Origin of the sequence: Tardiphaga sp. 619_E2_N8_4 (genome assembly GCF_051810905.1) — a bacterium.
GTDB lineage: Bacteria > Pseudomonadota > Alphaproteobacteria > Rhizobiales > Xanthobacteraceae > Tardiphaga > Tardiphaga robiniae.
This window is the reverse complement of the sequence record NZ_JBPWQJ010000001.1, coordinates 4,436,683-4,492,546: the sequence shown is the minus strand read 5'-3', so window position 1 is coordinate 4,492,546 and position 55,864 is coordinate 4,436,683. Positions and strand designations below refer to the sequence as shown.

Here is a 55,864-nt window from a genome sequence, read left to right as displayed (position 1 = left end):
CCCGAACTCGATCAGTCCGGTGTGTCGCATTCATTGTCGCTGAACGATCCGTTGCGGCTGCGCGAAGTCGGCCCGCGGCACTATGCCGTGCGCGGCACGCCGACCGACTGCGTCATCATGGGCGCGCGCCATATCCTGAAAGACAAGCAGCCAGATCTCGTATTGTCCGGCGTCAACAAGGGCCGCAACGTCGCCGAGGACGTGGTCTATTCCGGTACCATCGCCGGTGCGCTCGAGGGCACCATTCTCGGCATTCCGTCGGTGGCGTTGAGCCAGGAATTCTCCATGGAAACGCGTCACAACCCGCAATGGGAGACCGCGTTGAAATATGGGCCGGACGTGCTGCGCAAGGTCATCAAGGCGAGCGTGCCGAAGAATACCGTCATCAACGTCAACTTCCCGGCCTGCGCGGCCGACGAGGTGAAAGGTGTCGTTGTCACCCGGCAGGGCAAGCGCAATCAGGGCTTTCTGCGCGTCGATGAGCGGCGCGATGGCCGCAACAATCCGTATTTCTGGATCGGTTTCGAGCGCATCGTCGCCGCGGAAGCCCCGCTGGAGGGTACCGATCTCGCAGCGCTTGCTGCGCGCTATGTCTCGGTCACGCCGCTGCGTCTCGATCGCACGGATGATGTATTCTCCGAAGCGCTGACCAAGGCGCTTGGCTGAGAGTTCGAAATAGGCGAGTGGGCTCGCCTAGACCGCGACGCCCTTGAGCGTCGTTGACAGCACCTGCGCCAGCGTTTCCATCTGGAACGGCTTCTGCAGCGTCGGGCGGTCACGAAATTCTTCCGGCAGGCCTTGCGCGCCGTAGCCAGTCGCGAAGATGAACGGGCGGTTGCGCGATGCGATCACTTCCGCGACCGGCGAAATCACCTTGCCGTTGACGTTGACGTCGAGGATCGCAATGTCGAACTTGGCAGACCCAGCCAGCTTGATCGCTTCGTTGATGTCACCGGCTTCGGCGGCTACGCTATAGCCGAGTTCCTCGAGCATATCGGCGACCATCATGCGGATCATGACCTCGTCTTCGACCAGGAAGACGGAGCCGCCCGGCGGGTTCGTTGCAGTCATGGCCGGTTTCCTTGCCCCAATCCTCTGAACAAAATCGCAAATTCCCGGGTTGAACGCAATCTCGACGCATTGCCATTTTCGTGACCCAAAGACGCAGTCGCGTGCTCGGTACCAGATAGAGCAAGATCAGGATTTCAGCGCCTCGCCCATAACAGGCTGGTATGTTGCTGGTTCCGCGCGCGGAACAATAAAAGTTGTCGTTAGGCTATCCCGGTTCCGATCGCAGAAATACATCAATCTATCTTTGCTAGATTGAGAGTGTTTCTAACCTGTGCTGCGTGAGGCATTTCCATGATTACCGTCGGACAGCCGCCTGAACAGATGACGTTTCAGCTTGGTCTGCGGCGCCGTGGGATCAGCGATCGGCTGGTGTTGCGCGCAATGGAGGATATTCCGCGTGATCGCTTCGTTGAGCCGGACGATCGCGCCCATGCCTGGCGGGATACGGCCTTGGCCATTGCCTGCGGTCAAACCATCAGCCAGCCCTTCGTGGTGGCCTATATGACCGAACAGCTGCAATTGAATGCTGGTCACCGTGTGCTCGAGGTCGGCACGGGATCGGGCTACCAGGCCGCGATCCTGTCAAAGCTTGTCCGCGACGTGCTCAGCATTGAGCGTTATCGCACGCTGGCCGATGCCGCCCGGACCCGGCTGGAGGCACTTGGTCTCCACAATATCGAGGTCATGCTCGGCGATGGCCTCAATCCGGCTGCCAATTTGGGATCGTTTGACCGGATCGTCGTGACCGCCGCAGTGGAGGAGGTGCCGGTGGCGCTGACCGATCGGCTTGAGGAGGGGGGTATTCTGCTTGCGCCGGTTGGTCCTCATAATGGCGTCCAGACCCTGGTCCGGATCCGCAAAACCGGGGATGGATTGGAGCGAAAGGAGCTCGTGGATGTACGTTTCGTGCCTGCACTTCCGGGCATCGCGCGCGAACTCTGAAAAAAGTTCGTGAACGGCTGTCACGTGTTGGTCGCAAGGTTAAAGGCTTGGTAACGGAGACGGTGTTTACTCAATTCAGTTGTTTGTTGCGTATGAGTGAGTAACCAATGTCCAGCGTTGTCGAGTTGCTTTACTCGCGCCGCGCTCCGCAGGTCGCGGTGCTGGCGCTGATGTCTATCGGTTTTGCCGGCTGCAGCGCCGACATGCAGACACGGCTATCTCAGAATCCAAATTTTGACTCAGGTCAGTCCCGTGGCTTTGGCTGGCAAGGTGAAACCACCGGCTCGGTACCGCAGCGCGCACCGCGCGCGCCGGTCGAGCGCCAGGAACTGCCACAATATCAGCGTCCGGCCTATAATCCGCAGCCGCAGTATCAATCCCAGCCATTGCCGCCGCCGATCTCGGCGCCGCAGTCCTATCCGACAGCCCGTCCGGTTGCATCGGCTGCTCCCGTCAGCGGGGGCGGCAACGGTATGTATACGCCGCCGCCCGCACGTACGCCGATCGAAACCACCGGCTCCACGGCACCGCGCTCGGTTGCAGCGACCAACGGCCTTGCCCGTGATGGCGGCACCTCGATCATCGTCGGCACCAGCGATACGCTCGATGGTCTGGCGAAACGCTACAACGTTTCGTCGGCTGCGATCCTGCAGGCCAATGGCTACAAGGGGCCGCGCGCGCTGTCGCCCGGCCAGTCGCTGATCATTCCGCGTCAGGGCGCCGCGGCAACTCCGGCCGTTGCTGCTGCTCCGAGCAAACCTGCCTTCGGCACATCGACCACGCATTTCGTCAATCGCGGCGATACGCTGATGAGCATCTCGCGCCGGAACAACGTGTCGGTCGCCGAACTCGCGCGCGCCAATGGTCTGGCGCCGACTGCCCAGTTGAAGCTCGGCTCCAAGATCACGATACCAGGCGCGCGTACGGCTTCTGCGGCTCCCGCGGCCGCGCCGCTTGCTGCGCCCGTCGCAGCCGTGACGGCCGCTCCGGCTGGCGCGGTTACGTCCGCTGCCGTGGCCCGTGTTGCTTCTGCCGAACCCGCACAGAAGGCCCGTCTGGCAAGTGCCACGACGACGCCTGAAGAAACCGCGCCGGAATCGCCAACTAAAGCCGCTGACGCAACCGGCGCTTTGCCGACGTTCCGTTGGCCGGTGCGCGGCCGCGTGGTCACAGGCTATGGCGCCAAGACCAATGGCAAGTCCAACGACGGCATCAACGTCGCCGTGCCGGAAGGCACGCCGATCAAGGCTGCCGAAGATGGCGTCGTTGCCTATTCCGGCAACGAGCTGAAGGGTTACGGCAATCTGGTCCTCGTTCGTCACTCCAACGGCTACGTCACCGCATATGCCCATGCGAGTGAGCTGATGGTGAAGCGTGGCGAGACCATCAAGCGCGGTCAGGTGATCGGCAAGTCCGGCCAGTCCGGTGAGGTTACTTCGCCGCAGCTTCACTTCGAGATCCGCAAGGGCTCGTCGCCGGTCGATCCGCTGCAGTTCCTCAACGGGGCGTAAGCGCAATCCACGAAGTGTAGTTCGCATTTAAGCAAGCCCGGCCTCGTGCCGGGCTTGATGCGTTTGATCTCGGGGCTACGGCCCACTCCAGCTCCGGACTCTTCAACGCGCTGCTGCGAGTGGGCAGCTTGCGCGCGCAAGCTCGGTTGACTGCCGCGCGATGTTGCCCATATGTGGACATGTCGTGGTTCTTCGGGAAGGTTTGCCCGAAGCTAAGAGGGAAGCCGGTGAGGCGTTAAGCCAAGGCCGGAGCTGCCCCCGCAACTGTAAGCGGTGAGCCGCTGTCCATTAAAGTCACTGAGACCCGCAAAGGTTTTGGGAAGGCCGGACAGCAGCATTGACCCGCGAGCCAGGAGACCTGCCTCGACAACATAAACGTCCTCGGGCGGGGTGTCCCGGTGGTGCGGTTGCGATTCCGCGACTGCCGTCGTGGAATCCAGACGTGTCACTTTGGCCTTTTGCCCCCAATCATTGGGGTTAAGCCATGTCTACTGTGTCAAAGTCTACTTCTTCCAAGTCTTCTGCCAAATCTACGTCCTCGCTTCCTGTTGCTACGTTGGGAACGCCACGGATCGGTCCGCGGCGTGAGCTCAAGATGGCGCTGGAAAGCTATTGGTCCGGTGCAATCGACGAGAATGCGCTGATCGATGTCGGCGTCGGGCTGCGTGCCGCAAACTGGGCACGTCAGAAGTCGCTTGGGATCACGGTCATGCCGTCGAACGACTTCTCGTTCTACGATCAGGTACTCGATACCAGCGTCATGGTAGGCGCTATTCCGAAGGTCTATGGCTGGAAGGGCGGAGACGTTTCCTTCGCGACCTATTTTGCCATGGCACGTGGATCACAAGGCACCGCGCATGACGAGGCCTGTACGCATGGGTCTCATGATGCGTCCCACGGCGTGCCAGCGCAGGAGATGACCAAGTGGTTTGATACCAACTACCATTTCATGGTCCCGGAGGTGACGCCGGATCAGACGTTTAGTCTCGCATCGCGCAAGCCGATCAAGGAGTACGAAGAGGCGAGATCGCTGGGCTATCAGACACGACCTGTGCTGATTGGGCCTGTGACCTATCTGAAACTGGCCAAGAGTGCGGATGCGTCATTCGATCCGGTGACGCTGCTCGACAGATTGCTGCCTGTTTACGTCGAGGTGCTCGGGGAATTGGCCGACAGAGGCGCCGAATGGGTACAACTGGACGAGCCGTGTCTGGTGCTCGATCTCGACGCACCGGCCCAGCAGGCGCTGCAGCGGACTTACGCCGCCTTTGCAGAAGCGGTCCCGCAACTCAGGATCATGCTGAACACTTATTTTGGCGAACTTGGCGACAACCTCGATCTGGCCCTGTCACTTCCCGTCGCCGGGCTTCATCTCGATCTGGTCCGCGCGCAGGACCAGTTCGATGAAGTCGCTGCGAAGGCGCGGAAGGACATGATCCTCTCGCTGGGCGTGATCGATGGCCGCAATATCTGGCGGTCCGATTTGTCCAGCTTGCTCGATAGTCTGGAACCCATGGTCGATCTCCTGGGGAGGGATCGCGTTGAGCTCGCGCCGTCCTGTTCGCTGCTACATGTGCCGATCGATCTCAGCCTTGAGACTGATCTCGATCCGGACGTCAAAAGCTGGCTGGCTTTTTCGATCCAGAAGATGGAAGAGCTGGCCGCACTTGGAGCAGCGCTGGCTGGCAACCGCGCTGATGTCGCTGCAACGCTTGCCGCGTCGGATGCCGCGGCGGCTGCGCGACTGGCATCGTCGAAGATCCACGATCTTGCGGTCGCCAAACGCGTCGCTTCTGTTGATGCGACCATGCGTCGTCGCAGCAGTGACTTTGCCACACGTGCGGCCGATCAGCATCGACGCTTCAAGCTGCCGGCATTCCCGACAACGACCATCGGCTCGTTTCCGCAGACCGCGGAAGTGAGAAACGCACGCGGGGCCCATGTCAGGGGCACACTCAGCGATGCCGCCTACAAGACGTTCCTGCAGAATCAGACGGCGAGGGCGGTGCGCTGGCAGGAGAATATCGGTCTCGATGTGTTGGTGCATGGCGAGTTCGAGCGCAACGACATGGTGCAGTATTTTGGCGAGCAACTTTCCGGCTTCGCCTTCACCAAGCATGGCTGGGTCCAGTCCTATGGCTCCCGTTATGTACGGCCTCCTGTCTTGTTTGGAGATGTGTCCCGGCCACATCCCATGACCGTCGAATGGTGGCACTATTCGCAGTCGCTCACCGACCGGCCGATGAAGGCGATGCTGACAGGGCCTGTCACGATCCTGAACTGGTCATTCGTGCGTGATGACATTCCCCGCGAAGTCGCCTGTCGCCAGATCGCGCTCGCGATACGCGATGAGGTGGCCGATCTTGAAAAGGCTGGGGCCGGTATGATCCAGATCGACGAAGCGGCACTCCGCGAAGGGCTTCCGCTGCGCAAATCGGAATGGAAGTCCTATCTCGATTGGGCCGTGGAGAGCTTCCGTATCTGTTCGTCGGGTGTGCGTGACGACACGCAGATCCATACGCATATGTGCTACTCGGAGTTCAACGACATCATCGACGCGATCGGTGCCATGGACGCCGACGTGATCTCCATCGAAACGTCACGGTCGAAGATGGAACTGCTCGATGCATTCAGGACCTACAAGTACCCGAACGAGATAGGTCCGGGCGTTTACGACATCCACTCGCCGCGGGTGCCTGAAACGCGCGATATGGTCGATCTGCTCAAGCTTGCACGGCAGCGGCTGGCGGACTCCCAGCTCTGGATCAATCCCGATTGCGGGCTGAAGACCCGCAAATGGGAGGAGGTGCGGCCTGCGCTCGTGAATATGGTCGCGGCGGCACGTGAGTTGCGAAGCCTCGCCTAGGGCGAGTCGAATGCCGCCCCGTTGTCATGACGGGGCGGCATTTGCCTTTACTTTGTGGCCAGCTTCATGCCGAGACGGCCAGCGAGTTCCTGTACGAATTGCCAGGCCACGCGACCTGAGCGCGAGCCACGGGTGGTCGACCATTCCAATGCGTCTCGCTCCAGCTCGGCGGCGTCGGTCTTGAGGCCATAGTGGCTGCAATAGCCGCGCACCATGTCGAGATATTCGTCCTGGCTGCATTTGTGGAAGCCGAGCCAGAGGCCGAAACGATCCGACAGCGACACCTTCTCTTCGACCGCTTCGCCGGGATTGATCGCGGTCGAGCGTTCGTTCTCGATCATCTCGCGCGCCAGAAGATGGCGGCGGTTCGAGGTCGCATAGAGGATCACGTTGTCCGGCCGGCCTTCGATGCCGCCTTCCAATACGGCTTTCAGCGATTTGTAGGACGCATCGTTGCCGTCGAAAGAAAGATCATCGCAGAACACGATGAAATAGAAATCCGAAGCGCGGATCTGTTCCATCAGGGCGGGCAGACTTTCAATATCCTCGCGATGGATTTCGACCAGCTTGAGGCGGCCGGCGACGGACTTGCTGGCATTGACCGAGGCATGGGCGGCCTTGACCAGTGACGACTTGCCCATGCCGCGTGCGCCCCACAGCAGCGCGTTATTGGCTGGCAGGCCGTTGGCGAAACGCCGGGTGTTCTCGATCAGAGTGTCGACCTGCTGATTGATGCCCTGCAGCAGGCCAATATCGACCCGGCTGACCTTCGGTACGGGAGCCAGGCGGCCGTCGGGATGCCAGATGAAGGCCTCGGCGCTGGCCAGAGAATCGGCATTGGAGCGCTTCGGCGCCGTGGCAGCCATACCCGCGGCAATTGCTTCGAGGGCGAGCGCGATCCGCTCCTCCGTCGGGGGAGCGGCGGCTGGTCGCGGACGTTTTGCCGCGGTCTTCGTCGTGCGGGTCGCGGGAGCCTTTTTGGCAGGGCGGCGGCTTGTTTTATTGGGCTTTTTTGACATTTTTGACTTTCCTCGGCGCGCACCCATATCGAGCCCGGAACACATCCGCAAGCGGTACAAATCGCAGACAAATCAGAGGGTTTACCGGCGTTGCAATTGGGACGCCGGCCGCTATAGTCCGCGCGAATTTACCCAAACCGGCCGAACGCCGACGCGTCGCCGGTTATTCCCCAGCGTTCACGAGGACTTCCGATGTTCATTACCCCTGCGTTTGCCCAGGCTGCAGCCGGCGGCGACACCAACAGCATGCTGATGTCGCTGCTGCCTTTCGCGCTGATCTTCGTGATCATGTATTTCCTGATTCTGCGTCCGCAGCAGAAGAAGGTGAAGGACCACGCCGAGATGGTGAAGAACATCCGCCGCGGCGACACCATCGTCACCTCGGGCGGTCTGGTCGGCAAGGTCACCAAGGTGGTCGATGACGAGCAGGTCGAGTTCGAACTCGCTGAAGGCGTTCGCGTACGTCAGCTCCGCACGATGATCTCGGGCGTGCGCACCAAGGGTGAGCCCGCCAAGGAGAAGGCGGACAAGGCTGATGCCAAGGACGACGCGGCCGCGAGCTGATGCGTTTGCGCGTCGCCCCTTCAAGAATCTGACGGATCATCTCGATGTTGTATTTCACGCGGTGGAAGGCGCTGGCGGTCATTCTGACGGCGCTCGTGGTCTGCCTGTGCGCGGTTCCGAATTTCTTCCCCGAAGCCACCGTGAAAACCTGGCCGAAATGGGCGCAGCGCCATCTGGTGCTGGGCCTCGACTTGCAGGGCGGCTCGCACATCCTGCTCGAAGTCGATGCCAATTCGGTCAAGAAGGACAAGCTCGATCAGGTGCGCGACGACGTCCGTCGCACGCTGCGTGATGCCAAGATCGTCTATACCGGCCTTGGCGTTCGCGGCGACAATGTCGAAGTCCGTATCACCAAGGACACCGAGTATCAGACCGCGCTCACCAAGCTGCGTGAACTGTCACAGCCGCTCGGCGGCTTGATGGGGCAGAGCGGCCAGCGCAGCCTGGAAGTCTCGGACGCAGGCAACGGCCTGATCCGTCTCTCGGTGCCGCCGGCAGCGATCAATGACCGCATCCGCCAGTCGGTCGAGCAATCGATCCAGATCGTCGAGCGCCGCGTCAACGAACTTGGCACCGTTGAACCGCTGATCCAGCGTCAGGGTCTCGATCGCATCCTGGTGCAGGTGCCGGGCCTACAGGACCCGACCCGCCTCAAGGAACTGCTTGGCAAGACGGCGAAGCTCGACTTCCGCATGGTCGACACCTCGCTCCCGGCGGAGCAGGCACAAGGCAGGGTGCCGCCCGACTCCGAACTCCTGATGAGCTCGCAATCTCCGAAGACGCCGTATCTCGTGAAGAAGGAAGTGCTGGTCTCGGGCGCTGACCTGACCGATGCGCAGCCGGGCTTCGACCAGCGCACCAACGAGCCGATCGTCTCGTTCCGCTTCAACACGTCCGGCGCCCGCAAGTTCGCCGATGCCACGGTGAAGAACGTCAATCTGCCCTTCGCCATTGTGCTCGATAACGAAGTGGTCTCCGCCCCGGTCATTCGCGAGCCGATCACCGGCGGCTCCGGCCAGATCTCCGGCAGCTTCACGGTGCAGGGCGCCAATGATCTCGCGATCCTGCTGCGTGCCGGCGCGCTGCCTGCGCCGCTCAGCATCATCGAGGAGCGTACTGTTGGCCCCGGCCTCGGCGCCGACTCGATCGCCAAGGGCGAACTCGCCGCCTATGTCGGCTCCATCCTCGTCATCGTCTTCATGCTGCTGACCTACCGCCTGTTCGGCCTGTTCGCCAATATCGCGGTGACCATCAACGTTCTGATGATTTTCGGTATCCTGTCGCTGCTCAACGCCACGCTGACGCTGCCCGGCATCGCTGGCATCGTGCTGACGGTCGGCATCGCCGTGGACTCGAACGTGCTGATCTATGAGCGCATCCGCGAGGAGTTGCGCGCCGGCCGCACCGCCATTTCGGCGATCGATGCCGGCTTCAAGCGCGCGCTGGCGACCATTCTGGATTCCAACATCACGACCTTCATCGCCGCTGCGGTGCTGTTTTACATCGGCACCGGACCGGTCCGCGGCTTCGCCGTGACCTTTGGCATTGGCATCATCACAACGGTTTTCACGGCCTTCACCGTGACCCGTCTGATCGTCGCCGGCTGGGTCAGGTGGAAGCGGCCGACCAGCGTGCCGATTTGAGTTTACGGAGCAGATTTTGACAACGACACAAATGGTTCTGGCAGGTCTGGGCGCGCTGATCGTCATTCTGTCGATCGTGGCGATCTTCGATCTGTTGCCGTCGCTCCGCATCGTCCCCGACGATACGAAGTTCGATTTCACGCGCTTCCGCCGCATCTCGTTCCCGATCTCGGCGCTGCTGTCGATCCTCGCCATCGTGCTGTTCTTCACGCACGGACTGAATTTCGGCATCGACTTCAAGGGTGGCACGCTGCTCGAAGTCCAGGCCAAATCCGGTACGGCCGATATCAGCGCGATGCGCTCGACGCTCGCCGCCCTGCAACTCGGCGACGTGCAGCTGCAGCAGTTCGGCGGCGCGGCCGACGTGCTGATCCGTCTGGCCGAACAGCCGGGTGGCGATGCCGCGCAGCAGGCCGCCGTTCAGAAGGTTCGTGCAGCCCTCGGTGACAGCGTCGAATATCGCCGCGTCGAAGTGGTGGGTCCGCGCGTCTCCGGCGAATTGCTGGCTTACGGCATGCTCGGCCTGATCGTCGCGATCATGGGCATCCTGATCTATCTCTGGTTCCGCTTCGAATGGCAGTTCGCCTTGGGCGCCATGATCGCCAACGTCCACGATATCGTGCTGACGATCGGCTTCATGTCGATCACGCAGGTCGACTTCGATCTCACCAGTATTGCGGCGCTGCTGACCATTCTCGGTTATTCGCTGAATGACACCGTGGTCATCTACGATCGTATTCGCGAGATTCTGCGTCGCTACAAGAAGATGCCGATGCCGGAGCTGCTGAACGAGTCGATCAATTCGACGCTGTCGCGTTCGATCATCACCCACGTCACCGTGACGCTGGCGCTGCTGGCGCTCTACGCGTTTGGCGGCCAGGCGATCCACTCCTTCACCGCCGTCATGATCTTCGGCGTCGTGCTGGTCGGCACCTACACCTCGATCTTCATCGCTGCGCCGCTGCTGATCTATCTCGGCGTCGGCGAACACCGCGAAGACGCCGACAAGCCCGCCGCGAAGCCGAAGCCCTGAGATGCCGGTCGATCCCGAAGCGCCGCACCTTCCGCGCTCGGCCGCCATCGAAGCCTACGGCAAGGGCGGCTTCCACTTCGACACCATGTCGCATCAGGGCTCGCTGCTCTGCCTGCCCGATGCGGTCTGGGCGTGGTCGGTGACCAAGGCCAGTGACATCGACCGCCATTCTCTCCGGCGCGTGTTCGAAGGCGCAGCAGGCATCGACACGCTGATCATCGGCACCGGCAACGAGGTCTGGATCGTCCCGAACGATCTTCGCAACGCCTTGCGCAATCTGCATGTAGTGATCGACGCGATGCAGACCGGTCCTGCGATCCGCACCTATAATGTCATGTTGGGCGAGCGCCGCCGCGTTGCCGCCGCGCTGATCGCGGTGCCATGAGTAGTGCTGATCAGAGCTCCGCGGCTTTCTGCGCGGAGTTGGTGCGCAGCCACGACTTCGACCGCTACGCATCGACCTTGTTCGTGCCTGCCGACAAGCGCCGTTCGCTGCTGGCGCTCTATGCGTTCAATACGGAAATTACCCGCGTCCGTGAGCTGGTGAAACAGCCGTTGCCCGGCGAAATCCGGCTGCAATGGTGGACCGATATGCTGGCCGGCGCAGGTCATGGCGATGTCGAACAGAACCCCGTTGCTGCCGAATTACTGCTAGCGATCCGCGCGCACGATCTTTCCATCGACAGGCTGTCCAAGCTGATCGATGTGCACATCTTCGATCTCTACAACGACCCGATGCCGGATCTCGCGCTGCTGGAGAGCCACTTTCGCGATACGCTCGGGACTTTGCTGTTCTCATCGGCAAATATCCTCGGCGACGGGTCTGAGGCCAGCGCTCATGTCGCCGAGCATGCCGGGCTGGCCCAAGGCGTCGCGTGGATCATTACGCGTCTGCCCTATGACACGATGCGGCGGCAATTGTTCGTTCCCCAGGACATGCTCCTGCAGAACGGCAGCAGCGCCGATCAGATGTTTGCCGGCAAGATGACGCCAGGCATCCGTGCAACGCTGGATCGGCTGATATCAGGCGCGCAGGAGCAGCTCGCGACAGCACAGGGAATGCTTGCGGATGTAGTACCGGCGGCGCGCGCGGCGTTCCTGTCCATGGCGCTGGTGAAACACGATCTGGAGCAGATGGCGCGACCGGATCACGATCCGTTCGAGCTCCATGTCAGATCGCGGCTGCGGACCCTGTGGACGCTGTGGCGCGCGTCGCGCTCAGTGTGACGTCAGCTTCTGGTCTGTCGTCTCGAAGTTGAAACGGTCGCGCAGGTTCTTCCGCGACTCCAGGATGCCCTTCAGGAACGCGCGGTCGGCGTCGCTGGTCATCAATGGCTCCAGCAGATCGACCTGGTTCATGGCGACGAGCTGCAGCACTTCGGTGCGAATGCGGCCGGAGGTGTCGCGGGGCAGGGCTGCGACGACCTGTAGATGCTCCGGCGGCTTCGCAGCCTTTGCGGCAGCCAGTTCACCCTGCAGCTTCGCTTCCAGCGCGACATCATCGGCTTCCACGAAAGCATAGAGTCCGACGCCAGTGCGCCGGTCTGCAAAGGCGACGATCGATGCGTCGCGCACCGCCGGGTTCTGCTTGATGATCTCGAGCAGCGGGGGCGCGTCGTTGACCAGGCGCTTGCCGCCGCCCTCGCGGTCGGTGAAGTTGAAGATGCCGCGTGTGATGGCGCGATAGACCTTCTTGCCGGTCATCAGCCAGATCCGCGCCGGCAGCGACTTCTTCGAAAGGATCGCCTTTTCCTTCGGCGTCAGCAGTTCTGGCGCGTAAGTGCGCTTGTGCTTCAGGAGGTGACGCAGATCTTCATAGGCGGCGATGCGAAATAGCTGGCTGCGGGACTTGAAGCAGACCGCGAGCTGGAAGTCGGTAACATAAGCTAGCCCGTCGCTGCCGCGCAGCCAGTTCTGCTCCTTGGCGAGATCGTTATGGCACACGCCCATGCGATGCAGCTTGCGCAGCGCGAGCTTCGCGGATTTGAAATAGCGCGCATCGTGATGCGGTTTTGCGAGATGCAGCGCGACGCCGTCGATGAAGCCGCGCACCAGCGCGCGGTCGCCGGCCCAGAGTAATTCCGGTCCAACGCGCAGATCGCGCGCCAGCGTCAGTGCGCGGCGTTCCCGCGTGAACAGATGCAGCGCCAGCAGATATGACCACCACGGCACTTGATCGAGCCGGCGCAGCACCGCATCGACTTCGCCCGATGGCGTGCGATAGCGGCCGCGCTCGACGGTCGAGAACACGTCGCGTTTCAGCAACACGCCTTCGGTCCAGGTCTTGGACAGCGCAGCGGCGTCCTGTGGCGGCAAACTCATCGAACAATCCTGAAATTCAAATCGCCGGCGTCATGCCGCGGCTGCAACGGGCAGGCTGGCGGCAATCCAGTCATCCATGTCGGCCAGCGCCCGCACGCTCATCGCCTGCTTCTTGGCAACGGTCTTCTCATTGCCGCGCAGCCGCGAGCCGTCGGGCTTCTTGGTCGGCGCCTGAGCCAGCGGCGGGAACAGGCCGAAATTGATGTTCATCGGCTGGAAAGAGCGCGGTCCAGCATCGATGGTTTCGATATGGCCGCCGGTGATGTGGCCGAGCAACGAGCCCAGAGCCGTCGTCACGGGCGGGGGCGCCAGCGACTGGCGCTTGGCATCGGCCGCGGCATAGAGGCCGGCGATCAGGCCGACGCTGGCGGACTCCACATAGCCTTCGCAGCCGGTCATCTGGCCGGCGAAACGCAGGCGCGGTTGCGCCTTCAGGCGAAGTTGTTCGTCGAGCAGCTTTGGCGAGTTGAGGAACGTGTTGCGATGCAGGCCGCCAAGCCGTGCGAATTCGGCATTCTGCAGGCCGGGGATCATCCGCAATGCCTGCTGCTGCGGGCCGTATTTCAGCTTCGTCTGGAAACCGACAATGTTGTAGAGCGTGCCGAGCTTGTTGTCCTGGCGCAGCTGCACGATGGCGTAGGGCTTCACGAGGGGATCGCGCGGGTTGGTAAGGCCGACTGGCTTCATCGGGCCGTGACGCAGCGTCTCGCGGCCGCGCTCGGCCATCACTTCGATGGGCAGGCAGCCGTCGAAATAGGGCGTGTTGGTTTCCCATTCCTTGAAGTCGGTCTTTTCGCCCGCCAGCAGCGCATCGATGAAGGCGTCATACTGCTCGTGGGTCATCGGGCAGTTGATGTAGTCGGCGCCGGTGCCGCCGGGCCCGACCTTGTCGTAGCGCGACTGGAACCAGGCGATCTCCATGTCGATCGAGTCTTTATGAACGATCGGTGCGATGGCATCGAAGAAGGCCAGCGCGTTCTCGTCGGTCAGCCCACGGATGCCGTCCGCGAGCGCTGCCGAGGTCAGCGGCCCTGTCGCGACGATGACATTGCGCCAGTCGGAAGGCGGCAGGCCGGCGACTTCGGCGCGGTCGATGGTGATGAGCGGGTGGTCGTTGAGTGCCTTGGTCACGGCATCGGAGAAGCCGTCGCGGTCGACGGCCAGTGCACCGCCGGCGGGGACCTGGTTGGCATCGGCGCAGCGCATGATCAGCGAGCCCAGCTTGCGCATTTCGGCGTGCAGTAGGCCGACAGCGTTGTTGAGCGCGTCGTCAGAACGGAAGGAATTGGAGCAGACCAGTTCGGCGAGGCCATCAGTGCGATGGGCGTCGGTCATCTGGTGCGGCCGCATCTCGTGCAAGATCACGGGAATGCCAGCATGGGCGATCTGCCAAGCGGCTTCCGAGCCGGCGAGGCCCGCGCCGATCACATGGACGCAGTCGTCTGGATTTGGGGCTGTTGTCATGGCCCCGCATGTAGCGCGTTTCGGCGCGAAGTGGAATTCGCTTCGCGGAAATTCGGCCGGTTAGCCAAAGCTTTGAAGACGCTTTGGTTCGAACGCGTGTGGCGCTGAAGACGGTGTCTTCAGGGAACCACGATTGCGCCCGCGCGAGGCGGGCGCAATCCGTGAAACGCCAGGCAGGACAGATAGAACGTCCTGACGGATCAGCCGTTATAGGCGCCAGAAGCAACACGCGGAATGTCCGAACGGTCGAGACCGATGTCGGAAAGCTCGCGATCGCTGAGCTGGGAGAGTTCGGCAACGTTGCGCTGATAGTCGCGGAACGCCTGGATCATGCGGATGAATGAAAGCAGCATTTGAGTTCTCCTTCGTTAAGCGATTCATCTCTTGCGAGGTGCTTCGCTGTTGAAGTGAATATAGGTGACAATATCGCAGTGCAGCAGTCGAGATGTTGCGATGCAGCTAGTCAAGGACTGCATAGCTCGCGCAAGGAATGATTAACCTCTCGGCGCTCGGAGGCGATTTTGCGGGCACAGTGCGTATTGAGGCACCTTTAGAGATGATTATAGCTGTTAATTAGTCAGTTAAATCATGCGTTTGGAGGTGTTCCAAAGCCCAGCCGGATACCAGAGGCTGAACCGGCGCGATAAAGCCTTTCTGACCTCAATCAGCCAGCGCACTCGGCGGTTCCTCGTAAGTTCCTGCCTGGCGTCGCTATGCGTGATTCGCATACGAGTGTTAAGAATGAACATAAAGTCATCCTTACGCGAGGCTTGCGGGGCGACTTTTCTCTAAACTGCATGCGTGAAGGCAAATACATATGCAACTCGAGGTCCTGCGCGAAACGCGGTTGCTGTTGGCCTCCGGAGGCACATCAAAAGGCCGATGCTGCGACGTCAGTAAACGCGCGCGAATTACATTTGTGTAAGTTTGTTGCTCTCGATGTCTGAAGCGCCAAAAAGTTGAGTGTTCTTGGTGGCGATCACAACCGGCTCACATTCAATTCACTGCGGCTGTTATTTCCTGGATCGCAGCGGGACGTATCAATTCCTTCTACAGAATCCGGCAATGGCGTCGGTTCTGTTGCGAAGGACAAATAAGATGATCACAAGATTACTGGGAGCGGCCGCCATGGCTGCTGTTGTGTTCGCTACGGTGCCGGCTTCGGCTGCACGTATGGAAGGCTGCAGCGGCAGCAACCTGCTGAAAACCGAAACCGCCGTCGAAGCGATGCCGGACGGCGATGCGAAGTGGGTTGCGTTCAAGGAAATGACGGATGCGCAGACCGCGTTGCTCGACAACAAGATGGGCGTGTGTGCGGTCCATCTGACCAGGGCCATGCATGTTGGCATGACGAAGTAGGACATCACGGGAGAGGCCGCTTGCTGAGGAGCGGACGGCCCTTCCATCATCTCATGCGAGTCTACGGTTCTTTGGCGAGCTGACTGGCGAAAGTGGCGATGGTCTTCGAATAGACCTCGCTCTTGTTCCACTGCTGAATGACCGCGAAGTTCGCAGTCCCCGGCGCAAAATCCTGATCGCGCTTCCAGCCATAACTGGCGAGATAGTTTGCCGTTGAGGCCAGCACGTCGGGCGCGCTGCGCAGCAGGTCGCGATGGCCATTGCCGTCGAAGTCGACTGCGAATTTCAGGTAGGACGATGGCATGAATTGCGTCTGGCCGATTTCGCCGGCCCAGGCGCCATGCATCTCGGCCGGTGCGAGGTCGCCGCGGTCGACGATGCGCAGGGCATCGAGCAATTCACCGCGAAACATCTCGGCGCGTCGACAATCATATGCGAGCGACGCGATGGCGCGGATGGTAGGGAATTTGCCGACGTTCACGCCATAGTCGGTCTCCAGTCCCCAGATCGCCACCAGCACCGGGCCGGGCACGCCATATTGCTGTTCGATGCGTCCGAGCACCGAGCCGTAACGCTTCAGCATGTCGCTGCCACGACGCAGCCTTGGCGGCACCATGCGTCCGGAGAATTCCTCAAAGCTTTGTTTGAAGACCTGCTGGCCGCGATCGCGCGATAATACGCTGTTGTCGAAGGTGACGCCGGTCAATGCTGCATCGACGGTCTTCTGCGAAATGCCCTTGCCGACGGCTTCCGTCTTGAAGGCGGCGAGCCAACCATCGAAACTGCCTGTGCCGCAGGAGGGCGCAGCAACGGCCGGCGCTAGCGGCGAGATCAGGACTGTACCAAGCAGGAACGTACAAAGCAGGGCGCGCATGGTCTCAAGGCTCTCATTCGATCGTGAATAATGTCGCGACGATATTGCGCGATGAGCCTTCCGGTGAACCACGGCCAAAACAAGGCTTGCGCAGTGATATCAGAACAGCATGATGACCTCTCGCGCAATTCTGCGAGAGGCCGTCATTGGGCGAGATCAGACTATCGGGTCCACGTTACTCGTCGCTGCGCCATTGACGATGATGAGCGGCCAGCCTTGCGGCGTGGTCAGCACCTAGCGCCGTAGCTCGCGCCTCGGTGAAAATGTCGTCCGACATTCACAGCGCTGCAATGCAGCGGCCGGGCTTTCGCCTCAATTCAGTCGGACCTTGCTACCGACGTCAAACGGTCTGTCGATGACTTTGCCAACTGGCTTGGACGGTTGGTTTGGGCAGTCGGCTTGGAACGACTCTTCCCCGCAGTCTATCGCGTCGCATTGGCAAGCGAACGGTGGGCGGATACAAGTATGAACCGGCTGGTGCTGCCGGAACCAAACACGGCACGAATTCTTCAATCTGTCACGAAAGCTATTGGGAGCGACATATGAGCATTTTCGGAAAGATCATGGGCGCGATTTTCGGCACCAGCGCCAGTGCAGCATCCCCTGATGCCGCGCCGGCCGCCGGCGGTTCGGCTCCCGCAGGCGCCGCGCCGATGGACAGTGTTGACGTTGCTGCGATCCTCGACAAGGCCGTGGCGGCCAAGGGCGAGAAGCTGGAATGGAAGACCTCGATCGTCGACCTGATGAAGGCGCTCGACATCGACTCCAGCCTGTCGGCTCGCAAGGATCTCGCCAAAGAGCTCGGTTACACCGGCGACACCAGCGATTCCGCCAGCATGAACATCTGGCTGCACAAGCAGATGATGACCAAGCTCGCTGCCAATGGCGGCAAGCTGCCGGCCGACATCAAGCACTAAACTTTCCGTTTAGGACGGAGTTGAAGGCCCGCGCTCGCGCGGGCCTTTTTGCTGTGGTATACCAGCACGCATAAATACAAGATCAGAAAACAAGACAAAACATACGAGGAGAAACGCCATGGACCCCATCAACCGCAGAACGATTCTGACCACCGGTGCCGTTGCCCTGGCTGGCAGCGCATTGGCGGGCGAGGCCGCGCAGGCGCAGGCCGGTCCCAAGGGCATATTCTCGGTCGCGACGGTGACGATTCCCATCGTCGGCGAGACCGACGTGTTTCCGGTGCGCCGCATCTATTGTATCGGTCGCAACTATGCGGCGCATTCCCGCGAGATGGGATCGGACCCGACGCGCGAGCCGCCGTTCTTCTTCCAGAAGCCGACCGATGCGATCCAGAACGTGAAGATCGGCGAGGTCGCCGATCACCCGTATCCGTCGCTGACCAAGAACTATCATTACGAGGTCGAACTCGTCGCCGCGCTCAAATCCGGCGGCACCAATATCTCCGTCGATAAGGCGCTCGACCATGTCTACGGCTATGCTGTCGGACTCGACATGACACGCCGCGACCTGCAGCGCGCTATGGGCGACGAGAAGAAGCCATGGGAGATCGGCAAGAGTTTTGACCGCGCCGCAGTCATCGGCCCGATCCATCCGGTCAGCAAGACCGGCCACATGACCAAGGGTCCGATCTCGCTTGCGGTGAATGGCACGGTGAAACAGACCTCCGACCTCGACAAGATGATCTGGAGCGTCGCCGAGCAGATATCGAAACTCTCGGACGCCTTCGAGCTGAAGGCCGGCGATATCATCTATTCCGGTACGCCGGAGAATGTCGGCCCGGTCGTAAAGGGCGACGTGCTGCTCTGCAAGATCCAGGGCCTGCCGGACATGTCGATCAAGATCGTTTGAGGTTTTGCCACACACTTGTCATTCCGGGATGCGCGCAAGTCGGCAGAGCCGACTAAAGCGCAGACCCGGAATCCCGATGCAATGAGAACTCAAAACATTTCCAGATTCCGGGTTCGCGATCGCCAAGTCGCGCTCGCGCCCCGGAAAGACGTGTGTGTGGCTAGCCGACCAGGTCCGCATAGTCCGCATGCTGGCGCAGATAATCCACCACGAACGAACAACCCGCCACGACCTTCAGCCCATCCGCACGGATCAATCCGAGCGCGCCCTTGACCAGTTCTGACGCGATGCCGCGGCCGCGCAGGGTAGGTGGCGTTTCGGTATGCGTGATGATGACGCGATCGCCGGCACGGCGATAATTTGCAAAGGCGACGGAGTCGCCGACATCCAGCTCGAAGCGATTGAGCGCCTTGTTATCGCGAACGTCGGTCATGCCGCGTCTTTCAGCAAATCCTGATAGTCGGCATTTTTCGCGATGTATGCCGCGATGAAGGGGCACTGCGCCACGACCTTCAATCCCTGTGCGCGGACGGCATCGAGCGCGCCGCGGGCAAGCTGTGAGCCGATACCTCTGCCGCCCAATTCCTGCGGCACGACGGTGTGGACGAAGGTGATGGTGTCGGACGTCCGGGTATATTCGGAAAAAGCGATATGGCCCTCGACGGCAAGTTCGAAACGGTGAAGCGAAGTATTGTTATAAACCGCGTTGCTCATTCTCATTCCATCCACAGGTGTCCGGGAGAAGGTAACAGTCATTTCTAAACGGGTGCAATGCAGCCGCCGCATGCTTCATCTGATAGGGGAAATCCGTGTCGTCGCGCGGGGCTCTTTGCCGTTCTGCGCGCTGTGAAAAATGGCTTTGGCGTGGCCTTGCAAAGGCAAAGCGGGTTCCTACGTCAATTGTAGACATACGCCCCGAAGCGGCCGGATCGGTCGTTTGACAGTTGGAGTGTCATGCCAACGGCCGCTGACGTATGCCTCTTTTGGAGGAGGTCACGATGTCAGACTCTCGGTTTCTCGGTACGCATCGCACGTGGGAAGACTGGTTTGGCATGGCGCTTGGCGTCCTGATTGCGCTGTCGCCCTGGTTTCCTACGCAGAACGGTCATCAATATGCCGGGGGGACCCCCAGCGCCATAATCATTAACACGGTGGCGGTTGGCGTCCTGGTATTTGGCCTTGCGCAGCTTGAGTATGTCGCGCTGCAACGCTGGGAGGAGGTGGCCGCGATCATTCTCGGCCTGTGGCTGATCGTCTCGCCACTTTTCCTCGGTTATTCCGGCGACGGCATGCTCAGATTCATCCATACCTGCCTCGGCGGTCTCGTGGTGCTGCTGGCAGCACTGCAGTTGTGGCAGGACTGGGATTTGAGTGATGGGGAAATGGCCCAGCACGGGCAGTGACAACAAGCGATCAGGCCCGCCGGTCTTGTCGTGAGGCCGGCGGGTTTCGTCTGTCTGAGGCCGGCCGTTAGCGTCCTGGCACAGCCAGCGTCGCGATTAGTTCGTCGATCCGGGAAAACACATAATTCGGCGTGCGCGCTTTCAGGGCCGCTCCGCTGGTATAGCCCCACGTCACCGCGCCGAAATCGATTCCGGCCTCGCGTGCAGCGTCGATATCGCGGATCTCGTCACCGATGCTGATCGTGTCATCGACAGAGATGCCGGTGAGCTCAAGGATACGCTGGAATTTCGCCGTCTTGCCGAACAGGCCGGCGCCGCAGGCGAAATAGGCGACGTGCTGATCGAGATCGCCGAGCACGTGTCGGACATTGTCCTCGCTATCGGAGCTGACGATCGCAATCGTCATGCCACGCGCCTTCAATTCACAGAACATGCGGTCGACGCCTGGGAACAGCGAAATGCGGTCGATCTGCTGCGCCTTGCGCTTGCGCATGTCGCGCGCAATCAACGGGATCCGCCATTTGGCGACGCCGAGCAGCCGGATCAGCTCACCGGCGCCGACGCTCCGCAACTCGTCGATGCGGTCGCGTTCGACGCGCTGAAACTTGTGCTTGTCGGCGACGGAATTGATGACGCTGAGGAACCACGAAAAGCTGTCGGACAGCGTGCCGTCGAAATCGAAGATGGCGAGCTTATAGGGCATGGCTGGCGGGCGGGGAGGTGGCCGGGGTCTCGGTCTCGGCTGGATGTTTGGCAGTGGCGGTCACGGGCTGGTTCTCGTCTGAGTCGTGGCCGATATGCGACCCGTCGCAAGGATGATCCCATCAGACCCGGTTTTCAACCCGCATTCGCGCGGCGAAACGATGCACGAGCCGCACGCAAGCGTGCTAAGTCCGTCATTGCCGTTTCATATCACCCGCAGGAGGCCCTCATGGCAGACGATAGACCGAACCAGAAAGGCCCCAACACTAAGAAGAAGCAGAAGTGCAAGAATTGCGAAGGCAAGGGCCTGCTGAAAAAGGGCGAGAAGGTGGTGAAGTGCCAGAGGTGTCACGGGACGGGGCTGAGGTAAGCGTGAAGGATAGGCACTGACAGGTCTCGCCTTATTTGTTATGCTTAGCTATCGATGCTTTACGGCAGGTTCTTTAAAATGAACGACCTCTCGGAGCGAATTACGATTGATCCCGACCGCATGCATGGACGCCCCTGTATCCGCGGGCTGCGCATCACCGTATCCGATGTGCTTGGTTTGCTCTCGGCCGGTCAATCGCGCGAGGAAATTCTAATCGATTACCCTTATCTGGAGAGCGCGGATATCGATGCCGTTCTTTCTTTTGCTGCCAGCCAAGCCGATCATCCGGTTATCCCCGCGGAGTAGCAATTGCTGTTCCTTATCGACACGCAACTTCCTCCGGCTCTGGCGGAAGCACTGCGGGGTCGTGGGTTGGATGCGATCCATACTGCAGATCTTGGCATGCTGGCCGCGACCGATGCGATGATCTGGGATGAAGCCGTCGCCCGCTCTGCCGTACTCGTTACCAAAGACCGCGACTTCGCCATGCTCCGTGCTGCACGGCGGAGCGGCCCATTCATTCTCTGGATCCGCTTCGGCAACATGAACAATCGCACCCTGATCGCTCGAATCTTGCGTGCGATGCAGAGGGTGATCAAAGCGATTGAGCGCGGAGATGCTGTGATAGAGCTTACGACTTGAGGGCGCGCCGTCGATGTGATCGTCACCCCGCGCCACGATAAAATATAGATCGCGCGCTCCTCTACTCCGCCGCCTCGCTCGCCTGCTTCCGCTTCTTCGGCTTCCCCGCCTTCTCCAGCACCGGTTTCAAAAACTTCCCCGTATAGCTGCGCGGTGCCTTGACGATATCTTCCGGCGGGCCCCAGGCGACAATCTCGCCGCCGCCGTCGCCGCCTTCGGGGCCGAGGTCGATGACCCAGTCGGCGGTCTTGATGACTTCGAGATTGTGCTCGATCACCACCACCGTGTTGCCCTGCGCCACCAGCTCATGCAGCACTTCCAGCAGTTTGGCGACGTCGTGGAAGTGGAGTCCCGTGGTCGGCTCGTCGAGAATGTAAAGTGTGCGACCGGTCGCGCGCTTGCTCAGCTCCTTGGCGAGCTTCACGCGCTGCGCTTCGCCGCCGGATAGCGTCGTCGCTTGCTGGCCGACATGGATGTAATCCAGTCCAACGCGATGCAGCGTCTTGAACGTCTCGCGCACACGCGGCACTGCCTTGAAGAAGTCGGCGGCTTCTTCCACGGTCATGTCGAGTACGTCGGCGATCGACTTTCCCTTGAACAGAACTTCGAGCGTCTCGCGGTTGTAGCGTTTGCCCTTGCAGGTATCGCAGGTGACATAGACGTCGGGCAGGAAGTGCATCTCGATCTTGATGACGCCGTCGCCCTGGCACGCCTCGCAGCGGCCGCCCTTGACGTTGAACGAGAAGCGGCCGGCCTCATAGCCGCGTGCCTTGGATTCCGGCAGGCCGGCAAACCATTCGCGGATTGGCGTGAAGGCGCCGGTATAGGTCGCCGGATTGGAACGCGGGGTGCGGCCGATCGGCGACTGGTCGATCTCGATGATCTTGTCGATATGCTCCAGGCCTTCGATGCGGTCATGCGGCGCGGCGCCTTCGCTGGCGCCGTTGAGCTTGCGCGCGATGGCCTTGTAGAGCGTGTCGATCAGCAGCGTCGACTTGCCGCCACCGGAGACGCCGGTGACCGCGGTGAACAGCCCGAGCGGGACTTCCGCCGAGACGTTCTTGAGATTGTTGCCACGCGCATTGATCACCTTGATGGTGCGGCGATGGTTCGGCGGCCGGCGCTCCGGCACCGGCACCGACATTTCGCCGGTGAGGTATTTGCCGGTCAGCGACTTCGGATTCTTCATCACCTCCTGGGGCGTGCCCTGGGCGACGATATTGCCGCCATGGGTGCCGGCGCCGGGGCCGACATCGACCACGTAATCGGCCGCGATCACCGCGTCCTCGTCATGCTCGACCACGATCACGGTATTGCCGAGATCGCGCAGCCGCCGCAGCGTATCGAGCAGCCGCGCATTGTCGCGCTGATGCAGGCCGATCGAGGGCTCGTCGAGTACATAGAGCACGCCGGTCAGGCCCGAGCCGATCTGTGACGCCAGGCGAATACGCTGGCTCTCACCGCCCGACAACGTGCCGGATGAGCGCGCCAGCGTGAGATAGTTGAGGCCGACATCGAGCAGGAAGGAGAGGCGCTCGCGGATTTCCTTGAGAATGCGGACGGCGATCTCGTTCTGCTGCTTGTTGAGCAGATCCGGCACGGACTCGAACCAGTCGCCAGCCTTGCGCACCGACATTTCCGAGATGTTGCCGATATGCTTGCCGCCGATCTTCACACTGAGCGCTTCGGGCTTCAGCCGATAGCCCTCGCAGGCATCGCAGGGCACGTCGGAAAAATACTTGCCGAGTTCTTCGCGCGCCCATTCGCTTTCGGTCTCACGGAAGCGGCGGTCGATATTGGTGACGACGCCCTCGAACGGCTTCTTGGTGTCGTAGGAGCGCACGCCGTCTTCATAGGAGAACTTGATCTCGTCATCGCCGGAGCCGTGCAGGATGGCGTTCTGCGTCTTCTTCGGCAGGTCCTTCCACTTGGTGTCGAGGGTGAACTTGTAGAACTTGCCGAGCGCCGTCAGCGTCTGCACGTAATAGGGCGACGACGACTTCGCCCATGGCGCGATGGCGCCCTTGCGCAGCGTCAGTTCCTTGTCGGGAATGACGAGATCGGCATCGATGGTCTGCTCGACACCGAGGCCACCGCATTTCGGACAGGCGCCATAAGGGTTGTTGAACGAAAACAGTCTGGGTTCGATTTCCGGAATGGTGAAGCCGGAGACCGGACAGGCGAACTTCTCGGAAAACAGGATGCGCTCGGCACCTGTCTTGTCGTGAATCTTCGCCACCTTCTTGTCGGATTTCTTTTCTTCCGCGGGAGCGGCAGGAGCGTCCGCATATTCGATGACCGCAAGACCTTCGGCGAGCTTCAGCGCGGTCTCAAAACTTTCCGCGAGGCGCTGGCCGATATCCGGCCTGACAACGATGCGATCGACGACGACGTCGATGTCATGCGGAAACTTCTTGTCGAGTACGGGCGCTTCGGCGAGTTCATGGAAGGTGCCGTCGATCTTGACGCGCTGAAAACCCTTCTTGAGATATTCGGCCAGCTCCTTGCGATACTCGCCCTTGCGGCCGCGCACCACGGGCGCCAGCAGATAGAGACGCGTGCCTTCCGGCAGCGCCAGCACGCGATCGACCATCATCGACACCGTCTGGCTCTCGATCGGCAATCCGGTCGCCGGCGAATAGGGAATGCCGACGCGCGCCCACAACAGGCGCATATAGTCGTAGATCTCGGTCACAGTGCCGACGGTCGAGCGTGGATTCTTCGACGTGGTCTTTTGCTCGATGGAAATGGCCGGCGACAACCCGTCGATCTGATCGACATCCGGCTTCTGCATCATCTCCAGGAACTGCCGGGCGTAAGCCGACAGCGACTCCACGTAGCGGCGCTGGCCTTCGGCATAGATCGTATCGAAGGCGAGGGACGATTTGCCGGAGCCGGACAGACCGGTGAACACCACCAGCTTGTCGCGCGGAATCGTCAGATCGACATTCTTGAGATTGTGCTCGCGCGCGCCGCGGATGGTGATGCTGCGCATGTTGGCGGCGGCCTGCTGCCGCTTCGCCTTGATGATCTCGTCCATACAGGCAATTCCCCGGCGCGTCGGGCGCGCCACATCCGGGCGCGCATCGCCGGCCGGGCCGGGATCGGGCGCCAATTGATTGTCGCTGGAACATAGGAAGAACGGGCGGGAATTTCCAGTGCTCCGAAGCAACGATCAACGGTTTGTTGGGAGAGAGGTTGCGCAGCGGCCGGCAAACGAGAAAGGCCGGCGTTTCCGCCGGCCTTTCCGAAGTCAGGAGCCCGAGATCAGGCGAAGCTCAATACTTCGCGACGACCGGGCCACCGAACTTGTAGCTCAGACGGGCGGTGACCGTGGACACGGTCAGCTTGTCGTCAAACCTTTCGGTGCCGAACAGAACTCCGGTCGCCGTGAGATTTTGACCGCTGAACGACGTCGTGCCGAAATCCATGTAATTATACTCGACACCGACGATCCAGTTCGTCGCGAAGCCATATTCAAGACCCGCGCCGACGACGTAGCCACTGCGCCACTGGCTGTTGTCCAGATGGCTTCCGAAAATGTCGAAATTGCTCATCTTCAATCGGGCACCGGCGTAGCCGCCCTTCACATAGGGCAACCAGTTGTTGAAGGCGTAGCCGAGGCGGCCGGAGGCAGTGAGGGTGCTATCGATCCTCGAGCTGATCCGATCCGAGCCTGGGAAGAAGATGCTGATGTCAGTCGCGCGCATGTTCGCGCCGCCGCCTGCGAGTTCGACGCCGAACACCCAATTGGCCGACTGCCAGTTGTAACCCGCCTGACCGCCATAGACGGCGCCGGCGGGCTTGGTGCGCTGGGTGGTGCCGAGGGGGCTGAACGTACCGGAGGTCCAGAAGCCGCCAAAGCCGGGCAGCAGGTCGGTATGATCTTCGCGACCCCAGCCATAGCCTGCATTGGCGCCGATATAGAAGCCGGACCAGTTGTAGGTCGGATCGACGATCGGCGGCCGCGCCTTGGTGTAGGGCCGCGCTGCCAGATCGGCAGCTGAAGCCGATGTTCCGGCGCCGACAGCGGCGAGGGCGACGGATGCGATCAGAATTTTCTTCATGGTCAGACTCCCCAATTGATGTCGCAACCCTAGCGTGATTCAGTAAGGCCGTCTGTATTTCGATTGCAACACCAAGAAACTAACGCGGGGGTTGCGCGAAAGTGCATATCTACGCGCCAGAATAGAAGCAAGTTAGTGCGACCACTTCCAGGCAACGGACCGGCTACGATGAAATGAAAAAGGCCGGCGTTTCCGCCGGCCTTTCCGAAGTCAGAAGCCTGAGATCAGGCGCGAAGATCAATACTTCGCGACAACCGGGCCACCCCAGTTGAAGCGGTAGTTCAGGCCAGCCTTGACGGTGTGCTCGTCGTTGCGGGACGACAGGCCGACGATGCCAACCGGCGACGGAGCAGCGAAGGTGGTCTTGCCGAAGTCGTAGTACTGGTACTCAACCTTGCCCGACCAGTTCTGGGTGAACAGGTATTCGAGGCCGGCGCCGACGGTGTAACCGTCATGCTTGGTGCCAGCTGCGAAAGCCACCGGAACGGCGCCAACGGTCGTGACCAGCGATTCGCTGTAGTCGGAGTAAGCGTAGCCGCCCTTCACGTAGAGCAGTGCCGGACCCCAGGTGTAACCGATGCGACCGGTGACCGAGGCGAGGCCCTTCTGGTTCAGGTTGTAGGTGACGCCAGCCGGAACGAAAGCGACGTTGGTGTTGTTCGAACCAACCCAGCTGTACTGACCTTCGATGCCGAACACCCAGTTCGGAGCGAACTGATAGTCATAGCCGATCTGCACGCCGCCGAGGAAACGGCCATCCGAATTGTCGGAAGTGCCGCCGAAGCCGTTCGAACCGTTGAAGGCGCCGCCGACGTGACCGCCGATGTAGAAGCCGGTCCAGTTGTAGATCGGGGCAGGAACGTAAGCCGGAGCCTTGGTGTAGGGACGAGCAGCCAGGTCAGCGGCCATTGCCGGAACCGAAGCGCCCAGAGCGATCAGAGCAACGGTGCCCAAAAGAAACTTCTTCATGTGAATTCTCCCCAAAATTGCTTCGCGTCGGCGAAGCCTCGTGTCCCGGCGCAAGCGCCAAATGCAATTCAGTGATCGAAATATACGCAAGTCTGCCAAAAAGTCCGTCACCCAAATAGCACACTCGTCTTCGATGTTTGGCCGTTTCTAAGTTAATGAAAGGTATATGAATTTTGGCCGGGCGCGGTTCCCTTCGGGTTCCACTATTGCTCGACTCAGACGCGACAGCGACGACTCGGCCACTTCGTCGTCGCCCAACAATTCGCCAAGGGGTGTCCTTGAGAACAAAAATGGAACATGCTATATGGGAGGGCGATCATATAAGAGATCGTGGATAACCCGGTCGCGGGGGCCTGCGCGGGAGCGCGGACCGTATAGGGTCCCATCATCAGCGGCGTTTGCGCGCGGGCCAGGGCCTGCGCCGGCGCCCAATCAGCAATTCAGATTCGAGAGTAGGAGAGTGGCATGGCGGGTAGCGTCAACAAGGTGATTTTGGTCGGCAATCTCGGCAAGGATCCAGAAGTCCGCCGGATGCAGAACGGCAATCCGGTCGTCAACCTGACCGTCGCGACCTCGGATACCTGGCGCGACAAGGGCACCGGCGAGCGCAAGGAAAAGACCGAGTGGCACCGCGTCGTGATTTTCAGCGAAGGTCTCGCCAAGGTCGCCGAGCAGTATCTGAAGAAGGGCGCCAAGGTTTATATCGAAGGCGCGCTGCAGACCCGCAAATGGACTGATCCGCAGGGTGTCGAGAAATACTCCACCGAGATCGTGCTGCAGGGCTTCAACTCGACGCTGACCATGCTCGACGGCAAGGGCGGTGGCGCGGGTGGTGGCGGCGGTTACGGCGGCGATGACATGGGCGACAGCTTCGGCGGCGGCCAGTCGAGCGCTCCGCCGCAGCGCCGCGTGGCCGCACCGGCCGGCGGTGGTGGCCGCGGCAGCGACATGGATGACGACATCCCGTTCTGACTGTTGGTTGGAGCTGTGTGTAAACTAAAAAACGCTTTCGTCGCTTCTTCAATGACTTAGCGTTTTTCAGCTTCCGGATTGCCGACGAGACTCGAATCAGATTCTGTGGGGCCCGCTTGTGTAAACAAGGGGGGCTTTCGTTTGATAAATCAACGCATTGCCAGCCGATTTCGCGTAAAGCCCGTTGTAATGGAGGGCGGCGAGAGGTTTGGGCTTCTCTTGGATAGGGAGAGCGGGCTGCCGGACCCTTAGGCTAGCTGAGCACAACATTCGCATGATGGCCGCGCTCGTTGAGCCGCTTGCACAGCGCGTGGGCGAAGGTGGTCTTTCCTGCGGCTGCCGGGCCAAAGAACTCGATGATCATGCTCCCGAACCTCAAGAGGTTGTTGGTGCCTGCACGATTCGCCGAGGGTCCTGCACCTGAGGAAACAGGCGTTCCCGCTTTCGCGCCGCGACAATAAAACTCTCCGCCAATAATCCCGGCACCTTGAGCCTCCGGCACGCCTTTTCGAATGGCTCGATCAGCGCCTCGCAGAGATGTGGAAACAACCGGCCCGGTCGCGGGAGATAGCCGTAATACGTGCTCTCCACGACCTCAAATCCCTCATCCGACAGCAGGCTTGAAAATTGATACAAAGTCAGGGTGTTTCGAGGTCTGCTCGGATATGCCCAGTTCAGGACACGACTGAACGACCCGATGGGTGACGTTGCATTGAGCTGGATATTGCACACCAATACGCCGTCGTTGCGAAGATGCCGATAGATCGCCCGCAATGCGTCGCGCCTAAGCGTGTCTTCTGCATTCAAGAAGAACCGAAATGCGGTGGCAACGTCAAATGTCTGTTCGAGAGGAACCTTGGTGACGTCGACGCATAGCAGCGTCACGTTGTCTGGCACCGAAGCTGCCGAAAGCATCGCTTCTGACACATCGACCCCGACAACCGAGCCGAACAACCGAGCGGCGACCTTCGCAATGCGTCCGGTTCCGCAAGCGAAGTCGAGGCTTGTTCGCTGTGGCCCTCCGAGCCGGCGCAGAATGCTTTCGAGCAAGGGCTGTTCGACGTCCCGCCACAATGCCGCGCAATGGCCCACCTCGAAGGTGCTGACGTAGTCGGCAACGACATCAACCGACTGGTGGCTCGCGCGATAGCTGAACGTGTCTCCGTTGAGCATAAGGATATGTCCCTCGAGTCCGCCGACGCTAACCTCGATGTCGGGACGACGTCTTCATGCATTCGCACGATGCCGGAACGGAGCGGCAGGCGTGATCCGACTAGTCGACGGGCGACAGTCCGCGGATCCGAACAGTCATTCAAATGAACGTTGGTGTGGTTTGTAATCCGGCTAAGCTCTGACCTGCAGGTAAATGACAGCTTGTTCCGAGGCGCTGGGCATTCCACCATGATCATCGAGTTATTTGGGCCGCCTGGTGCAGGCAAGACCACACTTCTTCGCGGCCTCTGCCGGGGGCTGGCGCAAGAAGGCATCAACCTGAAGACAGTGAACGGTTATCGCCTGATTGAATATGCGTCGGCCCAGGATGACGGCCCGGAGACGCGCCATGGCATTGGGCGTATTGGCAGAAAGATTGCCACCTCCGGTCCTGTCTTGCTATCGACCCTGCCGAAGGACGGTGTCGCGGCGCGGCTTCTAGCATCAATCCCGCTACGAAGCCGCACATGGTCGTGGCGCATGAAGGTCGACATCGCTCTACTGTGCGAATCTTGGCGTACAGCGCAGGAATCGGAAGGTTACTTCATTTTTGAAGAAGGCCTGATCCAGGCATTGTGTGCGCTGGTTTTGCTGGCGCGAACTCCAAGCATTGACGTGGTTCGTGACTGCCTAGCGTTCCTGCCGCGACCGGACCTGCTTGTCCAGCTCGATGCGCCGCAGGAAACGTTGCGCCGCCGTCTTACGGATCGGCATGCGCACCAGCCGCTCATCGAAGTCCTCCTGTTCGAACTCGGCGTGGACAGGGGCTTGAAGCAGGCCAATATCTCAAGGGAGATCGGCGAGTGCTTGCGCCGGGACGGATGGTCCTTGATACAAGTCAACGGTGCCGACCCCCTCAATTTCGATAAGGTCATCACGCGAGTCCTGGGAGAGCATATCAATGAGACCGTCCTGGGTGACCAAGGCGATAAAAGCCAAACCACTGGATTAGCTGGCAACTATGAACTTGATGGATCTCAACATTTCGCACGGGGGCCTGGTGGCAGCATCTGACGCTCGCTCACGATTTGAATCATTGCGTGGTCGAGCCCCGGTCCGCCCGGAGCGAGGCATGGATACTTTGGGTCGCCTCGACTAGCGCGGTCCCCTGTCTCGGAGAGCCTTGCGTCCGAAACCAACCATTCAGCCACGATCAGCCCGTGAGGCGCGCACGAAACAAGGTGCAGCCGTCCGCCAGGCGCGACCTGGAGATATCCCGGAATCCAGCCTCGGTCACCGGCGCGCTCCTCGACCGCCTCACGCATCACGTCCATAACCACATATAACCCTTCTGATCTGCTGTCAGGACGTCCTGAACTTCTGCATCGCGCGCTGTGAGCTGATTGCTTGCAGCGCGTTTTGCTTTTTTGAGGGGACGGTTAGCTGCGGCAATGTGGTGGACCATATTATCTTTACAATGGAAAGATTTCTGCGATGGTGAACTGACATTGCCTGCTGAATGCGAGAGCCACCATGTCGCTGCAGCCGTTGCTTGATGCCGCCGCTCCAATCCCGCTGCATGCTTTTGCGGCCATGGTCGCATTCGTGCTCGGTGTCGTTCAATTGATCGCGCCCAAGGGCACGCTGCCACACAGAACGCTCGGCTGGATCTGGGTGGCGCTGCTCGCCACTGTCGCGATCAGCTCGTTCTGGATTCATGGCCACAGCTATCGGCTCTGGGACATATGGAGCCCGATCCACCTGCTGTCGATCATCGCGCCGGTGATGCTGGTGGTCGGAGTGGTCGCCGCACGCCGGCACCGCGTCAGGGCGCATGCCATCACTATGATTTCGATCTTCGCCGGCGCCCTGGTGATCGCCGGCGTGTTCACCCTCGTGCCCGGCCGGGTCATGCACACCGTAGTCTTCGGTCGCTAGATTGCTGCAAGACGGCCGCATGATTTTCGCAAGATTCGGCGGGTTCGGGCTGGCTTATTCGGGGCCACTTCACAAGCCCTGTACAGCTCCCGTAAGCATTTGAAAAATCAGCAGGAAAATAGAGCCGCGGGCGTTGTCTGCGGGGTGGCTTGAAGCCGCGCGATGCGCTATATGATTCCCAGCAAAACCTGACCGGAAATCATCCTTGTCCGACACTGAAGACCAGAAGCCTGGGGAGCCACCGGCCCCCTCGGATATTCGTCCCGTATCCATCCTCGATGAGATGAAGCGTTCGTATCTCGATTACGCCATGAGCGTGATCGTGGCGCGTGCGTTGCCGGATGCGCGCGACGGCTTGAAGCCTGTGCATCGGCGCATTCTCTACGCGATGTATGAGAACGGCTTCGAATGGAACAAGCCATATCGCAAGTCGGCGCGAACCGTCGGCGACGTCATCGGTAAATATCATCCGCATGGCGATCAGTCGGTCTATGACGCCATGGTCCGCATGGCGCAGGACTTCTCGATGCGCGTGCCGTTGATCGACGGTCAGGGCAATTTCGGTTCGGTGGATGGCGATCAGGCCGCCGCGATGCGATACACGGAATCGCGCCTGACCAAGATCGCGCAGTCGCTGCTCGACGATCTCGACAAGGACACGGTCGACTATCAGGACAACTATGACGGCTCGTTCCGCGAGCCGCGCGTGCTGCCGGCCAAGTTTCCCAATCTGCTGGTCAATGGCGGCGGCGGCATTGCCGTCGGCATGGCCACCAACATCCCGCCGCACAATCTCGGTGAAGTCATCGACGCCTGCGTCGCGCTGATCGATGATCCGTCCCTCACCATTGACGATCTGAACAAGATCATTCCGGGTCCGGATTTCCCGACCGGTGGCATCATTCTCGGCCGCGCCGGGATTCGTACGGCCTATCACACCGGCCGCGGCTCCATCGTGATGCGCGGCAAGGTCTCGATCGAGCCGACGCGCAAGGACCGCGAAGCGATCATCGTCTCTGAGATCCCGTATCAGGTGAACAAGGCCACCATGGTGGAGCGCATCGCCGAACTGGTGCGCGACAAGAAGATCGAAGGCATCTCCGATCTACGCGACGAATCCGACCGCGACGGTTTTCGCGTCGTCGTCGAATTGAAGCGGGACGCGGTGCCGGAGGTGGTGCTCAACCAGCTTTACAAGTTCACGCCGCTGCAGACCAATTTCGGCGCCAACATGGTGGCGCTCGACACCGGCCGTCCGTTGCTGATGAACCTGAAGGATCTGCTGACGATCTTCGTCGCGTTCCGCGAACAGGTCGTCACGCGCCGTACCAAGTTCCTGCTCAACAAGGCGCGCGATCGCGCGCATATCCTCGTCGGCCTGGCCATTGCGGTGGCGAATATCGACGAGGTCATTCGTGTGATCCGGACCTCGCCGGATCCGACAACTGCGCGCGACATCCTGATGGAGCGCCGCTGGCCGGCGCAGGATGTGGCGACGATGATGATGCTGATCGACGATCCGCGCCATCGCCTCGAGGAAGACGGCACCGCGCGGCTGTCTTTCGAACAGGCCAAGGCCATTCTCGATCTGCGACTGGCTCGCTTGACAGCTCTGGGCCGCGAAGAAATCTCCGACGAGCTGGACAAGCTCGCCGTCGAGATTGCGGACTATCTGGAGATCCTACGTTCGCGCGCGCGCGTCCAGGGCATCATCAAGGACGAACTCGGCGCGGTGAAGTTGGAATTCGCGACACCGCGCAAGACCGTGATCATGGAACAGGAAGGCGAGGTCGAAGACGAAGACCTGATCCAGCGCGAAGACATGGTGGTGACGGTATCGCATCATGGCTACGTCAAGCGCGTGCCGCTCTCGACCTATCGGGCGCAGCGCCGCGGCGGCAAGGGCCGCTCCGGCATGGCGACGCGCGACGAGGATTTCGTCTCGCGTCTGTTCGTGGCCTCGACCCATACGCCCGTGCTGTTCTTCTCGTCGCGTGGCCAGGTCTACAAGGAAAAGGTCTGGCGTCTGCCGATCGCACCGCCAAACGGGCGCGGCAAGGCGATGATCAACATCCTGCCGCTGGAGCAGGGCGAGCGCATCACCACGATCATGCCGCTGCCCGAGGACGAAGCGACGTGGGAAACCCTCGACGTGATGTTCGCGACCACAGGCGGCAATGTTCGCCGCAACAAGTTGTCGGACTTCGTCGATGTCAGGCGCTCCGGCATCATCGCGATGAAGCTCGATGAGGGCGAAGCGATCGTCGATGTGCAGATCGCCACCGAACATGATGACGTGCTGCTGACCGCTGCCGGCGGCCAGTGCATCCGCTTCCCGGTGACTGACGTCCGTGTGTTCCAGGGCCGCAGCTCGATGGGCGTTCGCGGTATCTCTCTGGCGGACGGCGACAAGCTCATCTCGCTCACCATCCTGCGCCACCTCGAGGCCAATTCCGACGAACGTGCGGCTTATCTGCGTCGTGCTAATGCGGTACGTCGCGGCGGCGCCGAGGAGCGTGCCGATGTCGCGGACGAAGCGGCGGCTGCTGTGGAGACCGAAGAGGCGACCGGCGCCATTGAACTCGGCGAGCAGCGCTATGTCGAGATGTCGGCGTCCGAGCAATTCGTGCTGACCATCAGCGAGAACGGTTACGGTAAGCGGACCTCGTCGTTCGAGTACCGCACCACCGGCCGCGGCGGTAAGGGCATCGTCGCCATGTCGGTCAACAACCGTAATGGCAAGCTGATCGCTTCGTTCCCGGTCGAAGACAGCGACCAGATCATGCTTGTCACCGACAAGGGCCAGCTCATCCGCTGCCCGGTGGAAGGCATCCGCATCGCCGGCCGTTCGACCCAGGGCGTCATCGTGTTCAACACGGCTGACGACGAGCACGTCGTGTCGGTCGAGCATATCGGCGAGGCGGGCGAGGGCGAAGAGGGCGAGAATGGCAACGGTGCGCCGGTGGCGGAGGGCTGAGACTCTCCGCAGCGGCTGGCACGTTGATAAAAAACCCGCGGTCATGCCGCGGGTTTTTCTTTTATGTATGCGATGTGCCGGATGGGTTGAGCGAAGCGAGAACCCAACACCTCGCGCTTGCTCGGTCGAAAGGGGCTTTTCGGCGCTATGCGCCTGCGCTCTTCGGCACCGGCGTGTTCAGCAGCTGTTGCTCCCACAGATACGCAATGCCGCTGCCGCCGGCATGCTGCGTCATCACTTCCGTTAGCTTGGCGGCACTCTCAGCCCGCGCCCAGTCGCGCTGCCATTCGGCGGCCACTGCCAGCCAGGTCATCATGTTGGCGCCGGCCGCGATCATGCGCTGGATGGCGACCTGATGGGCCTCGACCGAAACGGCGCCCGAGGCATCGGTGACGACCGTTACGTCCCAGCCCTCGCCAAGGGCCTGGATCGTCGGCATCGCGACGCAGATCTCAGTCCACAGGCCCGCGATGATCAATTGCTTGCGGCCCGTTGCCTTGACGGCGTCCACCGCCTTCGGGTCTTCCCAGGTGTTGATGAAGGTCCGGTCGATCACCTCCTGGCCGGGGAACACGTCGGTGATCTGAGGGAATAAGAGACCGCCACGCTCGGCGAGCACCGAGGTCAGGATGGTGGGAACGCCGAACGCCTTGGCGGCCTTCGCCAGGCCCGCCGTGTTGTTGATCACCATCTGCGGTTCATGGCTGTTCACGTTGGCGAGCTGGTAGGGCTGGTGGTCGATCAGAATGAGGACCGAGTCTTCGGGACGAAGGAGCGACGCAAGGCCATTACGAAAGGTCATGAATATATCCTCTGGTGCCGTTGTGAGTGAGATTGGTCTTCTTGATGGGACATGCGCCAACGGCGGCGCTGTCTCGACGGGGTATTGCCGTTCTTGGGCTTGATGAGGTAGTGCCCTTCCGTGGCAAGCTGTGTTGCGGAATGGGGAACGCCGAATTGGACATCGAAGCGCTCAGGACATTCGTGGAAGTTGCCGATGCCGGGGGCGTTTCGCCCGCTGCGCGTCGGCTCAGCGTCTCCAAGTCGATCGTCAGTCGGCAGCTTGCTCGCATTGAAGCGGAACTTGGCGTGCAGCTTCTCGCACGAACCACGCGCGGCGCTGCGCTCACCGAAGCGGGGGTCGCGTTTCGCGACCATGCAGCGCGTGCTTGCGCCGAGATCGACGCGGCCAGGGAGTTGCTCCTGCCTGATGGCGAGCTTTGCGGCCGCTTGCGCATCGCGGTACCGCTTACTTTCGGCCCAACGCACTTAGCTCCCGTGCTTGCGGACATGGCGCGACGGCACCCGCAGCTCCACATCCATAGCGTCTACAGTGATCGCTTCGTTGATCTCATCGCCGAAGGTTTCGATTGCGCGATCCGGGTTGGCTATCTTCCGGACTCCAACCTGATCGCGCGACACGTCGGGCCTATCTATGGAAAACTGATTGCCAGCCCGGACTATATCGAAGCGCATGGTTCCCCCGAGACGCCGGACGACCTCGTTGCGCATCAGGCTCTCATGCAGGGCACAGAGGCCTGGCAATTCATGGACGGCGACAAGACAATCACGGTGCGCCCGCAGGGGCGCTTCAAAGCCGATAACGGCACGGCTCTCCGCGCCGCAGCATTGGCAGGACTGGGCATCGCTTGGCTCCCCGATGGCATCACCCATGACGATGTCGCCTCCGGCGCGCTTGTTCCGGTCATGACCCGCCATCCGTCGCCACCGGCAGGTGTCTATGTCATCCGCCCGCCAAGTCAGCATCCCTCTCGAAAGGTACGAGTCCTCACCGAAATGCTCATCGCGTGTTTCGCAGAGGCTCCGCGCCTTGCGGGCGTGGGTCGCTAGAGCGCAGGCAGGCAGACCTCGACGTTCGGCCAGGCCTGCTGCGAGCAGTCGCGGCCGGCCGAGGCTTAAGTCGCGCGCGGCTTAAATCTCGATCTCGGTGCCGAATTCGACGACCTGCTTGGTCGGCACGCCGAAGAACGCCGCGGAGCGCTCGGCGTTGCGCTGGAGGAACGCGAATACGGTTTCGCGCCACACCGCCATCCCGGCGACCTTGTCGCTGGGAATGATGGTCTCCCGGCCGATGTAATAGGTGATCTCGGCGAGGTCGATGCCGGGCAGCTTACCCTGTTCGGAGGCCAGGCCGAGCCCGTCGGAAATCGTTGGATATTGCATGAAGCCGTAATGCAGGATGACGCGCGTGATCCCTTCAATGACTTCGATAATCTCGGCGCGATCGGCATCCGGGACGCGCGGCACTTCGGAGATCAGTACAGTCACCAGAATGACGCGCTCATGTAGGACGTGGTTGTGCTTGACGAATTGCGTCAGTGCTAGCGGCACGCCATTCGGCATGGATGCCAGGAACACCGCGGTGCCATTGAGGCGCGCATGGCAGCGACTCACGGCCGTCTCGATCAGGTCCTCTTCGGGTTGACGCAGTTTGGCGCGGGCGCTTTCAACGAGTTTGACGCCGCTGCGCCATGTCAGCATCAGGAACGCCACAGCAGCCGCCAAGAACAGCGGAAACCAGCCGCCTTCGAACAGCTTCGTGGAATTGGCGGCGAAGAAGATGCAATCGATGATGAAGAAGAAGCCGTTCACCGACACGACGAGAAGCGGCGGATAGCCCCATTGCAGTGCGACCAATGCCGCGAGCAGCGTGGTGATCGCCATCAGCAGCGATACCGCGATGCCATAGGCGCCTGCCAGCGCGTCCGATGTGCCGAAGCTGAGCACGGCGGCCAGTGTCGCCGCCGCCAGCAGCCAGTTCACCAGCGGCACATAGATCTGGCCCATGGCGTGGCTGGTGGTGTGCCGGATCTGCATCCTCGGCAGGAAGCCGAGCTGGATCGATTGCTGCGTCAGCGAGAACACACCGGAGATGATAGCTTGCGAGGCGATCACCGTCGCGACGGTGGCAAAAGCCACCAGCGGGTAGTGCAGCCAGTCCGGCGCCAGTTGATAGAACGGATTGTTGATGGCGGTCGGGTCGGCGATCAGAAGTCCCGCCTGGCCGAAATAGTTCAGCACCAGCGCCGGCAGGGCGATGGCAAACCAGGCGAGCCTGATCGGCATCCGGCCGAAATGGCCCATATCGGCATACATCGCTTCGCCGCCGGTCACGGCAAGGAAGGCAGCGCCGAGAATGGCAAAGCTGATGTGAAAGTCCTGATGGATCAGGAATTCGAAGGCATAGAGCGGACTGACGGCAGCGAGCACGCCGGGCGATTGCACGATGCCATGGATGCCGAGCAGCGCGAGCACGGCAAACCAGCCCAGCATCACTGGCCCGAAGATGCCGCCGATGAAACCGGTGCCCTTGCTCTGCATCAGAAACAGCCCGATCAGAATGATGACGGTGAGCGGCACCACGGCCGGCGCCAGCGACGGTGCATCGACCTTGAGGCCTTCAATGGCTGAAAGCACCGAGATCGCCGGCGTGATGGCGCCATCGCCATAGAGCAGGGCGGCGCCGACGAGACCGACGACCAGCAAATGTATGCGCCAAGTGCCCGGCTCTGCGTTGCGCGCGTGGAGCAGTGCCAGCAGGGCAACGATGCCGCCTTCGCCGCGATTGTCGGCGCGCAGAATCAGAAGCGCGTATTTCAGGGAGATAATGAGGATCAACGCCCAGAGGATCAGCGACACCACGCCGAGCGTTGCTTCGGACGTGAGAGGCCCGCCATGGGCCGCTGCCTTCACGGCTTCCTTCAATGCGTAAAGGGGGCTGGTGCCGATATCACCATAGACGACGCCGAGCGCGCCGATCGTTGCCGTGAGAGGAAGTCCGCCAGAGTGGCCTGGCGATGCGGCTGGGATGGCGGTCACTGGCAGCCCTCACGGGACTCGCGCTTGACAATTGCGCTTGACCGCCAGTCTGCGACGTTGCGTCGCGAATTGCTATGAAATTAGTTGAAGTAGTTGTCGCGAGAATTTCACTGAACTATGCATCGCGCGCGGTGGGGGAGTGTAGTTCAATTGCCCGGATTGAGTATCAGTACGCCCCCGGCTCTGGCCGGGGACGGTATTCTTTGCCGCTTAGCGACGCTCGGTGGTCACGAGGCGGACTTCGCGGACAGTGATCGTCTTGCTGGCTGCGTTACGCAGGCAGGAGGCCTCGAAGTTCGGCCAGGCCTGCTCGGAGCAGTTGCGACCTACCGTGTGGATGTCCAGACGGTCGGCCTTGGCGAGGGCCACCGGCACCGACGCCTCGACCTTCGGGGCAAAGCCCGGCAGAACGGTGAGGGCGGCTGCGATGAAAGCTGCGACGGCAACTGCTGAGAGAGTCTTGATCATGACGGTCCCCTGTCATTCGGGCCGTTTTGGCCCGGTTTGTTTGTCGCTTCCTGTGCTTGCCTGATTAATCAGGCCCGGTTTCAGGAAGTTGTCGTGTCCGGGCAAAGTGGTTTCATCCGGCCCGGTTTGTGTTTCGTCCGTACGCGCATGACGACACATGAGGCTCGAAAGCCCAATGTTTTCAATATCGTTGCTGCGTACCCAGTAGACGCGCTGACCCGGCATCCGGTTCGAGCCCTGTCCGAAAATAAACATCGGCCATTCGGCCCCAGCGGGCGGAACCAAGTCGGCTTGCGGCTCGAACGGGGGCGGGGTAGGAGGGGGAATGCCCCGTATCGCGCTTTATCCCGGTTCATTCGATCCCGTCACCAATGGCCATCTCGATGTGGTCCGCCATGCCGTTGGCCTGTGCGACAAGCTCGTGGTCGCGATCGGCGTTCACCCTGGCAAGAAGCCGCTGTTCTCGACGGACGAGCGGCTGGAGATGGTGAAGCAGGTGTTCGGACCGCTGGCCTCAGCCGCCGGCTGCGAATTCGACTGCACGACCTATGACAATCTCACCACCACACTGGCGCAACAGATCGGTGCGACCATCATGATCCGTGGGCTGCGCGACGGCACCGATCTCGATTACGAGATGCAGATCGTCGGCATGAACGAGACTATGGCGCCGGATGTGCAGACGGTATTTCTTCCGGCCTCGGTGAGTGTCCGCCCGATCACCGCCACACTGGTCCGGCAAATCGCCGCCATGGGCGGCGACGTTTCGGCTTTCGTCCCGGACGCGGTTGCCAATAGCCTCAAGTCCAAATTCGCCGCTTAATCAAACGCCGGCTGACCGGCTTTCTCTGATCCGGAGTTTCCATGATCCGTATAGTCGCACTTGCTGCCGCGCTGATGTTCGCGGCTCCCGCTTTCGCGCAGGCTCCGGCAGCCCTTCCGGCTGGCCTCGACAAGGCCAATTCGGTCGTGATCGACACGACCAAGGGCCGGATCATCATCAAGCTGCGCACCGATATCGCCCCGCAGCACGCCGAGCGCATCAAGCTGCTCGCCCGCGAAGGCTACTACAACAACGTACCGTTCCACCGCGTGATGGACGGCTTCATGGCGCAGACCGGCGATGGCAAGAACTTCAACGGCACCGGCGGATCGAAGTATCCGAACCTGAAGGCCGAATTCTCGCAGGTGCCGTACAAGCGCGGCGTTGTTGGCATGGCACGTGCCGGCGATCCGGATTCGGCCAATTCGCAGTTCTTCATCATGTTCGCGGAGGGCTCGTCGCTGAACGGCAAATACACCGTGGTTGGCGACGTCGTCGCCGGCATGGACGTCGTCGACAAGCTCAAGAAGGCGCCTCCCGGTTCGGCCAGCGGCGCCGTGACCGACCCTGACAAGATGGTCAAGGTTCAGGTCGCTTCCGACATCAAGTGAGCATCATGATGCCGCGATGCAGGGTGATTGCTCTGCTCGCGGCATTATTGCTGTCTGGCGTCCTTCAGGCGCATCCGGCATCGGCTCAGTCTGACGCCGTGAGTACGCTGGAGGGCATGTTCGGAAGGCTGAAAGCGTGCTGGCATCCGCCCGCCTTGCCGCGCGGCCATCCGGGCATGGAGATCACGGTACTGTTCAGCTTCAAGCGATCCGGTGAACTTCTCGGAAGGCCGCGAATTACCTTCGAGACGCCGGATGCCTCCGAGGCCGACAGCGTTGCTTACCGAACGGCTGTGATGGAGACATTGCAACATTGCACGCCGATGCCATTTACCGGGGGCCTGGGCGACGCGGTCGCTGGACGCCCCTTCCGAGTGCGGTTTGACGACCGCCGAAACCAACCCAAACCAGTAGAGAGACGAGCATGGCTGTTACCGAGAATACTTTGATCCTTGAAACCACCCAGGGTCCCGTCACCATCGAGATGCGCCCGGATCTGGCACCGGGCCATGTCGCCCGTATCAAGGAGCTCGTGCGCGAAGGCTTCTACGACGGTATCGTCTTCCACCGCGTCATCGACGGCTTCATGGCGCAGACCGGCTGTCCGCAGGGCACCGGCACCGGCGGTTCGGGCAAGAAGCTGAAGGCCGAATTCAATAACGAGCCGCATGTGCGCGGCACGCTGTCGATGGCGCGCGCGGCCAGCCCGGATTCCGGAGACAGCCAGTTCTTCATCTGCTTCGACGACGCGTCGTTCCTCAACAAGCAGTACACTGTCTGGGGCAAGGTCACCGAAGGCATGGAGAACGTCGACAAGATCAAGCGCGGCGAGCCGGTGCAGAACCCCGACAAGATCGTCAAGGCGCATATGGCCGCCGACGCGGCTGCCTAAGTTAAGCTCCTCCCTCACGTTCGTCATGCCCGGGCAGCGCGAAGCGAACTTCGCTAGTTGTCCCGGGCATCCTCGTTTTATAGGCATCAACACCAAGGCGTGGATGGCCGGGACAAGCCCGGCCATGACGGAGTGGGAATAACTACAAACCCATGCGTACCGATATCTTCGATTTCGAACTTCCGGCCGAGAACATCGCGCTGCGGCCTGCCAGCCCGCGCGACGCCGCGCGGCTACTTGTCGTTCAGCCGGGTATTGGCGTGCAGGATCATGTCGTCTCGGATCTGCCGACCTGGCTGAAGCCCGGCGATCAGCTGGTCGTCAACGACACCAGGGTGATCTCGGCGCAGCTCAGCGGCCGCCGCATCGGCCGTGACACCGAACCGAAGATTGACGCCACGCTGATCAAGCGGCTCGACGGTTCGCGCTGGCAGGCGCTGGTGCGGCCCGCCAAGAAGCTGACCGAAGGCGACACGGTTCGCTTCGGCAATGAAGGCCGTGTCTGCCTGCTCGGTCATCTCGACGCGCAAGTCGAGCACAAGGGCGATGCCGGCGAAATCATCTTCTCTTTCTCGTTTCACGGCCCGGCGCTGGATCAGGCGATTGCCGAACTCGGCGCGCCGCCGCTGCCGCCTTACATCGCCGGAAAGCGCGCTCCGGACGAGCGTGATACGGCTGACTATCAAACCATGTTCGCCGCCAATGACGGCGCCGTCGCCGCACCGACGGCGGGATTGCATTTCACGCCGGCACTGGAAGCCGCTCTGAAGGCGCGGGGCGTCGGCCTGCATCGCATCACGCTGCATGTCGGAGCAGGGACGTTCCTGCCGGTGAAGGTCGACGACACCGCAGAGCACAAGATGCATGCGGAGTGGGGTACGATCTCGCGCGCAACGGCGGATGCGCTGAACGCAGCGCATGCGGCCGGCGGACGCGTTGTTGCCGTCGGCACGACCTCAATGCGTTTGCTGGAAAGCGCAACGTCCGAGGACGGCGTTATTCATCCGTTCGCTGACGAGACTGCGATCTTCATCACGCCCGGCTATCGTTTCCGCGCCGTCGATATCATGCTCACGAATTTCCATCTGCCGCGTTCGACGCTGTTCATGCTGGTCTCTGCCTTTGCCGGCATGGATACGATGAAGCAGGCCTATGCCCATGCCATCGCGACCGGCTATCGTTTCTATTCATACGGCGACGCCAGTCTGCTGTTTCGGGACACACGCAATCAATGACCGTCGCCAATCATTTCGAACTGCTGCGCACTGACGGCACGGCACGCAGGGGCCAGCTGACGACGCCGCATGGCGTGGTGCGCACACCGGCCTTCATGCCGGTGGGCACCCTCGGTGCGATGAAGAGCCTGCACTGGCGCGACGTGCGCGATGCCGGTGCCGATATTGTGCTCGGCAATACCTACCACCTGATGCTGCGTCCCGGCGCCGAACGCGTCGCGTCGTTCGGCGGCCTGCAGAAATTCACGACCTGGAACGGTCCGATGCTGACCGACTCCGGCGGCTTCCAGGTGATGTCGCTGGCGCAGCTGCGCAAGGTGACGGAGCAGGGCGTCACGTTCCGCTCGCATATCGATGGCGCGAAGTTCGAATTGACGCCGGAGCGGGCCATCGAGATCCAGCGGCTGTTAAATTCGGACATCGCGATGCAGCTCGACGAATGCGTGCGGCTGCCAGCGGAACATGCCGATATCGACCGCGCCATGCAGCTATCGCTGCGCTGGGCCGAGCGCTGCAAGCGCGCCTTCGAGACGGCGCCTGACGGTTACATGCTGTTCGGCATCGCGCAGGGGGGCGATGTGCCGGAACTGCGCCGCGCCAGCGCACAGGGGCTAATCGATATCGGCTTTCATGGATACGCGATCGGCGGCCTCGCCGTCGGCGAGCCGCAGGCCGTGATGCTGGCGATGATCGAGGAAGTGGTTCCGATCCTCCCCTCGGATCGGCCGCGCTATCTGATGGGCGTCGGCACGCCGGATGATATGCTGGAAGCAGTGGCGCGCGGCGTCGACATGTTCGACTGCGTGATGCCGACCCGTAACGGCCGCCACGGCATGGCCTTCACACGCCACGGCCAGATCAATATGCGCAATGCGCGGCATCAGGACGATCCGCGGCCGCTGGACGAAGAGAGCACCTGGCCGGCCGCGCGAGACTATTCGCGCGCCTATCTGCATCATCTGGTGCGATCAGGTGAGACCCTCGGCGCGATGCTGCTGTCGGAAATCAACATCGCCTATTACCAGAGCCTGATGCAGGGCATCCGCGCAGCCATCGAGGCCGGAACGTTCGAAGAGTTTCGGGCGCATACGCGCGAGGGCTGGGCACGCGGCGACATTCCGCCGCGGTAACCGGAGGTCAACTAGGTCGCCTTCACCGGTTTGGACTTCACCGGCCAGTCGATCATCCGTGCCTCGGCCGGCAGCCAGGTCCGGTGGTTTGCAGGTTCATCAATCGTTTGTCTCGCGGTCACCGGCCGCAAGCATTTCCATGGTCTTGTATTGCCGGAAAAACCTGCGGCTCGGGCGAGCCGGGAATCCTGCCCATCGCTCTCCTGCGGGCACGTCGCGCGTGACGCCGCTTGCACCGGCTATCTGTGCGCCGTCGCCGATCGTCAGATGAGGAGCAATTCCAGTCTGGCCGCCTATTGCAACAAAGCTCCCGAGAGTTGCGGATCCGGCAATTCCCACTTGCGCGGCGATGAGGCAGTGCCTGCCAATCGTCACGTTGTGGGCGACTTGTACGAGGTTATCGAGCTTCGTGCCTTCGCCGATGAACGTGTTACGGGTCGACCCGCGATCGATGGTCGTGTTTGCGCCTATTTCGACGCAGTCCTCAATAATGACGCCTCCGACCTGGAGAATTTTTATATGTCCGCCTTTGTCAGGCACGAATCCGAAGCCGTCCTGCCCGATCGATACGCCTGGATGGACAATGACGTGATTGCCGACGGTTGCGTGCGCAATGATAGCGCCGGCGCCGACTGAGCTATGGCTCCCGATGGTTACGTCTGGACCGATCACGACGTTTGACCCGATATAAGTGCGTTCACCGATCTTGGCCCGGGGACCGATCACTGCGCCGGGATCGATGGTAACCCCGCAATCGATGATGGCCGAAGCATGAATCGTGGCGTTTGGAGAAATGCCGTCGGTCTCGAAAAGTGACCCCGGGATAGCCGCTCCTGGATAGAGCAACGCGAGGATTCTCGAGTAAATCAAATACGGCTGAGGTGTCACAAAAGAGTAGGTCTCCTTTGGAACGGACGCGCTGAAGCGCGGGGAGACAAGACAAGCGCCTGCATTCGTCTGCCTCAAGGCCTCAAGATACTTGTGATTGTCCATATAGCTCAGCTCGCCGCGGCGCGCTGTCTCTAGCGCTGCTCCGGCCGAAATGAGGAAATCTTTTGTAACAAAAAGTAAGCCCGCGATGCCCGCGACCTCACTTGCAGTGATCGTGCGCTTAGGCACGAAGAAGGGAATTTGACCGGTCATGACCGACTCCAGTGCGGGTATCCCCTCGACCCGAGAGACGGCTTCTCCGCTGTAGACCCGACAGCTGGTTAGCACGGCTTGGGAACATCAGAAATGGCGAAGGTGTGACTGCGGCGTGGTCGTTACTTGGTGCACGCGTGACGGTGCAAATCGTTTGCGCAGATCGCTGACCTAGACGCGTGCCGATGCTGCCCGACGTGATAGTCGCAATCCACGTCTTCCTCGGATCGCCGAGCAATCCAAGATCGGTTCACGCGGGTCCGCGCGAACAGCGCTAGTTAGTTGTGGTGGAACATCTAAGTCGTCCATTGCCGATTTGAAAAACCGCGGTTTTGCTGGGGTTTTTGACGATGCCGATTGATCAAGATGTCCATCAGATAGCGTCATGTGTGGCCACTTCCCGGATTTGCAGTCAAAAAAAGGCTCCCAAACCGGGAGCCATTTGCCGTTTCGGCTGCTTTCAGATGAGATCCGTCCGTCGGTAGATCGTGATTACGCCGGTTTCCTCGAGGACCGGATGGATCGACCGCGTGGCCAAATCGATTTTTAGTGCCCTGGAGCCACGTTTCGTCCAACGGCTCAGGTTGAACAGGGAGATGTACTCCTTATCAAAGCGATCGACGTCGGCTGGATCAAGGAAGAGCCTCATCTGCCGGGTGACCGGATGTTTCATCGTGGTTGCCACGAGGAGCTTCCCGATCAGATGGCGCACGGCGTTGTCGGAGAGCTTGAGCCGAGCCGCAGCGGCTTCGGCGGTCAACATTTGCGGGTGTGATTTTCTCAAGACGTTTGCGACCTCCTCGGGATCGACGACAATGGAAGCGAATCCGCGCAAGTCCGTTCTGCATCCCACCCAGTCCAGGCGTCGATCGACAATCAACGCCGTAATGGCACGGACCGATGATTTAATGGCCAGAGCTGCTTCGACGAGGGACAATGCGCGATCGGTTCCCGGCGCGATTGGAGATGCACCAGAAAGGACGCTCGCGAGCAGCGCGTCCAGTTCCGAGATCAGAAAGCGGTAGGCATGGTGCCCCATGCTCTGTTCGTGACGAGGGAGCAGATTGCCCTCGATCAGTTGTTTCATCACGTGGGCGGAGACGTTCAATCGACGCTGAGCCTCCGCATGGTTGACGCTTTTCATTCGCAGGCAAATCAGGCCCTCAGCTTCGCGGGCATCCACCACTGCCAAGTCGTCATCCCAGGCGGATCGAGGTAAGAGGCCGCCTGCGGTGAGAATCTTTGCAACGGGGTCGGGTCTGATGTTGAACTGGCTGGCAGCGCTCAGGACCGAATGCAGTTTCCGTTTTTCGAGCCTGATACCGAAGACGTCATCGCCGGGGCCAAGAGGGAAGTTGGCAAAGACATGCTCCGCAATGGTGCGTTGCACGGGACCGTAGGCTGGATCCTTCTCGAGCCGTTTCAAGTTAGTGTAAAGTCGGCCGTAAACCATCGGGGGGGTGACAACGCCAACGCGACGCGCCTTCCGGCGCCTGTAGCTCCGTTGCAGGTCGAGCAGGAAGCGGGAAATGGATTCCGCTCCACCGTTCACGATTTCGAACCCAGCTTGTCCGACTTCGCGCAATTCGGAATCGCTCACATCATTGAGACGAACTTTGAGAGTCGGGTTGGCAGCGGCTCCGAACATGCGGACGGTGTGTTCGGCTGCAAAGAATTCGAGACGGTCGAGCCAGCTTTCCGTGGGCGCCTCGTAAAGGCGGTTGATAAGATAGACCTGGAAATCCGTAGGCGACATCGGCACGGCGGCCGCGGCGAGCGCCGGAAGGTTGCGTACGGTAGCGTCAGCAATGTCCGACCAGTTCCGTTTGGTATTGCCGACGATCCTGTCGCCGAGCCTTTGTAACACGACGTGGTGCTTCTCGCAGGCTTGGACGGATGCGAGCATCCAGTGCATCCGATGTCGCACGGCTGCAATCGGGGGCAGGGCGGAGGTCTCGATATCTTCCCTGAGGCACTCCGGACACCCGACGTAGTGTCCATGGCGCAACGTCGGCCGAGCCAAAATCTGACCCTTCAGGCGCCCGCGATCGACCGACATCCATTGGACGCGGTTTTCGTCGAGCAACGGAAACGGCTCGCCGCTGATTTCCGCGAGTTTTGCGATCGCGGTGTCCGATTTGCTGGTGATGTCGGAGAAATGGAACCCCATATCCAATGCGAATGCGGATGCGGAGCGGAAATTGCGGAGCGCAAGCCGCGAGCAGTAATCGGTCGCGAGCTCGTCCGGCATCAGCGGAACGCGAAGTGTCAGTTTCGCGGGCATCAAGCGCGTCCCTTGCTTTTGGCCTTGGCATTGGGCTTCATCGTCTGCGTCGCGCCACTGAGGTTGGGCTCGATGAAGATCTTCTCGCAGTCGATATCGAGCCAAGCCGGAGCGATAAACGGGTTACGATCCGCAGCAAATCCGCTCTTACGCGCAAAGACGGTCGCGAAGTCCTCGGGAACGAGATGGGCGCGACCTCCCTGCAAGGCATGTTCGATCGCAAGATGCGTCAGGACGATCGCGTATCCGTAGGCGTTGAACGCCGCGTGGGAGAGGCGCGCGATGAATTCGGCTTTGACGTCGCTGGGCTTGATGCCGTCGCGTTCACCAAGTTTGAACTCCAGGTTTGCGGCCTTGGCGTAGGTTTCGACCACGTGGACGATGTCGGCGTGGTTTTCGCGCTTGACCTTATCGAACGGAACGATTGCGAAGCGGCGAAGCAGTTGCGTGTCGAACTGGAGAAACGGTCTCAGGGTTTCGACGCCAGAAAGAATGATCGTGATACGGTGGTCGTCCATCGCGTTTTTCAGCGTGTCGGCCATCTGCTGGAGTTCCTTGTCAGGCATGTTATGGACGACGTGCTGGATTTCGTCGAAATGCACGATGAACTTCTTCATGTTGTGCAGGCGTTCGAAAGCCATCTCCCACAGGCGATGGGCGGGGAGTTCGCGCTCGACCCCGTAGCCGGTAGCGCGAAGGAGTGCGCGGGCGAGCTGCATGGAGGTGCAGGGGCTCGGCACGGTGATGCTGATCAAGGGAGACCTGGACGCCGGGTCGGCGTATCCGCGCAGGACCAAGTGCTTGTCGAAGTATCGTGCGAGGGACCGCGACTTCCCGACCCCTGTGGGTCCGATGAGCGCCAGTCCGCCGCCGATGCCGCGGTTTTCGAACGAGGGGGGAAGCGTGTTGTCCTTGCGCTCGACCGCCTTACGGATCAACAGCTTCAGCGCCGCCGCCAATTTCGCATCACGCTTGGTGGGCAGAAATTTTGCGCGGATGCTTTCCATGATCGTGAAATCGGGCGCGGCGGAAGCCTCCTCATGGAGGAGTGCAACGGGATCAACGGCGAGGTCGGCAAGGTCGTTCTGGTCGTCGAAAGGCATGGTGGATACTCCGGTTTATGGGGCACCCGCCGCGCGACATTCGCGGCGGGTGGTTTGGGTGTGATCAGTCCTCGAGTGCGGGGTGGTCGGTGTCGTCCGGTTTGTCACCGTCGGTGTCCTCCAGACCGTCACCGGAGACCGAAGGCGGCGGGGGCGCCTGGGGCAGCGGGGGCTGGCCGGTCGCGCCCGGGAAACCGGCGCCCAGGATGTCGTCCGGATGCTTGTCCTCGGCGACGTCGTCGCTCACGATGTCGAAGCCGAGCATCAGACCGTTCTTCTCCCAGTCGAGCTCCTCCGCGGTCGGGCGGGTGCCGGAGATGGCGGTGCGGCAGACGGCGTCCTCGGCGATGGCGGAGATCGCGCGGATGGCGTCATGGACGACATGTTCATAGATGCGCGCGCCTGCGGCATGGCGGCGCCGCAGGTCTGCGACCGCTGCCTTCCAGGTGTTCAAATCGACACCGCGAAGACACTTGCGAACGGCCGGAACAACGTTCCAGCGATCGTCGAACCAAGCGGAGATGTGTCCGATGTCGGTGGTATCGAAGCGGATGTCCAGTTCGGTATCTCCGACCTGGCGGCGCCATTCCTGCATCTCGGCGGACTGGTAGAAGTTGTTGTCGACGCGAACACCGCGCGTATCGAGATCGCGCTTGAGCGGCACGCCGAAGATGTCGCGACGCTCGTGAACGTTCGGGCAGGGGGCGGTCCCGTAGAGGGCGGTCAGGCGATTCCAGGCGTTGTAGGGCGTTTCGCCGCCGAGCCCTTCATGCGGCGTGTGATGGTAAACGTCGACGATGAAACGGGTGAAGATCATCGGCAACTGCGTGGTGAGGATGGACGCGCGCTTGTCCGCTTCGTACTCGCCCTTTTCGATGATGTTGCTGAAGGACCGTCCAGTAAAGTGGGGCATCAGCATGGTGTGGAAGGTGCCGAAAGCGCGCTCGATATGCCCGCGCAAGTGCGACAGACCGGCGGGTGCATTTTCGTAGACCGACTTCAGACCGGCGATCGTGCCGCGGAATTGGCCATCGATGTGCGGCGATCCGGCATCGGGCGAATAGCACGAACCGGGACCGCGCTGATGCCAGTCGGACTTGCATCCGGCGGACTTAGCGATGGCGCTCTTGTCGGACACGCTCATTGCCAAGGCGGCGATGGCATTCTGTGCATCCTCGGTCTTGGACATGCGGAACCCGAGGACGTTGCGCGTGGCGACGTCGAAGACCACGCAGGCCTTGATGCGTTCCTTCTTGAGCTTCTTACGGTCCTCGGGCGTCAGTTGCTGATCGAGACCGAGATCGTTCATGATCGTGTGCAACGGGAAGGTCACGGTGTCGATCTGAACGTGCTGGAGCGGACGGGTCACGTCGAGTCCGGTGCCGACCACGGTGAAGCGTGCGCGTGCGGCGTTGATGCCGTAGCGGCTCGCATGCACCTCGAACTGGTTGAGCTTGTTGACGCGGCGCTGAAGCGTTGCCCTTGCCGGGGGCTTCAGGGGGGCCAGGCCGTCGGCTTCACGCTGACCATTGATCTCGGCAAGTTCGGTGATCAGCTTGCCATGCAACATGTTCACGGTCGGCCGCTCTTCGTGGCAGTAAGCCACGGCATACTTGGTCAGGAGCTTGTGGACCTCCGCATCGATGTTCGACAACGAATTGCCGCAGAGACGATGCTTGGTGCGCAGGGCAACGACGTTGCGCGCTCCGTCCTCGTAGTTCTTGAGCCAGCGGCGGAAGGTGCGTGCCGAAGGAGGGCGCTTGTCCTCGATCCAGACATCACAACGCGTTCCGTCGGTGAGACGGTTCACTTCGATCTGGACGATCGCCTTCCTGATGGCGTCATCCGTGCGCTTTACGTCCTTGTTCGCGGATTCCATCTTCAGGAACTCCGAGACATAGTACTCGCGGTGCAGCAGCAGGTTCTGCTCCTCGGTCTTGAGGTCGGCGAGGCAGTCCACGCCTGCCATGAGGCGAGCGCGGGCACGGCTTTCGTCGAACCACTTGCGGTCGATGCGCATTTCGCCGGCGTCGATGAGCTTGACGATCTCTTCATGGGTGAAGTGTTCGTGGAGATCGACGCTGTGACCGGTGCGGGCCAGCACGTATCCGACGGCGTCGCTCGAGACGACACGGCGCTCGGAGTTCTTGAGGGTGATGCGGTCGTTCTCACCGATGTTGATTTTCGTCATGGCAGTTCTCCAAAAAAGGGCATAGGCGGGCGACGCGTCAGCGGGGCGCCGCTGACGCTATTTGCGGAGAAGGAAGCTTGCGGTTGGTGGGGCGCCCGGAGAGGGGCGGGGTTACGCCCGGGTGACCGGGCGGACGAACGACTCGTAGGTGATGCGTTCCTTCGGATTCACCGGCTCGAGCACGCGATGCACGATGAGGCGAACGATGGAGCGAAAGCCCATGGCGCCGAGGCCGCTCGCCTCAACAAGGTCGGCGATGCGCACCGAAGCGGTGATTTCAGTGGCGAGCGCCGCGATGGCCTCGTCGTGCTCCTTGACGGGAAAGCGAAGGAAGTCGAACGCCTGCGTAGCGTTGTAACGCGCCGCGTAGGAGAAGTCGGCATCGGTCACCAGATGCACGGAAGGGGAGCCGGGCGGCAATTGCTCAGCGATCAGACGCAGGGTCGTCTTGATCCCGGAGCGTTCGACCCGCTTTGCGGGCTTCACCGCCACGTACATGCGGCTGCCGTCGTGATTAATCACAAGGAAATCGAACGTGTGACGGCGAAGGGTTTCGCCATCCCAATACGTCACGGCGACCGGCTGGTCTTCAACCGTTGCCGTCTGCATGCGCAGGGTGAGCATGAAGAACACCATGAGCTCAAGATGGCTTTCGAACAGGATGACGCGGTTCTGGAAGATGGCGAAGCCACGGCAGGAGCCGCGCGACTTCAAGGCCATCCTGCGCGAGGCGCGCGATGGTTTGGGGGGCTTAGAATAGTTCACGATTACCTCCAGACGGATCTCAAGCGTTCCGGGTCCATGACCGGCTGCTTTGAGTGCTGATTCGATTTTTGATGGTTGATCGAAGACGCGTGAAGTCGCGGATTTTGGCCGCGACGTCAGCGGGCTATGAGGTCGTGAAGGATGAGATCGATAAGCACAGCAATTCTCCTGGACCGAGCTTGGAGGCGTCGGATGATGTCGTCCAGAAGATGTTCTTCCGGAACGGACCGATTGAAAGCGCAGCGCCGCAGCGCCAGCGATCAGCCGTATATCTTGGAGAAGGCCGTCAAGGTGAGGGGAGTGCTGTAAAGGGAAGCGCGAGCGATAGTCATTAAATTCGGCCTCCTCTTTCTCGGATCACCTTGGTGATCGCAGGGCACTCAAGTCCGCGAGTGCGAACGTGGCCAAACAAGTCGTTGTCTGGTGCGCCTGTACCTACTGGATCCTGCTTTTGGTTGTCAAAGAACTTATCGAAAAGGTGGGAGAGGTTATCGAAGATGGTTAAGTTCGATTAAGTCGCTCGCCGCAAATTAATCGGAAACGCTGCGCTGCTTCGAGAAGCGTCGGCGCGATCCGCCCACAATCACACGTTTTCTTCGCGTCTCAGGGAGCTATTAAGACGATGAACTATCAGGGAAATCGCGGCCGTCATTTGATCTAAAGCGCATCACTGAACGCAGAAGGCCCCATGCGCGCAGTGCTCTGTCATCGGCACATCTGCCGTATCGACTAGGGCGAGCGAGACCTGATTGGGCGACGGGTGGTCCTGCAAATGCGACGTCGAGCTTTCAGTTCGACGCGTCCGCCCCTGACAGCTGAATGCGATCGAACAATTGAAGTTACGACGAGCGAGCGATGTGCTCAGCGAGTTCGTCGGCATTCATAACGCACGTAGCCTGCAGCGTTTCGGCGATGCGCCTTAGGGTGGCCTTCTCACGCGAGAGAATGGCTTCTGCCTGGTTGAAGCATTCCCGTAACATGACTTCGACCCGACTGCGCAGTCTCCCATCGCATTTAAGGCGCTGCGAAAGGTCTTCGTGCCTGTTGGACGTCAGGTACACGAGGCTTCCATCCATTCCGAATGAAGCGACCATGGCTGTCGCGATCATGGTCGCCTGATGCAAATCAGAGCCGGGTGCACTTCCCCCGAAGTCACCAAACCCGCCCATCAGGACATGCTCCGCAGCGAGTCCGCCCAAGATAGTTGTAATGATAGCCAGGTAGGTCTTCGGCGTTCTGTCGAACCCGGGAGTATTTCGGTGAATGGTGTGCCCATGGCCCATCCTGGTCTCGCTAATTTCGCGGAATACCTTGATTTCCACGGGCACTGCTCCTGCTTCATCACGCAGAACGTAGCCGACAAGTGCGTGCCCGGCTTCGTGAGTGCAGGCGCGAAGGAACGATTCCTCAGAGAGGTTTGCGCGCGCAGGCAGAGACGCGGTCAGGTCCGAAGGGGCCATCTTCCGATGGTTTGTTCTGGCTCGACGGCGGGCGTCGCGAACAATCTGCTCAATAACGGCACCTGTTGCGCCCTCGAGACGGGCAGCGACGCACGTCAGGTCCGCTGCCGCGATCGCATCGCCTAGGTGGTGTCGAAGAATTCCCAATCTCGCGGCCGTGTCCGGGAGAGAAATCTGCAAATGACGCCCGAGCCTCCCGGGTCTCAGGAGGGCGTGATCGATCCGTTCCGGATAGTTCGTCGCTCCGATGACGACGACACCGGTGCGCTTCTCGACGCCGTCGAGACATTCCAGAAGTGCGTTGATGACCTCAGAGCAATATTGCTCGTGATTGAGTGAGAGGCGATCCCGGCTTCCGAAGGCGTCGAATTCGTCAAGGAACAGGATGCACGGAGCATTTGCGATCGCCTGATCGAAAGCGGCGCGCATGGCGGCTAGCAGACTTCCCAGATGGCCCTTTGCCTGCCACTGCGCCAGGGAGTGGGCGTACAGAGGGACACCGCAGGTCGCTGCCAGGCATTGCGCGAAGAAGGTTTTCCCGGTGCCGCTGGGTCCGCTCATTAGCGCGCCTCCATCGACGTCAGCCCAGGTGATGCTTCCGGCCTTGTACGCGGCGAGATCCGACACCAATGCCCGTCCCCAGTCGGCGGCTTCTCCGTATCCGGACAGAGTATCGATCGTCTGGATGCGCGCGGCGTTTTCGACGGACGACCTTTGCCGTCCCAGAATTTGGACGACGTCCGGCAATCGACGGCCGCGTTTGACGATGGCGCTCAGCATGCCATCCTGGATGGTGGCCGCGGCCTCGACCACACTGGTTGGAGCGGAAACGCCCATGATTGCCCGGAACGCGATCTGGATCGCGGTGTGATCGACGCTCTCCAACGCAACGATGCGATCTGCAGCTGCGAGAAATGCGTCCGAGAAATGCTGTTTCTCAGAAGCGAAGCCGAACAAGATGTGACTGTCGACGAGCGTAGCGTTAACCGACTGAGCATGCCCTTTCGAGTTCGAGCCTTTCTTGGAATCGAACAGAAGATGGTAGGTCTGCCTGTTGGAAGTGAGGTCGTTCAGCAGATCGATGGCGGCGCTGTGGATCCAGGCCGTAGCGACGGATTGCGGGACAATGAATCCGACCGTCGCCATTCTGCCTTTGAGCACGTGCTGCATTCCTTCTTTCCGAAGAGCGCGAACGATGAAACGGCGGGCGATCAGGGTGCCTGCGTTCGTCTGGGGTGCCTGCCTCCGAGGGTAACGTCGTCTCAAGGAATTGTATTTCGGTCGCTTCATGGAGCCTCCAAGGATGGTTGATTTTCAAAAGGATTGCGGGAAATTGCCGGGGTCGCCGACCGGATCCTCGAGCACATAGAGGCGGGAGAGGGTCCGCGCGTATCCGACGGCAGGCGAATACAGCCACAACCCCGAGGTCCTGTTGGTGCGGCCGTCCTTGATGCTCGGATGACCTGTGACGGTGCCGGTGAGGCACGGCTCCGGCCGGGATGCGAGTTTCCAGTTCCTGAGGACGGGTGCGCGCTCGAGCGCTCTTCGGCCTGGGTGCTTTCCGTTTCTCGCAAGCTCGAGGGCTCGAATGAGCGACTTCAGACGCTCAATTTCGATACCAATTCTTGCATTAGGGGAGTTGTCTTTGATGATGAACATGGCATGGCTCTCGTTGGCCACATCGCACAGCGACGCCTGGAAGCAAGACACGCTGGTGTCCGGCCCGAGCATGGCACTATCGACCTCTACGTCGATCAAGCGCCGCAAAGCTAGACCGGTTGCGAAATTGATCGCGATGCGTTTGATCCGAACTTGTTCGTCGGCGCTCTTGGGGCTTGGAGCCGTCTTCTACGAATAAGTAAGGCCTTCGATGCTGAGCCAGAGCTTGCTCAGCCTGCGGCAGCAAGGATCGAGGTATGCGCGACGGCGCAAGCCGGATGCTATTATGATCCCCGCCGTGTCATCTCCTTCGATAGCAAATGCGAGCACCGCCGACAGGGCGACGTCGATATCGGGATGAGAGATTTCGCGCTCCTTCATGCGATCGATTGCAACGCCGATAGCGGTCGTGAGTTCAGCAGTAATGCCGTTCCGCCAATCCGTCTCGCTGGGCCGGACCGAGCCGGACACCGCTCGACGAAGGATGTCCGCGTCAACCTGGCAGAAATGGAGAGGAGGGCGCGTCCTCCACCATTTCAGGACCGAGTCTCGCTCGAAACCGGCCGCGTGGGGGATGACCAATGGGAGCGATGCTTTCCGCGAAGACCGGACGAAAGGACGATGGGTCTGCAAAGCGACGATCATGCGATTGCCTCCCTGTAGGGATTGGAAGAACGTTTTTGAGGTGAGATCATGCGTTGGCCACCGTGGGCCGTCGTGGGTCTAGAAGTCGGCCAGTAGCCAAAGATCACTGTACAGAGCGCAGCGCGGATCGATCTTTGCCCGGTACTTCAGGACCCAGGAGAGGAAGATCGCGGAAGTAGACTTCCCGAGCAGGGCGTTGGCGAGCGTTGCGGAGACGGCCAGGTCCACTTCCGGAGCGTCTATTGGGTGGCTCTTGATCTGGCGGAGGCAAATATGCATTGCGACCGTTTCATCTCCGTCACAATCGCCCAAGATTGCCCGAAGCCAGCGGTTCTCACAGTCCAATCGGCTTCCGCTCAATGCAAATCGTATCGACGCCGAATCCTTTCGGCACATTTGGTCCGGTCTTCTCGTCCGCCAGTAGATCAATGGCGAGACGGCGTCCGCCGGTCGATCCGACAGATGGGCCGAATCAAGGTTTGTAAACGTGGCCGTGAAGATGCCGTTCGGGATAGCCGAATGCATGTCGCAAGCTCCAGGATGTATCGTTGCGGGTACGGGAAGGCGAATGTGATTGAGTATCGCGGACGGATCGCGCGAGGAGGCGAAGTTGACGTACCGCGTACGCACTTGCGTGGCGGAAGCGCCGATGAAGGAAGCGGGAGTGCACAGCTGACCGGGCTAAACCAGGCCGTATCTTATTAAGTCCTTCGGCATTCGGAGCTTGCTCCTTTTGCCGATCAACGCTCTTCAAGGATTCGCGGTAACGGACGACGCCGCGACATTCGAGTGCGATCGAATCCTATCAAAGGATTCATCTGTCTGCGTTTTACTGATCCTGCGGAGACCGTCGGGACCACCATCTCTTAACTGATTGTTAACCTATCATGGGCTTGCGATGTCGTCACTAACTGCTGCATCTTATGGTTAACGGGGCGCTTGTTACTCGCGAGCAGATGCGTGCTGCGCGCGCTTGGCTCAACTGGAGCCAAGATGAGCTGTCTGCGAAGTCAGGCGTATCACGGCGCTCCATCGCCATGTACGAAGCAGGGCGGACACTCCCTTACGACGAGACACTTGAAAAACTGAGGCACACGTTCGAGGCCGCGGGAGTGCGTTTCCTTTTCGTCGGAATGGTCGGCCAAGGAATCACTTTCGATTCTGGAGGAGAAGAACCGTCTTAGGCGGCCGCCCTCGGAGAGTGATATGCCGACTTTGCTAATGGGCCTATGCTCGCAGCGCCACGCCTGCTGCGCTGGGATTGCGACGGTTAGATCCTGATCATGATGTCGAGCAGGAAATCTTCGTTAGGCGAAGTTGAAGCGCGCCTCAACCGATTAGTTCGACCGAGCCGTTCACCGCCCGACGAATGCTTCTCCGTTGCTTCCGGAAGTCCTGCACCTGAGGGGCGCTTGACAGGATTCCAAATCGCGACCCATCCTTTTCGAAGCAGCAAGGAAATCCAGATGACGTCAACTCGGCGCATGGCTTCGGTTGAAGCATTCGACATCACGATGATGACGCTCGGGAGTGTTCTCGATGATATCCAGAATGGACGGACCAGGCTGCCGCACTTTCATCGGGAGTGGTGTTGGCCCAGCGATCACATTCGGAGCCTGCTGGGTTCCGTCGCGGAGGGTCATCCCATCGGTTCCGTAATGTTCGTAAACGCGGTGCCACTGGGCCATCGTTCGTTCGATGGTGTAGGTGCCGCAGATCCGAACACTACGCCATTGCATCTGGTTTTGGATGGCCAGCAACGCCTGACTGCAGCGTATCAGGCCTGTTTTGCACGTGCTGTAAGGGTCCGTTCCGATTTGCACCCCGAGTATTGTCGGTATTTTTTCGACATGCGAGAAGCCATTTCGTCGGCGTTTCCCGTTGAGGACGCGATTTTTTCCGTCGCGACAAATCGCGATGGAGGTTCG

55 protein-coding genes and 1 riboswitch (2 of these 56 running past the window's edge) are annotated in these 55,864 nt (G+C 60.8%); of the genes, 29 read left to right on the top strand and 26 right to left on the bottom strand.

Annotated elements, in window-relative coordinates; all coding sequences use genetic code 11:
• Positions 1-666 carry the 3' portion of a 5'/3'-nucleotidase SurE gene (surE, locus tag AB8A23_RS21600; protein WP_175367039.1) on the top strand. Its footprint begins 102 nt before the window's first position, so 666 of the gene's 768 nt are visible here — the last part of the coding sequence; its start codon lies beyond the left edge, outside the window; its stop codon occupies positions 664-666.
• Positions 667-693: 27 nt separating this feature from the next.
• Here the strand turns inward: surE and AB8A23_RS21595 are convergent, their stop codons facing one another.
• On the bottom strand, positions 694-1,071 hold the full coding sequence (locus tag AB8A23_RS21595; protein WP_120289904.1) for a response regulator: 378 nt from the start codon (positions 1,069-1,071) through the stop codon (positions 694-696).
• Between the two features lie 291 nt (positions 1,072-1,362).
• Between AB8A23_RS21595 and AB8A23_RS21590 the strand changes: the two genes are divergently transcribed.
• The 3 genes from AB8A23_RS21590 (at position 1,363) to metE (ending at position 6,390) form a co-directional block, all read left to right on the top strand.
• Positions 1,363-2,013, top strand: a complete 651-nt coding sequence (locus tag AB8A23_RS21590; protein WP_246297623.1) for a protein-L-isoaspartate(D-aspartate) O-methyltransferase — start codon at positions 1,363-1,365, stop codon at positions 2,011-2,013.
• 107 nt (positions 2,014-2,120) lie between these two features.
• Positions 2,121-3,524, top strand: coding sequence for a peptidoglycan DD-metalloendopeptidase family protein (locus AB8A23_RS21585; protein ID WP_439058264.1), 1,404 nt, complete (start codon positions 2,121-2,123; stop codon positions 3,522-3,524).
• Positions 3,525-3,692: 168 nt separating this feature from the next.
• Positions 3,693-3,904: riboswitch (cobalamin riboswitch) on the top strand.
• A gap of 104 nt (positions 3,905-4,008) precedes the next feature.
• Positions 4,009-6,390 (top strand): 5-methyltetrahydropteroyltriglutamate--homocysteine S-methyltransferase, encoded by a 2,382-nt coding sequence (metE, locus tag AB8A23_RS21580; RefSeq protein WP_439058265.1) that lies wholly within the window; start codon positions 4,009-4,011, stop codon positions 6,388-6,390.
• Positions 6,391-6,437: 47 nt separating this feature from the next.
• Here the strand turns inward: metE and AB8A23_RS21575 are convergent, their stop codons facing one another.
• The gene (locus tag AB8A23_RS21575) at positions 6,438-7,409 is read right to left on the bottom strand and encodes an ATP-binding protein (RefSeq protein ID WP_439058266.1); all 972 of its coding nucleotides are present in this window, start codon (positions 7,407-7,409) and stop codon (positions 6,438-6,440) included.
• Positions 7,410-7,601: 192 nt separating this feature from the next.
• On the opposite strand from AB8A23_RS21575, the gene yajC reads away from it, so the two are divergent.
• From yajC to AB8A23_RS21550, 5 genes are read left to right on the top strand one after another with little or no spacing between them, the layout of a single operon-like run.
• Positions 7,602-7,973: a preprotein translocase subunit YajC gene (gene yajC, locus AB8A23_RS21570; RefSeq protein ID WP_093758697.1), complete on the top strand. Its 372-nt coding sequence runs from the start codon at positions 7,602-7,604 to the stop codon at positions 7,971-7,973.
• A gap of 44 nt (positions 7,974-8,017) precedes the next feature.
• The gene (secD, locus tag AB8A23_RS21565) at positions 8,018-9,616 is read left to right on the top strand and encodes a protein translocase subunit SecD (protein WP_093758696.1); all 1,599 of its coding nucleotides are present in this window, start codon (positions 8,018-8,020) and stop codon (positions 9,614-9,616) included.
• 31 nt (positions 9,617-9,647) lie between these two features.
• The gene (gene secF / locus AB8A23_RS21560) at positions 9,648-10,649 is read left to right on the top strand and encodes a protein translocase subunit SecF (RefSeq protein ID WP_170849718.1); all 1,002 of its coding nucleotides are present in this window, start codon (positions 9,648-9,650) and stop codon (positions 10,647-10,649) included.
• 1 nt (position 10,650) lies between these two features.
• A complete protein-coding gene (locus AB8A23_RS21555) occupies positions 10,651-11,034 on the top strand; it encodes an Mth938-like domain-containing protein (protein WP_089264470.1) in 384 nt (127 codons plus the stop codon).
• The gene (locus AB8A23_RS21550; RefSeq protein ID WP_439058267.1) at positions 11,031-11,876 is read left to right on the top strand and encodes a phytoene/squalene synthase family protein; all 846 of its coding nucleotides are present in this window, start codon (positions 11,031-11,033) and stop codon (positions 11,874-11,876) included. The genes AB8A23_RS21555 and AB8A23_RS21550 overlap by 4 nt, the downstream gene beginning before the upstream one ends.
• Here AB8A23_RS21550 and AB8A23_RS21545 read toward each other — a convergent pair.
• The 3 genes from AB8A23_RS21545 to AB8A23_RS21535 all read right to left on the bottom strand — a co-directional run bounded on the left by AB8A23_RS21545 (position 11,868) and on the right by AB8A23_RS21535 (position 14,788).
• Positions 11,868-12,971: a serine/threonine protein kinase gene (locus AB8A23_RS21545; RefSeq protein WP_439058268.1), complete on the bottom strand. Its 1,104-nt coding sequence runs from the start codon at positions 12,969-12,971 to the stop codon at positions 11,868-11,870. The two genes, AB8A23_RS21550 and AB8A23_RS21545, sit on opposite strands and share 9 nt — an antisense overlap.
• A gap of 30 nt (positions 12,972-13,001) precedes the next feature.
• Entirely contained in the window at positions 13,002-14,435 is a 1,434-nt protein-coding gene (trmFO, locus tag AB8A23_RS21540) for a methylenetetrahydrofolate--tRNA-(uracil(54)-C(5))-methyltransferase (FADH(2)-oxidizing) TrmFO (RefSeq protein WP_439058269.1), read from the bottom strand.
• 200 nt (positions 14,436-14,635) lie between these two features.
• The gene (locus AB8A23_RS21535) at positions 14,636-14,788 is read right to left on the bottom strand and encodes a DUF1127 domain-containing protein (RefSeq protein ID WP_081421766.1); all 153 of its coding nucleotides are present in this window, start codon (positions 14,786-14,788) and stop codon (positions 14,636-14,638) included.
• A 775-nt stretch (positions 14,789-15,563) separates the two neighbouring features.
• Here AB8A23_RS21535 and AB8A23_RS21530 point away from each other — a divergent pair.
• Complete coding sequence (locus AB8A23_RS21530) at positions 15,564-15,794, top strand: hypothetical protein (protein ID WP_320444061.1); 231 nt, start codon at positions 15,564-15,566, stop codon at positions 15,792-15,794.
• A gap of 61 nt (positions 15,795-15,855) precedes the next feature.
• On the opposite strand, the gene AB8A23_RS21525 is transcribed toward AB8A23_RS21530, so the two are convergent.
• Complete coding sequence (locus AB8A23_RS21525) at positions 15,856-16,668, bottom strand: lytic murein transglycosylase (protein ID WP_439058270.1); 813 nt, start codon at positions 16,666-16,668, stop codon at positions 15,856-15,858.
• 542 nt (positions 16,669-17,210) lie between these two features.
• Between AB8A23_RS21525 and AB8A23_RS21520 the strand changes: the two genes are divergently transcribed.
• The gene (locus AB8A23_RS21520) at positions 17,211-17,585 is read left to right on the top strand and encodes a DUF3597 domain-containing protein (RefSeq protein ID WP_089264465.1); all 375 of its coding nucleotides are present in this window, start codon (positions 17,211-17,213) and stop codon (positions 17,583-17,585) included.
• A gap of 118 nt (positions 17,586-17,703) precedes the next feature.
• Positions 17,704-18,495 (top strand): fumarylacetoacetate hydrolase family protein, encoded by a 792-nt coding sequence (locus AB8A23_RS21515; protein WP_439058271.1) that lies wholly within the window; start codon positions 17,704-17,706, stop codon positions 18,493-18,495.
• A gap of 160 nt (positions 18,496-18,655) precedes the next feature.
• Here AB8A23_RS21515 and AB8A23_RS21510 read toward each other — a convergent pair whose 3' ends face one another.
• Positions 18,656-18,928 carry a GNAT family N-acetyltransferase gene (locus tag AB8A23_RS21510; RefSeq protein WP_439058272.1) on the bottom strand — a complete coding sequence of 91 codons (273 nt, stop codon included), beginning with the start codon at positions 18,926-18,928 and terminating at the stop codon, positions 18,656-18,658.
• A complete protein-coding gene (locus AB8A23_RS21505) occupies positions 18,925-19,209 on the bottom strand; it encodes a GNAT family N-acetyltransferase (protein WP_439058273.1) in 285 nt (94 codons plus the stop codon). Before AB8A23_RS21505 ends, AB8A23_RS21510 begins: the two co-directional genes overlap by 4 nt.
• 284 nt (positions 19,210-19,493) lie before the next feature.
• Between AB8A23_RS21505 and AB8A23_RS21500 the strand changes: the two genes are divergently transcribed.
• Positions 19,494-19,898, top strand: coding sequence for an SPW repeat domain-containing protein (locus AB8A23_RS21500; protein ID WP_439058274.1), 405 nt, complete (start codon positions 19,494-19,496; stop codon positions 19,896-19,898).
• Positions 19,899-19,965: 67 nt separating this feature from the next.
• On the opposite strand, the gene AB8A23_RS21495 is transcribed toward AB8A23_RS21500, so the two are convergent.
• The gene (locus AB8A23_RS21495; protein ID WP_439058275.1) at positions 19,966-20,601 is read right to left on the bottom strand and encodes an HAD-IA family hydrolase; all 636 of its coding nucleotides are present in this window, start codon (positions 20,599-20,601) and stop codon (positions 19,966-19,968) included.
• Between the two features lie 228 nt (positions 20,602-20,829).
• Here AB8A23_RS21495 and AB8A23_RS21490 point away from each other — a divergent pair, with 228 nt between their 5' ends.
• The 3 genes from AB8A23_RS21490 to AB8A23_RS21480 all read left to right on the top strand — a co-directional run bounded on the left by AB8A23_RS21490 (position 20,830) and on the right by AB8A23_RS21480 (position 21,612).
• Positions 20,830-20,970 carry a hypothetical protein gene (locus tag AB8A23_RS21490; RefSeq protein ID WP_165826921.1) on the top strand — a complete coding sequence of 47 codons (141 nt, stop codon included), beginning with the start codon at positions 20,830-20,832 and terminating at the stop codon, positions 20,968-20,970.
• Between the two features lie 78 nt (positions 20,971-21,048).
• The gene (locus AB8A23_RS21485) at positions 21,049-21,276 is read left to right on the top strand and encodes a DUF433 domain-containing protein (RefSeq protein WP_093759119.1); all 228 of its coding nucleotides are present in this window, start codon (positions 21,049-21,051) and stop codon (positions 21,274-21,276) included.
• 3 nt (positions 21,277-21,279) lie between these two features.
• Positions 21,280-21,612, top strand: coding sequence for a DUF5615 family PIN-like protein (locus tag AB8A23_RS21480; RefSeq protein ID WP_139285843.1), 333 nt, complete (start codon positions 21,280-21,282; stop codon positions 21,610-21,612).
• 61 nt (positions 21,613-21,673) lie between these two features.
• Here the strand turns inward: AB8A23_RS21480 and uvrA are convergent, their stop codons facing one another.
• The 3 genes from uvrA to AB8A23_RS21465 all read right to left on the bottom strand — a co-directional run bounded on the left by uvrA (position 21,674) and on the right by AB8A23_RS21465 (position 26,648).
• The gene (uvrA, locus tag AB8A23_RS21475; RefSeq protein ID WP_231080751.1) at positions 21,674-24,652 is read right to left on the bottom strand and encodes an excinuclease ABC subunit UvrA; all 2,979 of its coding nucleotides are present in this window, start codon (positions 24,650-24,652) and stop codon (positions 21,674-21,676) included.
• Between the two features lie 238 nt (positions 24,653-24,890).
• The gene (locus AB8A23_RS21470) at positions 24,891-25,679 is read right to left on the bottom strand and encodes an outer membrane protein (protein ID WP_175367023.1); all 789 of its coding nucleotides are present in this window, start codon (positions 25,677-25,679) and stop codon (positions 24,891-24,893) included.
• Positions 25,680-25,916: 237 nt separating this feature from the next.
• Positions 25,917-26,648, bottom strand: a complete 732-nt coding sequence (locus AB8A23_RS21465; RefSeq protein ID WP_120289875.1) for an outer membrane protein — start codon at positions 26,646-26,648, stop codon at positions 25,917-25,919.
• Positions 26,649-27,113: 465 nt separating this feature from the next.
• Between AB8A23_RS21465 and AB8A23_RS21460 the strand changes: the two genes are divergently transcribed.
• Positions 27,114-27,620 (top strand): single-stranded DNA-binding protein, encoded by a 507-nt coding sequence (locus tag AB8A23_RS21460; RefSeq protein WP_089264456.1) that lies wholly within the window; start codon positions 27,114-27,116, stop codon positions 27,618-27,620.
• Positions 27,621-27,995: 375 nt separating this feature from the next.
• Here AB8A23_RS21460 and AB8A23_RS21455 read toward each other — a convergent pair whose 3' ends face one another.
• On the bottom strand, positions 27,996-28,793 hold the full coding sequence (locus AB8A23_RS21455) for a class I SAM-dependent methyltransferase (protein ID WP_315841945.1): 798 nt from the start codon (positions 28,791-28,793) through the stop codon (positions 27,996-27,998).
• A gap of 228 nt (positions 28,794-29,021) precedes the next feature.
• Here AB8A23_RS21455 and AB8A23_RS21450 point away from each other — a divergent pair, with 228 nt between their 5' ends.
• The 3 genes from AB8A23_RS21450 to gyrA all read left to right on the top strand — a co-directional run bounded on the left by AB8A23_RS21450 (position 29,022) and on the right by gyrA (position 33,687).
• Positions 29,022-29,846: an AAA family ATPase gene (locus AB8A23_RS21450; protein WP_439058276.1), complete on the top strand. Its 825-nt coding sequence runs from the start codon at positions 29,022-29,024 to the stop codon at positions 29,844-29,846.
• A 459-nt stretch (positions 29,847-30,305) separates the two neighbouring features.
• Positions 30,306-30,710 carry a DUF2306 domain-containing protein gene (locus tag AB8A23_RS21445; RefSeq protein ID WP_309943937.1) on the top strand — a complete coding sequence of 135 codons (405 nt, stop codon included), beginning with the start codon at positions 30,306-30,308 and terminating at the stop codon, positions 30,708-30,710.
• A 205-nt stretch (positions 30,711-30,915) separates the two neighbouring features.
• Entirely contained in the window at positions 30,916-33,687 is a 2,772-nt protein-coding gene (gyrA, locus tag AB8A23_RS21440; RefSeq protein WP_309943935.1) for a DNA gyrase subunit A, read from the top strand.
• A gap of 145 nt (positions 33,688-33,832) precedes the next feature.
• On the opposite strand, the gene AB8A23_RS21435 is transcribed toward gyrA, so the two are convergent.
• Positions 33,833-34,489: a hydrolase gene (locus AB8A23_RS21435; protein ID WP_120289867.1), complete on the bottom strand. Its 657-nt coding sequence runs from the start codon at positions 34,487-34,489 to the stop codon at positions 33,833-33,835.
• A 155-nt stretch (positions 34,490-34,644) separates the two neighbouring features.
• Between AB8A23_RS21435 and AB8A23_RS21430 the strand changes: the two genes are divergently transcribed.
• Positions 34,645-35,538, top strand: a complete 894-nt coding sequence (locus AB8A23_RS21430; RefSeq protein WP_309943933.1) for a LysR family transcriptional regulator — start codon at positions 34,645-34,647, stop codon at positions 35,536-35,538.
• Positions 35,539-35,619: 81 nt separating this feature from the next.
• Here AB8A23_RS21430 and AB8A23_RS21425 read toward each other — a convergent pair whose 3' ends face one another.
• The 3 genes from AB8A23_RS21425 to AB8A23_RS21415 all read right to left on the bottom strand — a co-directional run bounded on the left by AB8A23_RS21425 (position 35,620) and on the right by AB8A23_RS21415 (position 38,250).
• Positions 35,620-37,527 carry a potassium transporter Kup gene (locus AB8A23_RS21425; RefSeq protein WP_089264451.1) on the bottom strand — a complete coding sequence of 636 codons (1,908 nt, stop codon included), beginning with the start codon at positions 37,525-37,527 and terminating at the stop codon, positions 35,620-35,622.
• 210 nt (positions 37,528-37,737) lie between these two features.
• The gene (locus AB8A23_RS21420; protein WP_089264450.1) at positions 37,738-37,995 is read right to left on the bottom strand and encodes a hypothetical protein; all 258 of its coding nucleotides are present in this window, start codon (positions 37,993-37,995) and stop codon (positions 37,738-37,740) included.
• Between the two features lie 12 nt (positions 37,996-38,007).
• The gene (locus AB8A23_RS21415; protein WP_184516379.1) at positions 38,008-38,250 is read right to left on the bottom strand and encodes a hypothetical protein; all 243 of its coding nucleotides are present in this window, start codon (positions 38,248-38,250) and stop codon (positions 38,008-38,010) included.
• Between the two features lie 70 nt (positions 38,251-38,320).
• Between AB8A23_RS21415 and coaD the strand changes: the two genes are divergently transcribed.
• The 6 genes from coaD (at position 38,321) to tgt (ending at position 42,686) form a co-directional block, all read left to right on the top strand.
• Positions 38,321-38,818, top strand: a complete 498-nt coding sequence (gene coaD / locus AB8A23_RS21410; protein ID WP_439058277.1) for a pantetheine-phosphate adenylyltransferase — start codon at positions 38,321-38,323, stop codon at positions 38,816-38,818.
• Between the two features lie 41 nt (positions 38,819-38,859).
• Complete coding sequence (locus AB8A23_RS21405) at positions 38,860-39,429, top strand: peptidylprolyl isomerase (protein ID WP_089264448.1); 570 nt, start codon at positions 38,860-38,862, stop codon at positions 39,427-39,429.
• Positions 39,430-39,434: 5 nt separating this feature from the next.
• Complete coding sequence (locus tag AB8A23_RS21400) at positions 39,435-39,878, top strand: hypothetical protein (protein ID WP_120290341.1); 444 nt, start codon at positions 39,435-39,437, stop codon at positions 39,876-39,878.
• Positions 39,854-40,321: a peptidylprolyl isomerase gene (locus AB8A23_RS21395; RefSeq protein WP_089264447.1), complete on the top strand. Its 468-nt coding sequence runs from the start codon at positions 39,854-39,856 to the stop codon at positions 40,319-40,321. Before AB8A23_RS21400 ends, AB8A23_RS21395 begins: the two co-directional genes overlap by 25 nt.
• Before the next feature lie 152 nt (positions 40,322-40,473).
• Positions 40,474-41,556, top strand: coding sequence for a tRNA preQ1(34) S-adenosylmethionine ribosyltransferase-isomerase QueA (queA, locus tag AB8A23_RS21390; RefSeq protein WP_120289861.1), 1,083 nt, complete (start codon positions 40,474-40,476; stop codon positions 41,554-41,556).
• Positions 41,553-42,686 carry a tRNA guanosine(34) transglycosylase Tgt gene (gene tgt / locus AB8A23_RS21385; RefSeq protein ID WP_120289859.1) on the top strand — a complete coding sequence of 378 codons (1,134 nt, stop codon included), beginning with the start codon at positions 41,553-41,555 and terminating at the stop codon, positions 42,684-42,686. Before queA ends, tgt begins: the two co-directional genes overlap by 4 nt.
• 99 nt (positions 42,687-42,785) lie before the next feature.
• Here the strand turns inward: tgt and lpxD are convergent, their stop codons facing one another.
• From lpxD to AB8A23_RS21340, 9 genes are all read right to left on the bottom strand, one after another.
• Positions 42,786-43,829, bottom strand: coding sequence for a UDP-3-O-(3-hydroxymyristoyl)glucosamine N-acyltransferase (lpxD, locus tag AB8A23_RS21380; protein ID WP_439058278.1), 1,044 nt, complete (start codon positions 43,827-43,829; stop codon positions 42,786-42,788).
• Between the two features lie 460 nt (positions 43,830-44,289).
• Complete coding sequence (locus AB8A23_RS21375) at positions 44,290-46,113, bottom strand: TniQ family protein (RefSeq protein WP_439058279.1); 1,824 nt, start codon at positions 46,111-46,113, stop codon at positions 44,290-44,292.
• Positions 46,113-47,216 carry an ATP-binding protein gene (locus AB8A23_RS21370; RefSeq protein WP_439058280.1) on the bottom strand — a complete coding sequence of 368 codons (1,104 nt, stop codon included), beginning with the start codon at positions 47,214-47,216 and terminating at the stop codon, positions 46,113-46,115. Before AB8A23_RS21370 ends, AB8A23_RS21375 begins: the two co-directional genes overlap by 1 nt.
• A 64-nt stretch (positions 47,217-47,280) precedes the next feature.
• Positions 47,281-49,407, bottom strand: a complete 2,127-nt coding sequence (locus tag AB8A23_RS21365) for a Mu transposase C-terminal domain-containing protein (protein ID WP_439058281.1) — start codon at positions 49,405-49,407, stop codon at positions 47,281-47,283.
• 111 nt (positions 49,408-49,518) lie between these two features.
• A complete protein-coding gene (locus AB8A23_RS21360; protein WP_439058282.1) occupies positions 49,519-50,121 on the bottom strand; it encodes a hypothetical protein in 603 nt (200 codons plus the stop codon).
• A gap of 890 nt (positions 50,122-51,011) precedes the next feature.
• Entirely contained in the window at positions 51,012-52,802 is a 1,791-nt protein-coding gene (locus AB8A23_RS21355) for an AAA family ATPase (RefSeq protein ID WP_439058283.1), read from the bottom strand.
• Between the two features lie 144 nt (positions 52,803-52,946).
• Entirely contained in the window at positions 52,947-53,363 is a 417-nt protein-coding gene (locus tag AB8A23_RS21350) for a DUF6634 family protein (protein ID WP_439058284.1), read from the bottom strand.
• A gap of 117 nt (positions 53,364-53,480) precedes the next feature.
• Positions 53,481-53,936: a hypothetical protein gene (locus tag AB8A23_RS21345; RefSeq protein ID WP_439058285.1), complete on the bottom strand. Its 456-nt coding sequence runs from the start codon at positions 53,934-53,936 to the stop codon at positions 53,481-53,483.
• 78 nt (positions 53,937-54,014) lie between these two features.
• Positions 54,015-54,461, bottom strand: a complete 447-nt coding sequence (locus tag AB8A23_RS21340; RefSeq protein ID WP_439058286.1) for a hypothetical protein — start codon at positions 54,459-54,461, stop codon at positions 54,015-54,017.
• Between the two features lie 398 nt (positions 54,462-54,859).
• Here AB8A23_RS21340 and AB8A23_RS21335 point away from each other — a divergent pair, with 398 nt between their 5' ends.
• The gene (locus tag AB8A23_RS21335; protein ID WP_439066026.1) at positions 54,860-55,120 is read left to right on the top strand and encodes a helix-turn-helix domain-containing protein; all 261 of its coding nucleotides are present in this window, start codon (positions 54,860-54,862) and stop codon (positions 55,118-55,120) included.
• Positions 55,121-55,402: 282 nt separating this feature from the next.
• A protein-coding gene (locus AB8A23_RS21330) for a DUF262 domain-containing protein (RefSeq protein ID WP_439058288.1) crosses the window boundary here: on the top strand, positions 55,403-55,864 show its 5' portion. 312 nt of this gene lie beyond the right edge of the window; 462 of the gene's 774 nt are visible here — the first part of the coding sequence; it begins with the start codon at positions 55,403-55,405; its stop codon lies beyond the right edge, outside the window.

Coding starts and splice junctions, on each gene's coding strand:
- AB8A23_RS21470 (WP_175367023.1), bottom strand. CDS start 25,679: ATGAAGAAAATTCTGATCGCATCCGTCGCCCTCGCCGCTGTCGGCGCC.
- AB8A23_RS21500 (WP_439058274.1), top strand. CDS start 19,494: ATGTCAGACTCTCGGTTTCTCGGTACGCATCGCACGTGGGAAGACTGG.
- AB8A23_RS21490 (WP_165826921.1), top strand. CDS start 20,830: ATGGCAGACGATAGACCGAACCAGAAAGGCCCCAACACTAAGAAGAAG.
- lpxD (WP_439058278.1), bottom strand. CDS start 43,829: ATGACCGGTCAAATTCCCTTCTTCGTGCCTAAGCGCACGATCACTGCA.
- AB8A23_RS21545 (WP_439058268.1), bottom strand. CDS start 12,971: ATGAGTTTGCCGCCACAGGACGCCGCTGCGCTGTCCAAGACCTGGACC.
- AB8A23_RS21350 (WP_439058284.1), bottom strand. CDS start 53,363: ATGCTCGGGCCGGACACCAGCGTGTCTTGCTTCCAGGCGTCGCTGTGC.
- AB8A23_RS21415 (WP_184516379.1), bottom strand. CDS start 38,250: ATGTTTATTTTCGGACAGGGCTCGAACCGGATGCCGGGTCAGCGCGTC.
- AB8A23_RS21485 (WP_093759119.1), top strand. CDS start 21,049: ATGAACGACCTCTCGGAGCGAATTACGATTGATCCCGACCGCATGCAT.
- AB8A23_RS21550 (WP_439058267.1), top strand. CDS start 11,031: ATGAGTAGTGCTGATCAGAGCTCCGCGGCTTTCTGCGCGGAGTTGGTG.
- AB8A23_RS21340 (WP_439058286.1), bottom strand. CDS start 54,461: ATGCATTCGGCTATCCCGAACGGCATCTTCACGGCCACGTTTACAAAC.
- AB8A23_RS21400 (WP_120290341.1), top strand. CDS start 39,435: ATGATGCCGCGATGCAGGGTGATTGCTCTGCTCGCGGCATTATTGCTG.
- AB8A23_RS21435 (WP_120289867.1), bottom strand. CDS start 34,489: ATGACCTTTCGTAATGGCCTTGCGTCGCTCCTTCGTCCCGAAGACTCG.
- tgt (WP_120289859.1), top strand. CDS start 41,553: ATGACCGTCGCCAATCATTTCGAACTGCTGCGCACTGACGGCACGGCA.
- queA (WP_120289861.1), top strand. CDS start 40,474: ATGCGTACCGATATCTTCGATTTCGAACTTCCGGCCGAGAACATCGCG.
- yajC (WP_093758697.1), top strand. CDS start 7,602: ATGTTCATTACCCCTGCGTTTGCCCAGGCTGCAGCCGGCGGCGACACC.
- AB8A23_RS21395 (WP_089264447.1), top strand. CDS start 39,854: ATGGCTGTTACCGAGAATACTTTGATCCTTGAAACCACCCAGGGTCCC.
- metE (WP_439058265.1), top strand. CDS start 4,009: ATGTCTACTGTGTCAAAGTCTACTTCTTCCAAGTCTTCTGCCAAATCT.
- coaD (WP_439058277.1), top strand. CDS start 38,321: ATGCCCCGTATCGCGCTTTATCCCGGTTCATTCGATCCCGTCACCAAT.
- AB8A23_RS21595 (WP_120289904.1), bottom strand. CDS start 1,071: ATGACTGCAACGAACCCGCCGGGCGGCTCCGTCTTCCTGGTCGAAGAC.
- AB8A23_RS21355 (WP_439058283.1), bottom strand. CDS start 52,802: ATGCAGCACGTGCTCAAAGGCAGAATGGCGACGGTCGGATTCATTGTC.
- AB8A23_RS21530 (WP_320444061.1), top strand. CDS start 15,564: ATGGCTGCTGTTGTGTTCGCTACGGTGCCGGCTTCGGCTGCACGTATG.
- AB8A23_RS21465 (WP_120289875.1), bottom strand. CDS start 26,648: ATGAAGAAGTTTCTTTTGGGCACCGTTGCTCTGATCGCTCTGGGCGCT.
- secF (WP_170849718.1), top strand. CDS start 9,648: ATGGTTCTGGCAGGTCTGGGCGCGCTGATCGTCATTCTGTCGATCGTG.
- AB8A23_RS21555 (WP_089264470.1), top strand. CDS start 10,651: ATGCCGGTCGATCCCGAAGCGCCGCACCTTCCGCGCTCGGCCGCCATC.
- AB8A23_RS21375 (WP_439058279.1), bottom strand. CDS start 46,113: ATGCCCGCGAAACTGACACTTCGCGTTCCGCTGATGCCGGACGAGCTC.
- AB8A23_RS21535 (WP_081421766.1), bottom strand. CDS start 14,788: ATGCTGCTTTCATTCATCCGCATGATCCAGGCGTTCCGCGACTATCAG.
- AB8A23_RS21335 (WP_439066026.1), top strand. CDS start 54,860: ATGGTTAACGGGGCGCTTGTTACTCGCGAGCAGATGCGTGCTGCGCGC.
- AB8A23_RS21495 (WP_439058275.1), bottom strand. CDS start 20,601: ATGCCCTATAAGCTCGCCATCTTCGATTTCGACGGCACGCTGTCCGAC.
- AB8A23_RS21370 (WP_439058280.1), bottom strand. CDS start 47,216: ATGCCTTTCGACGACCAGAACGACCTTGCCGACCTCGCCGTTGATCCC.
- AB8A23_RS21510 (WP_439058272.1), bottom strand. CDS start 18,928: ATGACCGACGTTCGCGATAACAAGGCGCTCAATCGCTTCGAGCTGGAT.
- trmFO (WP_439058269.1), bottom strand. CDS start 14,435: ATGACAACAGCCCCAAATCCAGACGACTGCGTCCATGTGATCGGCGCG.
- uvrA (WP_231080751.1), bottom strand. CDS start 24,652: ATGGACGAGATCATCAAGGCGAAGCGGCAGCAGGCCGCCGCCAACATG.
- secD (WP_093758696.1), top strand. CDS start 8,018: ATGTTGTATTTCACGCGGTGGAAGGCGCTGGCGGTCATTCTGACGGCG.
- AB8A23_RS21590 (WP_246297623.1), top strand. CDS start 1,363: ATGATTACCGTCGGACAGCCGCCTGAACAGATGACGTTTCAGCTTGGT.
- AB8A23_RS21585 (WP_439058264.1), top strand. CDS start 2,121: ATGTCCAGCGTTGTCGAGTTGCTTTACTCGCGCCGCGCTCCGCAGGTC.
- AB8A23_RS21365 (WP_439058281.1), bottom strand. CDS start 49,407: ATGACGAAAATCAACATCGGTGAGAACGACCGCATCACCCTCAAGAAC.
- AB8A23_RS21460 (WP_089264456.1), top strand. CDS start 27,114: ATGGCGGGTAGCGTCAACAAGGTGATTTTGGTCGGCAATCTCGGCAAG.
- AB8A23_RS21445 (WP_309943937.1), top strand. CDS start 30,306: ATGTCGCTGCAGCCGTTGCTTGATGCCGCCGCTCCAATCCCGCTGCAT.
- AB8A23_RS21505 (WP_439058273.1), bottom strand. CDS start 19,209: ATGAGCAACGCGGTTTATAACAATACTTCGCTTCACCGTTTCGAACTT.
- AB8A23_RS21450 (WP_439058276.1), top strand. CDS start 29,022: ATGATCATCGAGTTATTTGGGCCGCCTGGTGCAGGCAAGACCACACTT.
- AB8A23_RS21575 (WP_439058266.1), bottom strand. CDS start 7,409: ATGTCAAAAAAGCCCAATAAAACAAGCCGCCGCCCTGCCAAAAAGGCT.
- AB8A23_RS21455 (WP_315841945.1), bottom strand. CDS start 28,793: ATGCTCAACGGAGACACGTTCAGCTATCGCGCGAGCCACCAGTCGGTT.
- AB8A23_RS21520 (WP_089264465.1), top strand. CDS start 17,211: ATGAGCATTTTCGGAAAGATCATGGGCGCGATTTTCGGCACCAGCGCC.
- AB8A23_RS21345 (WP_439058285.1), bottom strand. CDS start 53,936: ATGATCGTCGCTTTGCAGACCCATCGTCCTTTCGTCCGGTCTTCGCGG.
- AB8A23_RS21420 (WP_089264450.1), bottom strand. CDS start 37,995: ATGATCAAGACTCTCTCAGCAGTTGCCGTCGCAGCTTTCATCGCAGCC.
- AB8A23_RS21405 (WP_089264448.1), top strand. CDS start 38,860: ATGATCCGTATAGTCGCACTTGCTGCCGCGCTGATGTTCGCGGCTCCC.
- AB8A23_RS21525 (WP_439058270.1), bottom strand. CDS start 16,668: ATGCGCGCCCTGCTTTGTACGTTCCTGCTTGGTACAGTCCTGATCTCG.
- AB8A23_RS21515 (WP_439058271.1), top strand. CDS start 17,704: ATGGACCCCATCAACCGCAGAACGATTCTGACCACCGGTGCCGTTGCC.